The organism is Nonomuraea sp. NPDC049504 (assembly GCF_040676845.1).
In the GTDB taxonomy this organism is placed as follows: Bacteria; Actinomycetota; Actinomycetes; order Streptosporangiales; family Streptosporangiaceae; genus Nonomuraea; species Nonomuraea salmonea.
The window spans coordinates 110,872-164,460 of sequence record NZ_JBFAPT010000025.1; the positions used below are offsets into that span (position 1 = coordinate 110,872).

At 73.0% G+C, this 53,589-nt stretch carries 55 protein-coding genes (2 of these 55 cut by a window edge); 28 read left to right on the plus strand and 27 right to left on the minus strand.

Annotated features, from left to right (window positions below; all coding sequences use genetic code 11):
• A protein-coding gene (locus tag AB0K28_RS38260; protein WP_364379795.1) for an MFS transporter crosses the window boundary here: on the minus strand, window positions 1-49 show its beginning. The gene continues 1,277 nt to the left of window position 1, outside the view; only the first 49 of its 1,326 coding nucleotides appear in the window; the start codon lies at window positions 47-49; its stop codon lies beyond the left edge, outside the window.
• 69 nt (window positions 50-118) lie between these two features.
• On the opposite strand from AB0K28_RS38260, the gene AB0K28_RS38265 reads away from it, so the two are divergent.
• The 4 genes from AB0K28_RS38265 to AB0K28_RS38280 all read left to right on the plus strand — a co-directional run bounded on the left by AB0K28_RS38265 (window position 119) and on the right by AB0K28_RS38280 (window position 5,133).
• On the plus strand, window positions 119-838 hold the full coding sequence (locus AB0K28_RS38265) for a GntR family transcriptional regulator (RefSeq protein ID WP_364379798.1): 720 nt from the start codon (window positions 119-121) through the stop codon (window positions 836-838).
• Window positions 835-2,010 (plus strand): tartrate dehydrogenase, encoded by a 1,176-nt coding sequence (locus AB0K28_RS38270; RefSeq protein WP_364379801.1) that lies wholly within the window; start codon window positions 835-837, stop codon window positions 2,008-2,010. The genes AB0K28_RS38265 and AB0K28_RS38270 overlap by 4 nt, the downstream gene beginning before the upstream one ends.
• Window positions 2,011-2,181: 171 nt before the next feature.
• Entirely contained in the window at window positions 2,182-3,366 is a 1,185-nt protein-coding gene (locus AB0K28_RS38275; protein ID WP_364379804.1) for a transposase, read from the plus strand.
• A gap of 93 nt (window positions 3,367-3,459) precedes the next feature.
• The gene (locus tag AB0K28_RS38280; RefSeq protein WP_364379807.1) at window positions 3,460-5,133 is read left to right on the plus strand and encodes an FAD-binding dehydrogenase; all 1,674 of its coding nucleotides are present in this window, start codon (window positions 3,460-3,462) and stop codon (window positions 5,131-5,133) included.
• Between the two features lie 40 nt (window positions 5,134-5,173).
• On the opposite strand, the gene AB0K28_RS38285 is transcribed toward AB0K28_RS38280, so the two are convergent.
• Together AB0K28_RS38285 and AB0K28_RS38290 are read right to left on the minus strand one after the other, a co-directional pair.
• Entirely contained in the window at window positions 5,174-6,826 is a 1,653-nt protein-coding gene (locus tag AB0K28_RS38285; RefSeq protein ID WP_364379953.1) for a SulP family inorganic anion transporter, read from the minus strand.
• Window positions 6,827-6,894: 68 nt separating this feature from the next.
• Window positions 6,895-7,236, minus strand: coding sequence for a metalloregulator ArsR/SmtB family transcription factor (locus AB0K28_RS38290; protein ID WP_345385380.1), 342 nt, complete (start codon window positions 7,234-7,236; stop codon window positions 6,895-6,897).
• Window positions 7,237-7,482: 246 nt separating this feature from the next.
• On the opposite strand from AB0K28_RS38290, the gene AB0K28_RS38295 reads away from it, so the two are divergent.
• From AB0K28_RS38295 to AB0K28_RS38310, 4 genes are read left to right on the plus strand one after another with little or no spacing between them, the layout of a single operon-like run.
• The gene (locus AB0K28_RS38295) at window positions 7,483-8,853 is read left to right on the plus strand and encodes a polyprenyl synthetase family protein (RefSeq protein WP_364379810.1); all 1,371 of its coding nucleotides are present in this window, start codon (window positions 7,483-7,485) and stop codon (window positions 8,851-8,853) included.
• Entirely contained in the window at window positions 8,850-10,304 is a 1,455-nt protein-coding gene (gene crtI / locus AB0K28_RS38300) for a phytoene desaturase family protein (protein ID WP_364379813.1), read from the plus strand. Before AB0K28_RS38295 ends, crtI (AB0K28_RS38300) begins: the two co-directional genes overlap by 4 nt.
• Complete coding sequence (locus tag AB0K28_RS38305) at window positions 10,301-11,203, plus strand: phytoene/squalene synthase family protein (RefSeq protein ID WP_345385378.1); 903 nt, start codon at window positions 10,301-10,303, stop codon at window positions 11,201-11,203. The genes crtI (AB0K28_RS38300) and AB0K28_RS38305 overlap by 4 nt, the downstream gene beginning before the upstream one ends.
• Complete coding sequence (locus AB0K28_RS38310) at window positions 11,200-12,150, plus strand: phosphate acyltransferase PlsX (protein ID WP_364379817.1); 951 nt, start codon at window positions 11,200-11,202, stop codon at window positions 12,148-12,150. The genes AB0K28_RS38305 and AB0K28_RS38310 overlap by 4 nt, the downstream gene beginning before the upstream one ends.
• A gap of 5 nt (window positions 12,151-12,155) precedes the next feature.
• Here the strand turns inward: AB0K28_RS38310 and AB0K28_RS38315 are convergent, their stop codons facing one another.
• Window positions 12,156-12,863 carry a spheroidene monooxygenase gene (locus AB0K28_RS38315; RefSeq protein ID WP_345385376.1) on the minus strand — a complete coding sequence of 236 codons (708 nt, stop codon included), beginning with the start codon at window positions 12,861-12,863 and terminating at the stop codon, window positions 12,156-12,158.
• On the opposite strand from AB0K28_RS38315, the gene AB0K28_RS38320 reads away from it, so the two are divergent.
• Entirely contained in the window at window positions 12,838-13,434 is a 597-nt protein-coding gene (locus tag AB0K28_RS38320) for a glycerol-3-phosphate acyltransferase (protein ID WP_364379820.1), read from the plus strand. The two genes, AB0K28_RS38315 and AB0K28_RS38320, sit on opposite strands and share 26 nt — an antisense overlap.
• On the opposite strand, the gene AB0K28_RS38325 is transcribed toward AB0K28_RS38320, so the two are convergent.
• Genes AB0K28_RS38325 through AB0K28_RS38335 form a run of 3 tightly spaced genes read right to left on the minus strand, consistent with a single transcriptional unit; the run spans window position 13,385 to window position 16,724 of the window.
• Window positions 13,385-14,539 carry a glycosyltransferase family 2 protein gene (locus AB0K28_RS38325; RefSeq protein ID WP_364379823.1) on the minus strand — a complete coding sequence of 385 codons (1,155 nt, stop codon included), beginning with the start codon at window positions 14,537-14,539 and terminating at the stop codon, window positions 13,385-13,387. The two genes, AB0K28_RS38320 and AB0K28_RS38325, sit on opposite strands and share 50 nt — an antisense overlap.
• Entirely contained in the window at window positions 14,536-16,026 is a 1,491-nt protein-coding gene (gene crtI, locus AB0K28_RS38330; RefSeq protein WP_364379826.1) for a phytoene desaturase family protein, read from the minus strand. The genes AB0K28_RS38325 and crtI (AB0K28_RS38330) overlap by 4 nt, the downstream gene beginning before the upstream one ends.
• A complete protein-coding gene (locus AB0K28_RS38335; protein WP_364379829.1) occupies window positions 16,014-16,724 on the minus strand; it encodes a carotenoid biosynthesis protein in 711 nt (236 codons plus the stop codon). The genes crtI (AB0K28_RS38330) and AB0K28_RS38335 overlap by 13 nt, the downstream gene beginning before the upstream one ends.
• A gap of 277 nt (window positions 16,725-17,001) precedes the next feature.
• On the opposite strand from AB0K28_RS38335, the gene AB0K28_RS38340 reads away from it, so the two are divergent.
• Window positions 17,002-18,204: a hypothetical protein gene (locus AB0K28_RS38340; protein WP_364379832.1), complete on the plus strand. Its 1,203-nt coding sequence runs from the start codon at window positions 17,002-17,004 to the stop codon at window positions 18,202-18,204.
• Window positions 18,205-18,314: 110 nt separating this feature from the next.
• Window positions 18,315-19,736, plus strand: a complete 1,422-nt coding sequence (locus AB0K28_RS38345) for a serine/threonine-protein kinase (protein ID WP_364379835.1) — start codon at window positions 18,315-18,317, stop codon at window positions 19,734-19,736.
• A 125-nt stretch (window positions 19,737-19,861) separates the two neighbouring features.
• Here AB0K28_RS38345 and AB0K28_RS38350 read toward each other — a convergent pair whose 3' ends face one another.
• On the minus strand, window positions 19,862-20,626 hold the full coding sequence (locus AB0K28_RS38350; RefSeq protein WP_364379838.1) for an SDR family NAD(P)-dependent oxidoreductase: 765 nt from the start codon (window positions 20,624-20,626) through the stop codon (window positions 19,862-19,864).
• A 100-nt stretch (window positions 20,627-20,726) separates the two neighbouring features.
• On the opposite strand from AB0K28_RS38350, the gene AB0K28_RS38355 reads away from it, so the two are divergent.
• A complete protein-coding gene (locus AB0K28_RS38355; RefSeq protein ID WP_345385367.1) occupies window positions 20,727-21,572 on the plus strand; it encodes a helix-turn-helix transcriptional regulator in 846 nt (281 codons plus the stop codon).
• Window positions 21,573-21,577: 5 nt separating this feature from the next.
• Here the strand turns inward: AB0K28_RS38355 and AB0K28_RS38360 are convergent, their stop codons facing one another.
• Complete coding sequence (locus AB0K28_RS38360; protein ID WP_345385366.1) at window positions 21,578-22,015, minus strand: ester cyclase; 438 nt, start codon at window positions 22,013-22,015, stop codon at window positions 21,578-21,580.
• 232 nt (window positions 22,016-22,247) lie between these two features.
• On the opposite strand from AB0K28_RS38360, the gene AB0K28_RS38365 reads away from it, so the two are divergent.
• Window positions 22,248-22,616 carry a hypothetical protein gene (locus AB0K28_RS38365; protein ID WP_364379841.1) on the plus strand — a complete coding sequence of 123 codons (369 nt, stop codon included), beginning with the start codon at window positions 22,248-22,250 and terminating at the stop codon, window positions 22,614-22,616.
• A gap of 79 nt (window positions 22,617-22,695) precedes the next feature.
• Window positions 22,696-23,187 (plus strand): DUF6789 family protein, encoded by a 492-nt coding sequence (locus tag AB0K28_RS38370; protein WP_364379844.1) that lies wholly within the window; start codon window positions 22,696-22,698, stop codon window positions 23,185-23,187.
• A 220-nt stretch (window positions 23,188-23,407) separates the two neighbouring features.
• Here AB0K28_RS38370 and AB0K28_RS38375 read toward each other — a convergent pair whose 3' ends face one another.
• The 3 genes from AB0K28_RS38375 to AB0K28_RS38385 form a co-directional block, all read right to left on the minus strand.
• Window positions 23,408-25,027 carry a RecQ family ATP-dependent DNA helicase gene (locus AB0K28_RS38375; protein WP_364379846.1) on the minus strand — a complete coding sequence of 540 codons (1,620 nt, stop codon included), beginning with the start codon at window positions 25,025-25,027 and terminating at the stop codon, window positions 23,408-23,410.
• An 82-nt stretch (window positions 25,028-25,109) separates the two neighbouring features.
• The gene (locus tag AB0K28_RS38380; RefSeq protein WP_345409214.1) at window positions 25,110-25,553 is read right to left on the minus strand and encodes a DUF4383 domain-containing protein; all 444 of its coding nucleotides are present in this window, start codon (window positions 25,551-25,553) and stop codon (window positions 25,110-25,112) included.
• A 72-nt stretch (window positions 25,554-25,625) separates the two neighbouring features.
• Window positions 25,626-26,972 carry a potassium transporter TrkG gene (locus AB0K28_RS38385; protein WP_364379849.1) on the minus strand — a complete coding sequence of 449 codons (1,347 nt, stop codon included), beginning with the start codon at window positions 26,970-26,972 and terminating at the stop codon, window positions 25,626-25,628.
• Window positions 26,973-27,156: 184 nt separating this feature from the next.
• Between AB0K28_RS38385 and AB0K28_RS38390 the strand changes: the two genes are divergently transcribed.
• Window positions 27,157-27,678, plus strand: a complete 522-nt coding sequence (locus AB0K28_RS38390; protein WP_364379852.1) for a hypothetical protein — start codon at window positions 27,157-27,159, stop codon at window positions 27,676-27,678.
• Between the two features lie 4 nt (window positions 27,679-27,682).
• On the opposite strand, the gene AB0K28_RS38395 is transcribed toward AB0K28_RS38390, so the two are convergent.
• Window positions 27,683-28,138 (minus strand): Lrp/AsnC family transcriptional regulator, encoded by a 456-nt coding sequence (locus AB0K28_RS38395; RefSeq protein WP_345385363.1) that lies wholly within the window; start codon window positions 28,136-28,138, stop codon window positions 27,683-27,685.
• A gap of 111 nt (window positions 28,139-28,249) precedes the next feature.
• Between AB0K28_RS38395 and AB0K28_RS38400 the strand changes: the two genes are divergently transcribed.
• Window positions 28,250-28,723 (plus strand): DUF2000 domain-containing protein, encoded by a 474-nt coding sequence (locus AB0K28_RS38400; RefSeq protein ID WP_345385362.1) that lies wholly within the window; start codon window positions 28,250-28,252, stop codon window positions 28,721-28,723.
• A 4-nt stretch (window positions 28,724-28,727) separates the two neighbouring features.
• Here AB0K28_RS38400 and AB0K28_RS38405 read toward each other — a convergent pair whose 3' ends face one another.
• Window positions 28,728-29,192: a MarR family transcriptional regulator gene (locus AB0K28_RS38405; protein WP_364379856.1), complete on the minus strand. Its 465-nt coding sequence runs from the start codon at window positions 29,190-29,192 to the stop codon at window positions 28,728-28,730.
• Between the two features lie 84 nt (window positions 29,193-29,276).
• Here AB0K28_RS38405 and AB0K28_RS38410 point away from each other — a divergent pair, with 84 nt between their 5' ends.
• Window positions 29,277-30,752: an amidohydrolase family protein gene (locus tag AB0K28_RS38410; RefSeq protein ID WP_364379859.1), complete on the plus strand. Its 1,476-nt coding sequence runs from the start codon at window positions 29,277-29,279 to the stop codon at window positions 30,750-30,752.
• 3 nt (window positions 30,753-30,755) lie between these two features.
• On the opposite strand, the gene AB0K28_RS38415 is transcribed toward AB0K28_RS38410, so the two are convergent.
• Window positions 30,756-31,610 (minus strand): helix-turn-helix transcriptional regulator, encoded by an 855-nt coding sequence (locus AB0K28_RS38415; RefSeq protein ID WP_345385359.1) that lies wholly within the window; start codon window positions 31,608-31,610, stop codon window positions 30,756-30,758.
• Between the two features lie 187 nt (window positions 31,611-31,797).
• Here AB0K28_RS38415 and AB0K28_RS38420 point away from each other — a divergent pair, with 187 nt between their 5' ends.
• Complete coding sequence (locus AB0K28_RS38420; RefSeq protein WP_345385357.1) at window positions 31,798-32,826, plus strand: alcohol dehydrogenase; 1,029 nt, start codon at window positions 31,798-31,800, stop codon at window positions 32,824-32,826.
• 82 nt (window positions 32,827-32,908) lie between these two features.
• Window positions 32,909-34,468, plus strand: a complete 1,560-nt coding sequence (locus tag AB0K28_RS38425; RefSeq protein ID WP_364379864.1) for a serine/threonine-protein kinase — start codon at window positions 32,909-32,911, stop codon at window positions 34,466-34,468.
• Here the strand turns inward: AB0K28_RS38425 and AB0K28_RS38430 are convergent.
• From AB0K28_RS38430 to AB0K28_RS38455, 6 genes are read right to left on the minus strand one after another with little or no spacing between them, the layout of a single operon-like run.
• Window positions 34,458-35,369, minus strand: a complete 912-nt coding sequence (locus AB0K28_RS38430; RefSeq protein WP_345385355.1) for a hypothetical protein — start codon at window positions 35,367-35,369, stop codon at window positions 34,458-34,460. The genes AB0K28_RS38425 and AB0K28_RS38430 overlap by 11 nt on opposite strands.
• On the minus strand, window positions 35,366-35,839 hold the full coding sequence (locus AB0K28_RS38435; protein ID WP_364379867.1) for a hypothetical protein: 474 nt from the start codon (window positions 35,837-35,839) through the stop codon (window positions 35,366-35,368). Before AB0K28_RS38435 ends, AB0K28_RS38430 begins: the two co-directional genes overlap by 4 nt.
• A 3-nt stretch (window positions 35,840-35,842) precedes the next feature.
• On the minus strand, window positions 35,843-37,054 hold the full coding sequence (locus AB0K28_RS38440; protein WP_364379870.1) for a macrolide family glycosyltransferase: 1,212 nt from the start codon (window positions 37,052-37,054) through the stop codon (window positions 35,843-35,845).
• Window positions 37,051-38,064 carry a patatin-like phospholipase family protein gene (locus tag AB0K28_RS38445; RefSeq protein WP_364379873.1) on the minus strand — a complete coding sequence of 338 codons (1,014 nt, stop codon included), beginning with the start codon at window positions 38,062-38,064 and terminating at the stop codon, window positions 37,051-37,053. Before AB0K28_RS38445 ends, AB0K28_RS38440 begins: the two co-directional genes overlap by 4 nt.
• A gap of 48 nt (window positions 38,065-38,112) precedes the next feature.
• Window positions 38,113-38,952: an aldo/keto reductase gene (locus AB0K28_RS38450; protein WP_364379876.1), complete on the minus strand. Its 840-nt coding sequence runs from the start codon at window positions 38,950-38,952 to the stop codon at window positions 38,113-38,115.
• Window positions 38,924-39,748 carry a nitroreductase gene (locus tag AB0K28_RS38455; protein WP_345385349.1) on the minus strand — a complete coding sequence of 275 codons (825 nt, stop codon included), beginning with the start codon at window positions 39,746-39,748 and terminating at the stop codon, window positions 38,924-38,926. Before AB0K28_RS38455 ends, AB0K28_RS38450 begins: the two co-directional genes overlap by 29 nt.
• Window positions 39,749-39,885: 137 nt before the next feature.
• Between AB0K28_RS38455 and AB0K28_RS38460 the strand changes: the two genes are divergently transcribed.
• Both AB0K28_RS38460 and AB0K28_RS38465 read left to right on the plus strand, forming a co-directional pair.
• Window positions 39,886-40,359 (plus strand): MarR family winged helix-turn-helix transcriptional regulator, encoded by a 474-nt coding sequence (locus tag AB0K28_RS38460; protein WP_345385348.1) that lies wholly within the window; start codon window positions 39,886-39,888, stop codon window positions 40,357-40,359.
• 76 nt (window positions 40,360-40,435) lie between these two features.
• Window positions 40,436-40,636, plus strand: a complete 201-nt coding sequence (locus AB0K28_RS38465; RefSeq protein WP_364379881.1) for a hypothetical protein — start codon at window positions 40,436-40,438, stop codon at window positions 40,634-40,636.
• Between the two features lie 152 nt (window positions 40,637-40,788).
• Here AB0K28_RS38465 and AB0K28_RS38470 read toward each other — a convergent pair whose 3' ends face one another.
• Window positions 40,789-40,935, minus strand: coding sequence for a hypothetical protein (locus AB0K28_RS38470; protein WP_364379884.1), 147 nt, complete (start codon window positions 40,933-40,935; stop codon window positions 40,789-40,791).
• 34 nt (window positions 40,936-40,969) lie between these two features.
• Here AB0K28_RS38470 and AB0K28_RS38475 point away from each other — a divergent pair, with 34 nt between their 5' ends.
• Window positions 40,970-41,527: a hypothetical protein gene (locus AB0K28_RS38475; protein ID WP_364379887.1), complete on the plus strand. Its 558-nt coding sequence runs from the start codon at window positions 40,970-40,972 to the stop codon at window positions 41,525-41,527.
• Between the two features lies 1 nt (window position 41,528).
• Here AB0K28_RS38475 and AB0K28_RS38480 read toward each other — a convergent pair whose 3' ends face one another.
• Entirely contained in the window at window positions 41,529-42,863 is a 1,335-nt protein-coding gene (locus AB0K28_RS38480; protein ID WP_345385345.1) for a cytochrome b N-terminal domain-containing protein, read from the minus strand.
• A gap of 205 nt (window positions 42,864-43,068) precedes the next feature.
• Here AB0K28_RS38480 and AB0K28_RS38485 point away from each other — a divergent pair, with 205 nt between their 5' ends.
• Window positions 43,069-44,949, plus strand: coding sequence for an ABC transporter ATP-binding protein (locus tag AB0K28_RS38485; protein ID WP_364379890.1), 1,881 nt, complete (start codon window positions 43,069-43,071; stop codon window positions 44,947-44,949).
• Here the strand turns inward: AB0K28_RS38485 and AB0K28_RS38490 are convergent.
• From AB0K28_RS38490 to AB0K28_RS38500, 3 genes are all read right to left on the minus strand, one after another.
• Window positions 44,895-46,088 (minus strand): ring-hydroxylating oxygenase subunit alpha, encoded by a 1,194-nt coding sequence (locus AB0K28_RS38490; protein WP_364379893.1) that lies wholly within the window; start codon window positions 46,086-46,088, stop codon window positions 44,895-44,897. The genes AB0K28_RS38485 and AB0K28_RS38490 overlap by 55 nt on opposite strands.
• A 139-nt stretch (window positions 46,089-46,227) precedes the next feature.
• Window positions 46,228-47,121, minus strand: coding sequence for an aldo/keto reductase (locus AB0K28_RS38495; RefSeq protein WP_364379896.1), 894 nt, complete (start codon window positions 47,119-47,121; stop codon window positions 46,228-46,230).
• On the minus strand, window positions 47,118-48,143 hold the full coding sequence (locus AB0K28_RS38500; protein ID WP_345385341.1) for a hypothetical protein: 1,026 nt from the start codon (window positions 48,141-48,143) through the stop codon (window positions 47,118-47,120). The genes AB0K28_RS38495 and AB0K28_RS38500 overlap by 4 nt, the downstream gene beginning before the upstream one ends.
• A 96-nt stretch (window positions 48,144-48,239) precedes the next feature.
• Between AB0K28_RS38500 and AB0K28_RS38505 the strand changes: the two genes are divergently transcribed.
• From AB0K28_RS38505 to AB0K28_RS38520, 4 genes are all read left to right on the plus strand, one after another.
• Window positions 48,240-48,854: a helix-turn-helix domain-containing protein gene (locus AB0K28_RS38505; RefSeq protein ID WP_364379899.1), complete on the plus strand. Its 615-nt coding sequence runs from the start codon at window positions 48,240-48,242 to the stop codon at window positions 48,852-48,854.
• A gap of 173 nt (window positions 48,855-49,027) precedes the next feature.
• Entirely contained in the window at window positions 49,028-49,939 is a 912-nt protein-coding gene (locus AB0K28_RS38510) for a sugar ABC transporter permease (RefSeq protein WP_364379902.1), read from the plus strand.
• A gap of 12 nt (window positions 49,940-49,951) precedes the next feature.
• Window positions 49,952-50,893 (plus strand): carbohydrate ABC transporter permease, encoded by a 942-nt coding sequence (locus AB0K28_RS38515; protein ID WP_364379905.1) that lies wholly within the window; start codon window positions 49,952-49,954, stop codon window positions 50,891-50,893.
• Window positions 50,893-52,257 (plus strand): sugar ABC transporter substrate-binding protein, encoded by a 1,365-nt coding sequence (locus AB0K28_RS38520; protein WP_364379908.1) that lies wholly within the window; start codon window positions 50,893-50,895, stop codon window positions 52,255-52,257. The genes AB0K28_RS38515 and AB0K28_RS38520 overlap by 1 nt, the downstream gene beginning before the upstream one ends.
• A 13-nt stretch (window positions 52,258-52,270) precedes the next feature.
• On the opposite strand, the gene AB0K28_RS38525 is transcribed toward AB0K28_RS38520, so the two are convergent.
• Window positions 52,271-52,597, minus strand: a complete 327-nt coding sequence (locus AB0K28_RS38525) for a sensory rhodopsin transducer (RefSeq protein WP_364379911.1) — start codon at window positions 52,595-52,597, stop codon at window positions 52,271-52,273.
• A 159-nt stretch (window positions 52,598-52,756) separates the two neighbouring features.
• Here AB0K28_RS38525 and AB0K28_RS38530 point away from each other — a divergent pair, with 159 nt between their 5' ends.
• A protein-coding gene (locus AB0K28_RS38530) for a zinc-binding dehydrogenase (protein WP_364379914.1) crosses the window boundary here: on the plus strand, window positions 52,757-53,589 show its 5' portion. It continues 103 nt past the right edge of the window; only the first 833 of its 936 coding nucleotides appear in the window; its start codon is at window positions 52,757-52,759; its stop codon lies beyond the right edge, outside the window.

The window sequence follows — 53,589 nt, forward strand, 5'->3', positions numbered from 1 at the left end:
GCGTGACGCCGGCCATGACGTCCTCCTCGGGGGTGGGGGCAGGAGTCACGATGACTTGCTATAGCAAAAATGTCAACGATGGCATTTGGTTTTGCCATAGCGATGTTAGGGTGATCGCATGAAGGTCAACGCGACCACCGGTGCCGAGACGCGGGCCGACCACGCCTACCAGGCCCTGCGCGAGGCGATCGGCAGCGGCGCGCTGCGCCCCGGCCAGAAGGTGACCGAGCGCGGCCTGGCCGAGCGGCTCGCGGTCAGCCCCACCCCCGTGCGCGAGGCGCTGCGCCGCCTGGAGCAGGACGGCCTCATCGAGCGCACCGGCCCCCGCACGGTCGTCGTCGCCGAGATCGCCGAGCGCGCCATCGACGACCTCGCCGAGGTCGAGATCGGCCTGCGCGGCCTGGTGGCCAGATTCGCCGCGAGGAACGCCACTCCCGAGCAGCTCGACGCCCTCGACGCGATCCTCGACGCCGCCGACGACCTGCTCATCGTCATCGTCACCCGGCACGGCAAGGGCGAGGACGTCGAGCGCCACCTGACCGCGCTGCTCGACCGCATGCAGGAGTTCAACGACACGGTCAACGCCTGCGCCCACAACCCGGTGCTGATCAGGCTGCTGGAGCAGACCCAGGTCTTCTCCCGCTCCGAGCGCCGCGCCCTGCGCCTGGAGCGCATCGCCGAGGACCACCGCTTCGGCCTCGACCGCTACGCCACCCACCGCGCGCTCGTCCGCGCCCTGCGCGAGCGCGACTCCGCGACCGCCGAGCGCCTGGTCATCGAGGACGCCCAGGGCGGGCTCGCGGCGCTGCGCACCCGGCCACGAAAGGAGCAGGCATGACCCACCGCATCGCGGTGATCCCCGGCGACGGCATCGGCACGGAGGTCGTCCCAGAAGGGCTGCGCGCGCTGGAGGCCACCGCCGCCGTCTTCGGGCTCGACCTGCGCTTCGACCACTTCGACTTCGCCAGCGCCGCCTACTGGCAGCGCCACGGCACGATGCTGCCCGACGACTGGCAGGACGTCCTCGGCTCCTACGACGCCCTCTTCTTCGGCGCCGTCGGCTGGCCCGACGTCGTGCCGGACCACGTGTCGCTCTGGGGCAGCCTGCTGCAGTTCAGGCGCACGTTCGACCAGTACGTCAACCTGCGCCCCTGCCGGCTCATGCCCGGCGTGCGCAGCCCCCTGGCCGGCCGCGAGCCGGGCGACGTCGACTTCCTCGTCGTCAGGGAGAACACCGAGGGCGAATACTCCTCGATCGGCGGCCGCATCTTCGAGGGCACCGAGCGCGAGACCGTGCTGCAGGAGACCGTGATGACCCGCGTCGGCGTCGACCGCGTCCTGCGCTACGCCTTCAGGCTCGCCGAGCGGCGGCCCGCCCGCCACCTCACCTCGGCCACCAAGAGCAACGGCATCTCGATCTCCATGCCCTACTGGGACGAGCGCGTCGAGGCGATGGCCGCCGAGTTCCCCGAGGTGAGGCACGACAAGTGCCACATCGACGCGCTGGCCGCGAACTTCGTGCTGCACCCCGACCGCTACGACGTCGTCGTGGCCAGCAACCTGTTCGGCGACATCCTGTCCGACCTCGGCCCGGCCTGCACCGGCACCATCGGCATCGCCCCGAGCGCCAACATCAACCCCGACGGCGCCCACCCGAGCCTGTTCGAGCCCGTCCACGGCTCCGCCCCCGACATCGCGGGCCGCGGCATCGCCGACCCCGTCGGGCAGATCTGGTCCGCCTCGATGATGCTCGACCATCTCGGCCACCCAGACGCCGGCGCCCACCTGCTGCGCGCCATCGAGGACGTCCTCGCCGCCGGTCCCGCCGACGCGCCGCTCACCCCCGACCTCGGCGGCCACGGCACCACCGTCGACCTCGGCCAGGCCGTCGCCGCCCGCGTCAGGGAACGCCGCCCCGATACGCCATCAGACTCTCCCGAGGGGACCGTCGCCTTCAGCGGACGGGGGAATCGGGAGCGGGAGCGCCGTCAAGGCCCGAGCGTGCAATGACGCGTCAGGTCCCTGCATCAGAGATCTCCGTTCGTCGCGCGTGGGATGGATGACACGGTGATAATGATCGTGTGGCTCGTCAGGTGCGCACTTCCCCGGGCGCGGTGTCGGCCGAGACGGTGCAGCGCTGCATCGAGACGTGGTACGAGCGGCCGTCCAAGGGTGGTGGCCGTGCGTAGGTCGTACAGGTTCCTGCTGCGCCCCACCAGCAAGCAGGCCGCCGCGCTGGTGGCGTGTCCGGAGGATCACCGCGCGCTGTACAACGCCGCGCTGGAGCACCGGCGTACGGCCTATGCCAAGGCCGGGGTGAGGGTCCGGTACGGTGACCAGTCGGCCGAGTTGAAGCACATCCGTGCCGACGATCCCGGTGGGCAGGGCCGGTGGTCGTTCTCCTCTCAGCAGGCCACGCTGCGGCGGCTGGACAGGGCGTTCCGCGCGTTCTTCGACCGCGTCAAGGCCGGGCGTACACCGGGCTTCCCCCGGTTCAAGGGCCCGGGCCGGTTCGACAGCGTGGAATGGCCGAAAGACGGTGACGGCTGCCGGTGGGACTCCCAGCCCGAGCACCCCACCGCGACCTACGTCCGGCTCCAGGGCGTCGGGCACGTCCGCGTCCACCAGCACCGCCCGATCCGGGGCCGGGTCAAGACGATCAGCGCCAAGCGGGAAGGCTCCTGCTGGTATGTGGTCCTGTCGTGCGACGACGTGCCCGCCGAGCCGCTGCCCGCCACAGGCGCGACGGCCGGCATCGACATGGGTGTCGCCTCGCTGGTCACCACCAGCGACGGCGCGCATCTGGCCAACCCGCGCCATCTCGCCACGACCTCCGGTCGCCTCGCGGAAGCGCAGCGCGTCCTGGACCGCAAGAAACGCGGCTCCAAGCGCCGCCGCAAGGCCGTCGCACGGGTGGCCGCCCTGCACGGCAAGGTCCGCCGCCAGCGGCTGGACCACGCGCACAAGGCCGCGCTCGTGCTGGTCCGCGGGTACGACGTGATCGTGCACGAGGACCTGCGTATCAGGAACATGACCCGCAGTGCGTCCGGCACGATCGACCAGCCCGGCCGGAACGTGGCCGCCAAGTCCGGCCTGAACCGGTCCATTCTCGACGCGGGTTGGGGGGTGTTCCTGACGGTCCTCGCGTACAAGGCTGAAAGCGCCGGTCGAGAGCTGATCGCGGTGAACCCCGCCGGCACCTCCCGCACGTGCTCGCGCTGCGGGCATGGTGCGAAGGAGAACCGCGTCAGCCAGGCCGTGTTCCGATGTCAGGGGTGCGGGCATGCCGCGCACGCCGACGTGAACGCGGCCACCAACGTCCTCAGGGCAGGGCTTGCCCTTCGCCAGGCTGCGGAAGCGGCTTAGCGAGAAGCCGCTCCCTTCAGGGAGCGGAGGAGTCACGATTTCCTCGCCACAGCAGCAGCACGCCGCCTGGGTGCTGGAGAAAGGAGTTCCGCCATGGACGCGGACGTCATCGTCGTGGGCGCGGGCCTGTCCGGACTGGTCGCGGCCCACGAGCTGACCAGCAGGGGACGCAAGGTGGCGCTGGTCGACCAGGAGAGCGCGGCCAACCTGGGCGGGCAGGCGTACTGGTCGTTCGGCGGGCTGTTCCTCGTCGACTCGCCCGAGCAGCGCCGGCTGCGCGTGAAGGACTCCTTCGAGCTGGCCTGGAACGACTGGCAGGGCAGCGCCCGCTTCGACCGCCTCGACGACGAGGACCTGTGGGCGGCGCGGTGGGCACGCGCTTACGTGGAGTGGGCCGCGGGGGAGAAGCGCTCCTGGATCGACGGCCACGGCATCAAGCTGACGCCCATGGTCGGCTGGGCCGAGCGCGGCGGCCTGCGCGCCGACGGCCACGGCAACTCCGTGCCCCGCTTCCACGTGGCCTGGGGCACCGGCACCGGGGTGGTGGCGCCGTTCGTGCGCGCCGCGCAGCGGGCCGCCGACGCCGGGCTGCTCCGCTTTCACCACCGCCACCGGGTGGACGAGCTGATCGTGCAGGACGGCGTCGTCACCGGGGTGCGCGGCAGCGTCCTGGCCGACGACTCCTCGCCGCGCGGGGTCGCCTCCAACCGCGACGTCACCGGCGCCTTCGAGCTGACCGCGCAGGCCGTCATCGTCGCCAGTGGCGGCATCGGGGCCGACCTCGACCTCGTCCGCCAGTCGTGGCCGCAGCGGCTCGGCGCGCCGCCGCAGAGCATGATCACGGGCGTTCCGGCGTACGTGGACGGGCGCATGCTCGCCATCACCGCCGACGCCGGCGCGCGCATGGTCAACCGCGACCGCATGTGGCACTACACCGAAGGCGTCCAGAACTGGGACCCCATCTGGCCCGGCCACGGCATCCGCATCCTGCCGGGGCCGTCGTCGCTGTGGTTCGACGCGCTCGGCCGCCGCCTTCCCGATCCCTGCCTGCCCGGCTACGACACGCTCGCGACTCTTCGCCACCTGCGCACCACGCCTGACATCGCCGCGTACGACCACTCGTGGTTCATCCTCACCCAGCGGATGATCGAGAAGGAGTTCGCGCTGTCCGGCTCCGAGCAGAACCCCGACATCACCAACGGCGACCGCAAGGCGGTGCTGCGCAGCCGGGTGTTCGGCAAGGGCGCGCCCGCGCCGGTCGAGGCGTTCAAGCGGCACGGCGCCGACTTCGTGGTGGCGGCCACCCTCGAAGAGCTCGTCGCCAAGATGAACGACCTGACCGACAAGCCGCTGCTCGACGCCGCCGAGCTGCGCCGCCAGATCGAGGCCCGCGACCTGCAGATCGCCAACCCCTACAGCAAGGACGTGCAGGTGCAGGGCATCCACAACTCGCGGCGCTTCCTCGGCGATCGGCTCACCCGCACCGCCGTGCCGCATCGCGTGCTCGACCCGGCGGCCGGGCCGCTCATCGGCGTCAAGCTGCACATCCTGACTCGCAAGACGCTCGGCGGCATCCAGACCGACCTCGACTCCCGCGCGCTCGCGGCCGGCGGCTCACCCGTCCCCGGCCTGTACGCGGTGGGCGAGGCGGCCGGGTTCGGCGGGGGCGGCGTCCACGGCTACAGCGCCCTGGAGGGCACCTTCCTCGGCGGCTGTCTCTTCTCCGGCCGCCAGGCCGGCCGCGCCGCCGCCGCCGCGATCGCCTGACCCCTGACGTTCTGTTCGGCCGGCCGCCTGGGCCGCTGCCCTAGCCGGCGGGCTCGGGCTGTGACGACGTCGGGCCGGGCGCCGGGGGGAGGATGCCGGTCTCGCGGAGGTGGTGGCGGGCCGCGGCGATGGCTTCGGGGGTGGAGGCGAAGACCTGGCCGGCCTCGTCCAGGCGGGCGATGACGCCATGCGCGTGCAGCGGCCGGTGGTGGTCGTCGCGGATGCCGGAGACCAGCACCGTGACGCCGCGCCGTTCGAGGCGGGTGATCGCGTCGCCGAGCACCAGCGCGCCGCTGGCGTCGATCGTGGTCACCCGCGACATGCGCAGGATCACCACCGAGACGTCGGCCACCTCCGACAGCTCCAGCAGGAAGCGGTGCGCGGCGGCGAAGAACAGCGGCCCGTCGAGCCGGTAGGCCACGATGTGCTCGGCGAGCAGCGCGTGCTCCTCCGCGTCGTGATCGCCGGGCAGGTCGGGGTGGAGCGGCACGGGGTCGAGCCGCACGTTGCCCGCGATGGCGCGCAGCGCGAGCGCCCCCGCCACGATCAGGCCGAGGATGACCGCCGCGACCAGGTCGAGGGCGAGCGTGGCGACCGCCGTCAGCGCCAGCACGACGCCGTCGGAGCGGGTGGAGCGCAGCATCGCGCGTACGGAGCCGACCTCGACCATCCGCACCGCCGTGGCCAGCAGCACGCCCGCCAGCGCCGCCAGCGGGATCCGCGCCACGAGCCCCGCGGCGGTGAACACGATCACGCCCAGGATCACCGCGTGCGCGATCGCGGCCAGCCGGGACGCGGCCCCCGCCCGCACGTTGACCGCCGTACGCGCGATCGCCCCCGTGGCGGGCACCCCGCCGAACAGCGGCGCCACCAGGTTGGCCAGCCCCTGCCCGAACAGCTCCCGATCGGGGTCGTGCTTGTGGTTGACGGTCATGCCGTCCGCGACGGCGGCCGACAGCAGCGACTCCAGCGCGGCCAGCGCGGCGACCGCGATCGCGGGCGCGATGAGCGAGGGCAGCGCCGAGACGTCGAGGAAGCCGAGCGAAGGGGCGGGCAGCCCGGCGGGCAGGGCGCCGATGCGGGCCACCGGCAGGCTCGCCAGCTCGGCGACGATCGTCGCGGCGGCCACCGCCAGCAGCGAGAACGGCACCGAGGGCCGCCACCGCCCGCCGGCCAGCATCACCGCCGCGACCGTGCAGGACACGGCGAGAGCGGTCCAGTGCGGGCGGGCGGCGAAGGCGAGCACCGCCTCCCAGGCCACAACGAGCACCTTGTCACCCTCGGGCGTCGGCACGCCGAGCGCGGCGGGCACCTGCTGCAGCCCGATCACGCAGGCGATGCCCAGCGTGAAGCCCTCCACCACGGGGGCGGGCACCAGCGTCATGAACCGCCCGGCCCGCGCCAGCGCCAGGCCGAGCAGCAGCAGGCCGGCCAGCACGCCGACTGTCAGCACCCCCGAGGCGCCGTGCGCGTGCATGATCGGCACCAGCACGACCGTCATCGCCCCTGTGGGGCCCGACACCTGCAGCGCGGAGCCGCCGAACGCGGCGGCCAGGACGCCGGCCACCACGGCGGTGGCCAGGCCGGCCGCCGCGCCGAGCCCGCTGGAGATGCCGAAGCCCAGCGCGAGCGGCAGCGCCACGATCGCCACCGTCAGCCCGGCCAGCAGGTCGCGGCGCGGGTGGCGGCCCATGGCGGCCAGGTCGGAGCGGGCGGGCAGGATCGAGCGCAGGCGGGCCCAGCCCGACGAAAGCACGGTGCTCACTTCTCCTCGGCCTCCGCCTCGAGCAGCTCGTTCAGCAGCTCGTGCCGGCCCGACAGCTTGGCCTGGAGCAGGTGGCGGGCCGCGCGCAGCAGCTCGGCCACGTCGCCGCCGGACATCGCGTAGACCACGGTGGAGCCGTCGCGGCGGGCGGTGACCAGCTCGGAGCGGCGCAGCACGGCCAGGTGCTGCGAGAGCCCGGTGGGCTCGACCTCGATCTCGGCCAGCAGGTCGCGCACCGGTTTGGGGCCGTCCTGCAGCAGCTCCAGGACGCGGATGCGTACGGGGTGCCCGAGCAGCCGGAAGAGCTCCGCTTTGGCCTCGTACAGGGGCACCGACATGGGCACGCGCGTCCTTTCGCCGGGGAGCCATCGGGGGGGACGGGGATAAGTTTCCTATGAATTGCGATATTTCGCAATTTCGCGGGTTCTGGTCGGCTGGCGATAAGGGATGCTTGGCCGCCTTTCCTGGCGTGTCCCGGTTGGGAACCGGCGTCCGATGGTTACCGTGTTGCTTCGGGTCATAACTCTGCGTGATGGGGTCAGCTCCTCCTGAAGACATTCGAACGGCGACAAGGAGCTGTGTGCATGGACACGGTGACGGCGCGGACCGGCCACGTGAAGGAGCTGGTCGACCGGCACTTGGAGCGCCTGCTCGAACGGCAGCTCGGCCGGCTCGCCTTCCTGGGCGAGGAGGAGGCCGGCCTGATACGCGAGCACCTCGTCGCCTTCGTGCTCGGGGGCGGCAAGCGGCTGCGTCCCGAGTTCGTCTACTGGGGCTACCTGGCCGGGGGCGGGGAGCGTCCCGAGGACGTGCTGCCCGCGGCGTGCGCCGTGGAGCTCGTGCACGCGGCGGCGCTGCTGCTCGACGACATGATGGACGAGGCAGGCACCCGGCGTGGCCGCCCGGCGGCCCACGTCGCCCTGGCCGGCCTGCACCGGGCGAGGGGGCGCCGGGGCGACCCTGACCGGTTCGGCGAGTCGGCGGCGACGCTGCTCGCCCTGCTCGCGCTGACCTGGGCCGACGCGGCGCTCCTGGAGTCGGGCCCGCACCTGCCCGCCGCCCTCGACCACCTCACCAGGCTCCGCGTGGAAGCGATCGGCGGCCAGTACCTCGACCTGACCCGCACCTGGGGCGCCCGTCTCGCGGGCACCCCCGCCTCCGGGCCCCGCGCCGACCGCGAGGCGCGCGGGGCGGACACCTCCGCTTCCGGTCCCCGCACCGACTGGGAGGAACGCGGCGCGGACACCCCTGCCTTCGGGACCCGCGCCGGTCGTGAGGCGTGCGGGGAGGGCTCGTCCGAAGGCGGCGAGGAGGAGCAGGCGCGGCTCATCTCGCTCTACAAGTCGGGCAAGTACACCGTCGAGCGGCCGCTGCTGCTCGGGCATGCGGTCGCGGGCGGGTGCGCGCCGACGCGCCGGCTGCTCAGCGCGTACGCGCTGCCGCTGGGGGAGGCGTTCCAGCTCAGGGACGACGTCAACGGCGTGTTCGGCGACCCGGCCGAGACCGGCAAGCCCGCCGGGGCCGACCTGCTCCAGGGCAAGGCGACGTACCTGCTGGCCGAGGCGCGCAGGCGCACCGGCGGCGCGGACGCGCTCGACGACATCAAGGACGCAGATGGGGTGGCGGCGGCCCGCCGGCTGATCGTCGAGTGCGGCGCCCTGGACGCGGCGGAGCGGCGCATCACCGGCCTCGCCGCCGAGGCGGTCGCGGCCCTCGCCCACCCGCCCGGCCTCCCACCGCAGGCCAGGAAGGCCCTGACCGACCTGGCGGCCACTGCGACGGCCACTGCGACGGCCACTGCGACGGCCACTGCGACGGCCACTGCGACGGCCACTGCGACGGCCACTGCGACGGCCACCCCGGCCGCGACCGAGCCGGCTACGGCGCCCGCGACCGAGCCGGCGGTGAGCGAGCCTGCGGTCACCGCGACGCGGCAGGAAGGGCAGGGGCGATGAGCGGGGTCGTGGTCATCGGGGGCGGGCTCGGCGGGCTGGCGGCGGCGGTGCGGCTGGCGGCGGCGGGGCGGGAGGTCACCCTGGTCGAGGCCACCGCCGAGCCCGGCGGATGCTGCGGCGTCGCCAGGGTGGGGCCGTACCGGTTCGACGCGGGGCCGTCCGTGCTGACCATGCCGGACGTGCTCGCCGACGTCTTCGGCGCGGCCGGCGAGGAGCTGCGCGACTGGGTGCCGCTGCGCCGCCTCGACCCGGCGTACCGGATGGTGTTCGAGGACGGGTCGCGGCTGGACGTGCGGGCGGCGCCGGAGGCGATGACCGAGCAGGTCCGTACGCTGTGCGGCCCCGCCGAGGCGGCCCGCTACGCCCGCTACCGCCGGCTGCTCGGCGAGTTGTTCAGGGTGGAGTGGCCGGCGTTCATCGACGCCGACATGACCAGGCTGCGCGCCCTCGCCAGGCCGGCCGCGCTGCTGCGGCTGGCCGCGCTGGGCGGGTTCCGGCGGCTGGACCGCCTGGCGGCCCGCCACCTCACCGACCCGCGGCTGATCATGGCCCACACCTTCCAGTCCCTGTACGTCGGCCTGTCACCCCAGCGCGCCCTCGGCATCTACGCGGTCATCGCCCACATGGACACGATCGGCGGCGTCTACTTCCCCGAGCGCGGCGGCATGCACGCCATCCCGCTCGCCCTGGCGTCCCTGCTGGAGAAGCTGGGCGCGACCACCCGGTACGGCGTCCGCGCCCAGGAGGTGCTGACCGACGGCGACGGCGTCACCGGCGTGCTGCTGGAGGACGGCGAGCGGCTGCCCGCCCGCCACGTGGTGGTGGCCTGCGACCGGCTGGCGGCCCGCCGGATGCTGCCCGCCCTGGCGGCTGACTGGCGGCTGCGCCGGCCCCGTCACTCGCCGAGCTGCCTGGTGCTGCACGCCGGCCTCGCCCGCGTCCTGCCCGACCAGGCGCACCACACGCTGCACTTCGGGCGGGCCTGGCGGCAGACGTTCACGGCGCTGGAGGAGGGCCGGCCGCAGCCGGACCCGAGTCTGCTGGTCACCTGCCCGCGCCCCGACGGCGAGGCGGCGCCGCCCGGCCACGCCACGCTCAGCGTCCTCGAACCCGCGCCCAACCTGCGCCGCACCGACTGGCGGAGGCTGCGCCCCCGGCTGGAGGGGCGGCTGCTCGAGCGCCTGGCCCAGCTCGGCTACGGCGACCTCGCGGACGCGCCCAGGCTGGTGCTCGACCCGCCCGCCTGGGCCGCCAGGGGGCACAGCGCCGGGACCCCGTTCGCGCTGGACCATCGCATCACCCAGACCGCCTGGCTGCGCCCGCCGGCCGTGGCCCGCCGGGTGCCCGGGTTGCACTTCGCCGGCATGTACACCGCGCCGGGGGTCGGCGTGCCGCCGGTGCTGATCTCGGGGCGGCTCGCCGCCGCGCGCATCCTGGAGGAGCACCGGTGACGCTCACCGCCGGCTACGAGCGCTGCCGCCGGCTGCACGCCCGCTACGGCCGCTCCTACTACCTGGCCACCCGGTTGCTGCCGCAGTGGAAGCGGCGGCACGTGCACGCCCTGTACGGCTTCGCCCGGTACGCCGACGAGATCGTGGACTCGTTCACGATGACCGACGACCGCGCCCGCGCGCTCGACCGGCTGACCGCCCGGGTCGAGGCGGGACTGGCCGGCGACGGGCCCGCCGACGACCCGGTGCTGCCGGCGTTCCTGCACACCGTGCGCTCGTTCGGCATCGGCCACGACGACGTCGCCGTCTTCCTCGCCTCCATGCGCGCCGACCTGTCCGTCACCCGCTACGCCACCTACGACGACCTGCTCGGCTACATGGCGGGCTCGGCCGCCGCGATCGGCACGATGATGCTGCCCGTGCTGGAGCCGGAGCCGGGCCGCGCCGAGGCGGCCCGCGAGCCCGCCCGCCAGCTCGGCCTGGCCTTCCAGCTCACGAACTTCCTGCGCGACGTCCGCGAGGACCACGCCCGTGGCCGCGTCTACCTGCCGATGGCCGACCTGGACAAGTTCGGCGTCCGCCCGGACGCGCTGGGCGCCCGCCGCGCCGGGCCCGCCGTCCGCGAGCTGCTCGCCTACGAGGCGGAGCGCGCCCGCGACCACTACCGCGCCGCCGCCCAGGGGATCGGCCTGCTCACCGCGTCGTCACGACCGTGCGTGCGCGCCGCCTTCGAGCTTTACGGCGGCATCCTGGACGAGATCGAGCGGCGATCGTACGAGGTGCTGGCGGCCCGCGTCCGTGTCCCCGGCCACCGCAAGGGCGCGATCTTCGCCCGCCACCTCCTGGCCTCCGCCGGGGCCGCCCGCGCCGAGCGCCGCGTCCAGGTGACGCTCCCATGAACCCGCCGGTGGTGCTCGACGCGATGGGCGGCGATCACGGGCCCGTCGCGACCGTCGCGGGGGCTCTGCTGGCGTGGCGCGAGCACGGGGTGCCGGTCATGCTGGCCGGGGCGAGCGACGTCATCGACGCGGAGCTGCGCAAACACGAGGCGCTCGGTGAGCTGCCGGTCGCGCACGCCGACGAGGTCGTGCCGATGGCCGGGAGCGGGGCGGGGGCCGCCGCGCTGACCCGGTCGAGCCTCGCCGTGGGATGCGCCCTGGTCGGGCGGGGCGAGGGCGGCGCGTTCGTGACGGCGGGGTCCACCGGGGCGGCCGTCTCCTGCGCGGTACGCGGGATCGGCCGCGCCCCCGGCGTGCTGCGGCCGGCGCTCGCCGTGGTGCTGCCCGCGCTGCGCGGCGGCGGGAGCGTGCTGGTGGACGCGGGCGCGACCGCCGACCCGAGCCCGGCGATGGTGGCCCAGTTCGCCCTGCTGGGCGCGGGATACGCGCGGGCGGTGCTCGGACGGCCGGACCCGCTGGTGGGGCTGCTGTCGATCGGCGCCGAGCCGGGCAAGGGCAACCGGCTGACCCGCCGCGCCGAGGAGCTGCTGGCTGGCCTTCCGGTGCGCTTCCACGGCAACATCGAGGGCCACGACGTGCTGGCGGGCGTCGTGGACGTGATCGTCACCGACGGCTTCACCGGCAACGTGCTGCTGAAGAACGTCGAAGGCTGCGTACGCACGACGCTGGCCATGGTCGCCGAGGCCGGCATCGCGTCCCCCGGGCGGCTGGCCGAGGTGGCCCGCCGCTACGACCCCGAGACGCACGGCGGCGCGGCCCTGCTGGGGCTGCGCGGCACGGTCGTCGTCGCCCACGGCTCCTCACCCCCTGCCACCATCGCCCGCGCCTGCGTCGTCGCCCGCGACCTGGCCCGGCACGACAGCACAGCCCGTGAGCCGGTCCCATGACCGCCTCAGGGAAGGCGCAGGGGGTCGGCGCCGTCCCAGGCGCCTTCGCTGGCGTAGGGGGTGAAGCGGGCGAACAGCTCTTCCGCGTACCAGTCGTGGGCGCGTACCTGGTCGATGACCTGGCGGTGGGCGGCGCCCCGGTAGGCGAAGGCGCGCATGGCGTCCGCGTCCCGCCACAGCGAGAACGTCGCCTGCCTGGCCACCGGCCACTCGCCCATGCCGATCGAGGCCAGGCAGCCGTCCTGCCGCCGCAGCAGCTCCTCCACCGGCGGCACCGACCGGTAGAACGCGACCAGCCGCCGGGGCCTGATCGACGCCCGGGTGAGCACCGCCACCGCGCCGCCGCTCCGAGCGGCCTGCCCGGTGGCGGGGAACGGGTCGTGGCCGGACCAGGTGCCCCGGGAGGACAGCGGCGCCAGCCGAACCTGCCAGCGTTCGCGCGCCTCCTTCCGCCAGCGGGCGGCGATCGAGGACGTCCGCAGGAACGCCTCCAGATCCGCCTCCCCGCGCCAGACCGCGAACAGCGCCCACCGCCGCAGATCGGCGCCGAGCGACATGGCCCGCCCGCGTCCCGTCCCGAGGAGCCGCCAGAACCGCAGCCCAGGGGTGGCGCGCAGCAGCGGCCGGTCGAAGGCCATGTGGCTCATCGCGCCCGCGTCGGCGTACCGGACGAGATGGAACGACGCGATGGGTGAGGCGCTGGTGGCGGTCATCGCCGGTTACCTGCTCGGCTCTGTGCCGGTCGCGGTGCTGGTGGCGCGCGGGCACGGCGTCGATCCGCGCCGCTCGGGCGACCGCAACCCCGGGTACTGGAACGTCAAGGAGCAGCTCGGGCGACGGGCGGCGGTGCCGGTGCTCGCCGGGGACACCTTGAAGGGGACGCTGGCCGCGCTGGTCGCGCTCCTGGTCAGCGGGGCCCACGTCACCGGGGTCGGCACGGTCACGGGGGACAGCGTGGCGCCGGTGTACCTCGCCACGGCGGCGGCGATGGCAGGGCACGCGTGGCCGGTGTTCGCCGGGTTCCGTGGCGGACGGTCGATCTTGACGTTCGCGGGTGGGGTGGCGGTCATCTGTCCTGCGGCGTTCCTGCTGGGGCTCGTGGCGCTGCTGGTGGTGGGGTGGGCGGCGCGGTCGTTCGCGGTGGGGGCGCGGGTGGCGGTGTTCGGGGTGCCGGTGCTGCAGTTGCTGTTCGCGCCCGTCGAGATGGTGGCGGCGACCGGTGGGCTGATGTGCCTCATCGGGCTGCGCTTCGCTCAGGCCGCACTCGCCGGGCGCCGCCGGTGAGCTTCGGGTACGTGCGGCCGCGCCATGTACGGACCGGGCTGAGCGTCGCCTGGGTCAGCCGGGCCGCGGCTGCCGGGTCGAGCAGCGGCGACAGCAGCAGGCCCGCGCCCGGGTCGCGGTAGCTGCCGCGCAGCGCGTACGCCAGCAGCAGCCGCATCGCCAGCAGCCCGGCGTCCAGGCCGGTCGGGCGGCCCGCGATCACCCGCAGCGCCGGCAGCGCGCAGGTCAGCCAGAGGACGGCCAGGTCGGCCGCCTGCCATCCCGGCCCGGTCACGTCGCGCAGCGGCAGCGAGCGTCCCCACTCCCGCCACAGCTCGCCGACCGAGTCGTGCATGTCCACCTCCAGCAGCGCGCCCGCGTCCAGGAACCCCACCGACCAGCCGCGGCGGGCCAGGCAGCGGGCCAGGGCCACGTCGTCGGTCATGCGGTCGCGTACGAGGGCGAAGGCGTCCACGGCGGCCAGCTGCCCGCGACGGAACGCCAGGCACTGGCCGTTCGCGACGGCGCGGTGCGGCGGTGGCGGGGTCGCCGGCCCGACGGGGCCGAACCGGTAGACCAGCGTCGCCAGCATCGACGCGTGCAGCGCCTGCTCCAGCACGCCGGAGCAGACGAACCGGGGGCCTGCGCTCACCAGGTCGTACCGTTCGAGCGCGGCCGCCATCGCCCCGAACAGCCCAGGCGCCGGCCGCGCGTCAGCGTCCAGCGTGACCACGACCTCACCGGTGGCGGCGGACACACCCTGGCGCAGCGCCCACTGTTTGCCCACCCACCCGTCCGGCAGCGGCGCCCCGGTGATCACCTTGGCGCCCAGCTCGGCGGCCACCCTGGCGGTGCCGTCCCGTGAGCCGTCGTCCACCACGATCGCCTCGGACACGGCCGGGTCGGCGAGCGCGGCCCGCAGACACGGCCCGATGCGCCCTTCCTCGTCGCGCGCCGGCACCACCACGGAGATCGTCCCAGCGACCTTGGTGACCGGGGAGAGCGCCGCCACCCGCCGCCGCCCCCTCGCGAGCCGCACCGCGACGACAGCCCCCGCGACCGCCTGCGCGACGCCGAGCGCCCTGCTCATCCGCCGCCGAGGCGGCTCGGCGGTGAGCGCCCTCATCGCCCGCCGCCAGCGGCCGGGCCGGCGATGGCTCGCGTGCTTCCGGGGAAGTCGTGTGCGACCAGGCCGGCGACGATCCTCGCGCCCATCGTCACCATCGGCAGGCCGCCGCCCGGGTGGGTGGATCCGCCGACCAGATACAGGCCGCGCCGGGGGCCGCGGTTGGCGGGGCGGCGGAAAGGGGCGAGGCGGCCGTGGTGGGCGGCGCCGTAGATGGCGCCGCCCCAAGCGCCGTAGCGGTCGCGCAGGTCGGCCGGGGTGAACACGTCGGCGAACCGCAGCCGGCCGGACAGGTCGTGGCCGCGCTCGGCCAGCCGTTCGAAGACCAGGTCCCGGTACGCGTCCACCCGCATCGGCCAGCGCGCCGGGTTGCGGGCGGGGACGTTGACGAGCAACGTCCAGTTCTCGCAGCCCGATGGCGCCTGGGAGGCGTCGTCCACCGCCGAGCAGCCGACGTAGACGGTCGGATCCTGGGGCGGCACCCGGCGGTCGAAGATGTCGGCGAACTCCCGCTCGTAGTCGCCCGAGAACAGCACCGAGTGGTGGGGCAGCCCCGGCGTGCGGCCCTCCACCCCGGCCAGCACCAGCAGCGCCGACGACGACAGGCCGAGCCGGGCGATGCCGCGCAGCCGGCGGCGGTCCGGCAGCAGGTTCCCGTACAGGGCGGCGGCGTCGGTGTTGGCCACCACGACGTCTGCCCGCACCCGCCGCCCGCTCGCCAGCCGCACCCCCGTGACGCGGGAGCACGACGTCTCGACGGCGGCGACCGGCTCCGACAGGAACACCCGCACCCCCGCGGCCTTGAGCAGCAGGACCAGGTCGTCGGCCAGCCGGGCGAGGCCGCCAGGCGCGTACCAGACGCCCTGCCCGTGCTCCAGCGCCGGCACGCAGCCCAGCGCCGCGGGCGCGCGGTACGGGCTCGACCCGGCGTAGGTGGCGTAGCGGCCGACGTACTGGCGCAGGCGGGGATCGCGGAAGAAGCGGCGGGCCAGCCCGTCCAGCGTCCGCCCCGGCGCCACCGCCATCAGGTCGGACAGCCGCGCCTCCCCGGCCGGCCGCCCGCTGCCGCGCAACTGGATCAGCGGTCCGGCGAAGACCGTGCGGCCGGCCGCTCGCAGGCAGCCCTGGGCCCAGTCGTGGAAGGCGTGCCACGCCCGCCCCTCGCCCGGCGCCAGGCGGTCCACGGCCGCGGCCATCAGCGCGGGGTCCCGGCGCGCGTCCAGCACGCTCCCGTCGGCGAACCGGTAGCGGCACAGCGGCTCCGGCTCCACCAGCTCGCGCCGCAGCCCCAGCTCGCGGAAGAGGCCGGGCATGGTGAGCAGCGAAGGGCCGAGCGAGAAGGTGAAACCGTCCCTGTGATGCTCGGCCAGCTTGCCTCCGAGCCGCGGCGACTGCTCGTACAGGCGGACCTCGTGGCCCTGCCTGGCGAGCAGCAGCGCGCACACCATGCCGCCCACGCCGCCGCCGATCACCGTCACCTCTGCCATGACCGCCTCCAGGCGGGCGCGGCGAACGCGCCCATCGCGATCCCGCCGGCCGCCGCCACCAGCGGGTCGGCGGGGACGAACACCGCCGCGAACGCGACCGTCTCCATCACCGCCATGACCGTGTAGAGCACGAGCAGCCCGCCGACCGGCGGCGGGTCGCCGGCCACGCGCCCGATGGCGAGCATGACCAGCGCCGACACCAGCAGCCAGCCGGCGAAGTTGGTGAGCGGGATGCCGCGGTAGAAGCCGTCCTCGGCCCACGTCCACAGCCCGAGCCTGACCATCTGCGGGTCGAGGAACAGGTCCCACGCCGTCAGCGCGCCCGCCCCCGCGCACACGCGGCCCCAGCCGGTGGCGAGTGCCGCGCCCACCGCGTACGCCGCCAGCCCCATGCCGCCCCAGGCCAGCGTCACCACCAGGGGTACGCCGCCGATCTGCGGCCACAGCACGTCCGTGTAGCGGTAGGAGCCGAACGGGAACCCGGTCAGCACGCCGATCAGCTCGGCCGCGTACCCGGTCAGCACCGCCGCCCCGAAGGCGCGCACCGCCCTGCGCGCCCCCCAGCTCTCCGCCGCGAAGGCGACCGCGGACGCCGCGAGCAGCGCCACGATGACCGTGACGTACCGGTCAGGCCGCGCGTCCAGCCCTGACACCACCTGCACGGCCGTCATGGCGAGCAGCGACAGCGCGCCGAGCACGCGGGCCGGCCTGACTGCCCTACCTGTCGTCCCTTCCACGCCCTGTCTTCCCGTAGCGGTCTTCCCGTAGCGGTGAGTCCGGGGGTGGACCTGCCCCGCCGCCCGTCAAGGGAGCATCCGGCGCGGGCCAAGGATCGTCCGTACCGGCCGTATCCGGGCATCATTACCGAACGCGGAGGTCCAGCGGGGCGCGCGCAGAGATTGCGCCGGGAAGCCCTCGGGTAGCCGGGCAAGCCACGTTTGCTCACTCGAACCCAGCGCGAAGGAGCGCACGCACATGACCTTCAACCCACTGCAGGAGCGGGGCATCCCGCTGGACAAGCAGCTGCGCAACTGGCGGGAGCTGAACGTCACGCCGACCGATCCCGATCACGCCGACCCGTACACGCGGTGCCGCATCATCACGATGAACGGCATCGAGGTCGAGGCGATCATGTTCAGCCACCACCTGGCCCGGCACTGTCCGGACGTGGAGATCAAGCAGCAGCTGGCCCGGGTGCGCTACATCGAGGCGCAGCAGCAGAAGGTGGTCAACTGGCTGCTGCCCGGTCTCGCCTCGGTGCTGGAGACGACGATCGCGTACGAGCAGGTCGCGGTGGACCTCACCGCCTGGGTCGCCCGCATGGAGCCCGACCCGTACCTGCAGCAGGCGTACCAGTTCGGCGTCCTGGAGGACTTCGACCACCTCTACCGCTACGCCAACCTGTACGAGATGATCGAGCACCGCAAGGCCGAGAAGATCGTCGACCAGCTCACCGAGGTCATGCCGGGCCGGCCGACGTTCATGCACCACCGCAACCCGATCGACAACGTGCGCGAGCCCTATGACCGCTCCACCGCCGCGCCGATCTCCAAGCTGCACGCCCTGACGATCATGGCGGCCGAGCAGCAGACGATGAACTTCTACATGAACGTCGGCCCCACCTACATGGAGCCGATCGCCCGCCAGCTCTACCAGGAGATCGGCCTCATCGAGGAGGAGCACGTCACCCACTACGAGTCCCTCGTGGACCCGGGCGAGAGCTGGTGGGAGATGCTCATGAACCACGAGTACAACGAGTGCTACCTGTACCACTCGTTCATGGAGACCGAGTCCGACCCCAAGGTGAAGAACATCTGGGAGCTCCACCTCAACATGGAGCTGGAGCACCTGCGGCTGGCCGTGGAGATGTTCAAGCGGTTCGACGGCCGCGACCCGGAGGAGGTGCTGGCGCCCGAGCTGCCGGCGCCGGTGACGTTCGAGCCGAACAAGGCGTACCTGCGCGAGCTGATCGCGACCCAGATCGACTACACCACCCTGGGCACCGGCTACGTCCAGGAGGCCCACGAGCGCTTCGAGAAGATGCAGGAAGCGATCATGGGCGGCGAGAAGGCCCCCTCGGAGCGGGTCATCGACGACAACCGCGCCAAGAACGGCCGCGAGTACCGGCTGCAGACCGAGGGCGAGCACCCGGTCCACAGCCTCGCCGCCAACCGCTGACCCAGCGGCCCCGGGCTCCGCACCACGGTGGGCCCGGGCCCGTGCGCGTGACCCGCTCGCTCTGAGATGATCTCTGTCCGTCACAGGACACGACATGAGGGGTGCCGGCGGTGGACGGTGTACGGCAGGAGGACACGCAAAGGGAGGCGGACGGGCGCCTGCTCGCCGGCCGCTACCGGCTGACCGGCCTGCTGGGCCGCGGCGGGATGGGAGCCGTCTGGGCCGCCCGCGACGAGCAGCTCGGCCGCGAGGTGGCGGCCAAGGAGCTGTTCCTGCCCGAGCAGCTCGACGACGCCGAGCGGGCGCACTGGATCGCCAGGCTCGACCGCGAGGCGCGCGCCGCCGCGCGGCTCAAGCATCCCGGCATCGTCACCGTGCACGATCACGTCACGGGCGCCGACGGCCGGCCGTGGATCATCATGGAGCTGGTGCGCGGGCGCTCCTTACAGGACCTGCTGGCGGAGCGGGGGCCGCTGCCGCCCGCGCGGGCCGCGCGGATCGGGCTCCAGGTGCTGGACGCCCTGTGCGCGGCCCACCAGGCCGGCATCACGCACCGCGACATCAAGCCGGCCAACGTCCTGCTGGAGGGCGAGCGGGTCGTCCTGACCGACTTCGGCATCGCGGCCGTCGAGGGTGACGTCACGCTGACCGGCACGGGCGCGATCCTCGGCACGCCCGCGTACATGGCGCCCGAGCAGGCGCTGGGCCGGCCGGCCACGCCTGTGTCCGACCTGTGGTCGCTCGGCGCGACGCTCTACACCGCCGTGGAGGGGCGTCCCCCGTACGACGGCGCGAGCGCCGGGGCGATCTTCGTCGCCGTCGCCACCCGCGACCCCGCACCGCCCGCGAAGGCCGGTCCCCTGGAGCCGGTGCTGATGGCGCTGCTGCGCCGCGACCCCGCGCACCGGCCGGCCGCCCACGACGTCCGCGCGCACCTCGCCGCCGTCGCCGAGGACCGCACGCCACCAGGCCCCGCCACCCTCCGCCTGCCCGCCGACCCGCCGCCTTCCGACAAACCTGGACGTCCGCCCAGGTCAGGCCGGCTCCGGCTGCTCCTCCGCCTGCTCGTGGGCGCAGGAGCCGCCGTGGCGCTCGTCGTCGCGGTGGCCGCGGCGATCCAGATCCGCGAAGCCCTGCAAGAGAGCCAGGAACGTGAGCGCTACGCCGCCAACATGGACCTGCTGGCGGGCCTCGGCACGATCCCGGGCAAGTCGGTCCACTTCCAGGAGGGGGAGGAGAGCACCGTCGAGGTGTCGGCCACCCTGTGCGAGAAGGAGTACGCCACCGAGCAGGACAGGTGCGACGTGGGCGTCCTGGTCGACACCGTCGTCGAATGGCTGCGAACCCGCCCCGCCGTCCGCTCCGTGAACTTCACCCGGCCCAAGGAGGACTGCGGCGACGACTACGAGGACGGCGGCTGCCGACTCACCGTCCTCACCCAGAGCCCCCTGAAGCTGAGCGAGGTCGAGATCGCCAACTTCTCCGAGGACGGCGACAAGGACCTGATCAAGCTCAGATTCATCGTCGGATGACTCGTCCTCACGACCATAACTGCACTCGATGTCCGCGTAGAAATGCTCCACCTCGATACCGTCGGAGCGTTCAGCGATGATCGTCGACATGGCGGCATTCTGCACTGCTTCGACGGGGGAGAACGTCAGTCGCCGTGCGGGTCGGTGGCGTTCAGGATGGACACCACCTCGTCGTAGTCGCCGCGGACCTCGCTGTAGCGGAGGAACTTGACCCGCTCGACCTGGATCTCCTTCGCGTCCGGCCGGCTCTCCAGCAGCGCCATGGTCTCGGCCACGTACTCGTCCAGGGGCATGGCGTGCTCGTTCTCCTCGTGCCCGGGCAGCAGCGCGGTGCGCACGGCGGGCGGGACGAGCTCCACCACCCGCACGCTCGTGCCCTCCAGCTGCAGCCGGATCGACTCGCTCAGCATGTGGATCGCCGCCTTGGAGGCGTTGTAGCTGGGGGTGACGGTGAGCGGGGTGAACGCCAGCCCCGAGGACACGGTGACGATGGCCGCGTCGGGCCGCGTCTGCAGGTGCTCGATGAACGCGGCGATGAGCCGGATCGGCCCGAGCACGTTCGTCGTCACGACGGACTCGGCGGAGGCGAGGAACGACTCGGGCTTGCGCCAGTCCTCGACCCGCATGATGCCGGCCATCGCGATCAGCACGTTCAGGCCGGGGTGCCGGGCGAGCACCTGCTCCGCGGCGGCCTGGATGCTGGCGGGGTCGGCGGTGTCGACGGTGACGGTGTCCACGCCGGGGTGCTCGGCGGCGATCCGCTCCAGCAGTTCGGTACGCCGCCCGCCCACGATCACGGTGTTGCCCTTGTCGCGCAGGGCGAGGGCGAGCGCGAGCCCGATGCCGCTCGTCGCACCGGGGATGAAGATGGTGTTCCCTGAGATCTGCATGCTTCGAGCGTGGCCCGGCGGGCGGCGCGGGTGCAGAGACCGGTCATCGGGGGATCGGCGATCCCTGGTTAGCGCGCCGGCCGTGCACATAATGGGATATATGGATCGTGCAGCCCTGGCGGACTTCCTGCGCCGCCGCCGCGAAGCCCTCCGTCCCGAGGACGTCGGGCTCCCGCCCGGAGCCCGCCGCCGGGCGCCCGGGCTGCGGCGCGAGGAGGTGGCGGCGCTCGCGGTGATGTCCACCGACTACTACACCCGGCTGGAGCAGCAGCGCGGCCCGCAGCCGAGCGTGCAGATGCTCGCCTCGCTGGCGCGGGCGCTGCGGCTGACCGACGACGAGCGCGGCTACCTGTTCCAGATCTGCGGCCACAACGCCCCCTCGTCCCTGTCGGCCGTGACGCACGTCGCGCCGCCGCTGCTGCGGGTGCTGGACCGCCTGTCCGACACACCGGCGCTCATCGTGTCCGACCTGGGGGAGACGCTGGTGCAGAACCGGATGGCCGAGGCGTTGTTCGGCGACAAGTCGCACTACGCGGGCCTGGCGCGCTACGACATCTACCGCTGGTTCACCGACCCGGCCGCGCGGCGCTGCTACCCGGAGAGCGACCACGGCCGGCAGAGCCGTTCCCTGGTCGCGAACCTGCGCGCCGCCTACGGCGTACGCGGGCCGCGCTCCCAGGCGGGCGAGCTGGTACGGGCGCTGAGCAGGGAGAGCGCCGAGTTCGCCGAACTGTGGGAGCGGCACGAGGTGGCCAAGCGGTTCGAGGACCACAAAGTGCTCGTCCATCCGGAGCTGGGCGAGATCGAGGTGGACTGCCAGGTGCTGTTCACCGAGGACCAGGCGCAGGCGCTGCTGGTGCTCACCGCGTCGCCGCGTACCGAGGGGCACGAGAAGCTGCGGCTGCTCGGCGTCGTGGGGCGGCAGCAGTTCGCCGAACGGGCCTGAACGCGTCACGCGGGCATCCGCTCCAGCTCCAGCAGGCCGAAGCCGAGCTGGCTGTAGAGCTCCAGCTGGTCGTAGTACTCCCGGTGTGTACAGATCTTCCCGTCCTTGACGAAGCTTGTGCAGGTCGCCCTTACCGAGATGGAACGGCCCGTCGGCTCGATCTCCCGGCCGCCGGGCATCAGCAGGGTGCCGTTGTGGGTGCCGGTGTACGTCCACTCGGTGACCGCCGGGTTCTCGCAGTCGCCCAGCTCGAACCAGGCCGCCGCGTGCCAGTCGGGAAAGCCCTGGAACGTCTGCTGGTACATCCACTCGATCTGGTCGTGTCCCTCGGCGAGGCCGCCAGGCGTGACGTAGACGGCGTCCTCGCTGTAGCAGGTGAGGATGCGCGGTATGTCGTGGGCGTTGACCGCCGCGTTCAGCCGGTGCTTGAGATCCCAGAACATCGACACGGTTACCCCCAAGCCTGGTCGCCACGGCCGCCACCGGCCCGGTGCACCTCCTCCAGTGTCGGCGGGACCCGCGGCACGGCGCTGCCAAGCACCCGCCAAAATCGCCATCCGCGCCGGGCTGCGACTCCAGCGGCCGGTAAACGCCAGGTTCGCGGGTGCCGGGCCGCTGTCCGGGCTCTTTCTGGGTAGGCGTACCGCCTCTGACCTACAGGAGAGGAGCGGTGCCGTGCACGCCTTTCAGGAGCCGGTGATCGATCAGGTGCAGTCCGGGATGAAGGTCGTCGACAGCGACGGCCAGGAACTGGGGACGGTGGAGTTCGTGAAGCTGGGCGACCCGGGGGCCGCGACCACCGAGGGCCAGGAGTCCGACCCGCGGCCCGGTGTCGTGCCGATCCTGGCCGACGTCTTCACCGACCCCGAGCCTGACCTGCCGCCCGCGCTCGCGGCCCGGCTCGTGCGTACGGGTTTCCTCAAGGTGGACGCCAAGGGGCTGTTCTCCCGCGACCTTTACGTCACCCCCGACCAGGTGGCCAGGATCGACGGGAACGTCGTGCACCTCAGCGCGGGTCGCGGCGCGCTGGCCAAGGAGAGCTGACCCCGGGGGCGCGCCCGCCTCCCGGCGGGTGTTTCCTCTGCCTTCTGTCGGGCAACCGGCTTGCATGATGCGAGCTCTCATGAAGGGCGCCGTGAGCGGCGTCCTCGCCACCGCCGCGATGAGCGGGGTCATGCTGGCCGGCAGCCGGATGGGCCTCATGCCCGACCAGCCGCCCAAGCGGATCGCCCGCGCGATGCTCCCGGGCCACAAGCACCGGCCGAAGTCCGGCGAGGGCGCCGCGGGCGCGCTCGCCCACTTCGGCTTCGGCGCCGCCGCCGGCTCCCTGTACGGCCTGCTCGTCCGCGGCCAGGCCCCGTCGATCGCCGGCATCGGCTACGGCCTGGCCATCTGGGCCGCCAGCTACCAGGGTTGGGTGCCCGGCATGAACATCCTCCCCGCCGCCACGGAGGACCGCCCCGGCCGCCCGGCCGTCATGATCGCCGGCCACGTGGTGTACGGCATGATGCTCACCAAACTGATGAACCGCCTCAACGCCCGCAAGGCGGGTGAAAAGCCCCACGAGCCGACCTACATCCACGACACCGGCCACCTCGAACCCGCCCTCACCTAACAGCCGCCCACCAGCCCCGCCGCCCACCAGCCCCGCCGCCGGCCTGCCCGGCCGGCAGCGGCGGCGGTCAGGGCCAGGGGCCGGGCCGGGCTGGGCGGACACCGCTGACGCGCCTCCGCCCAGCAGGCGACGGGCAGGTCCGCCCGCCGCCCCCCTGAGCATCGGGACCGCCGCCCAGAGTCGGCCCGGCCGGCAGCGGGCCGTCGAGGTCGGGCGAGGGTCAGGAGGTCGGGGGTTCGGTGAGGAGGTCTTGGTCGAGGACCGTGTCGAGTTGCAGTTCTCGGTAGCCGGCCGTGTCGAACAGGACCGTCAGGCGGTCCTCGCCGCGCTGGATGACCTCGCCGGGCCCCCACGTACGGTGCTCGACCCTGGCGTGGGCGGCGAACGGCCCGCTCTCCTCCTCCACCTGCCGGTCGGCGGTGCCGGCCAGGCAGGTGTCGCAGTTGCCGCACGCGTCGGCGACCTGCTCGCCGAAGTAGCCGAGCAGGAACCGCCGCCGGCAGTCATCGGTCTCGGCGTAGCGGCGCATCATCTCCAGCCGGGTACGCTCCACGTCCCGCCGCCGCTCGGCCAGCTCCACGGCCAGCTCGGCGGCCTCCTCAGGTGCGGGCGCGCCGGGCGCGGGCTCGACGCGGCGGGTGCCGACGCGTACGGCGCCGGCCCGTTCCAGCAGGTCGAGCAGCGTCGTCAGGCGGCGCGCCGACACGTCGGCCCGCTCGCGCAGTGCACGCCGGTCGCCTCCGCCCTCCGCCACGGCCCGCGCCACCCGGGCCAGAACCTCGGCGTCCGGTACGGACCCGGTGAAGTAACGCTGCAAGCCCAGGTTCTCGGGACGGTAGAACAGCGTCGCCGAGGCGCGTTCGCCGTCCCGCCCTGCCCTGCCGATCTCCTGGTAGTAGGCGTCAGGCGACCCTGGCACCTCGGCATGGACGACGAACCGCACGTCCGGCTTGTCGATGCCCATGCCGAACGCGCTGGTCGCCACCACCACGTCCACGTCCCCGGACATGAACCTGCCGTGCACCTCGTCGCGCTCGGAGCGCCGCAGCCCGGCGTGGTAGGCCGCCGCCCGCACCCCGGCCTCGCCGAGCAGCTCGCTCAGGCGGGTGGTCTGCTTGCGTACGGCCGTGTAGACGATGCCGGGCCCGGTCTCGGCCGCGACGGCGGAGACGATGTCGGCGGCGGGGTCGTCCATCATCCTGCGGACGGTGAGCGAGATGTTCGGCCGGTCGAACCCCTGCACGATCTCCACCGGATCCCGCAGCCCCAGCCGTTCGGCGATCTCCACCCGCACGGGCGGCGCGGCGGTGGCGGTCAGCGCGGCGATCGCCGGCCGGCCGAGAGCCTCGGCGACCTGCCCCAGCCGCAGGTAGTCGGGCCGGAAGTCGTGACCCCAGGAGGAGATCAGGTGCGCCTCGTCCACGACCAGCAGCGACGGCTTCGCGGCGGCCAGGTCGCGGACGACGTCGGGCTTGGCGAGCTGCTCCGGAGCACAGAACAGGAACTCCGTCTCCCCGGCGCGCAGCGACTCGAACGCGGTGCGCCGCCGCCCCGCCGAGGTGCCGGCGTCGAGGCTCACCGCCTCCTCATCACGCTCGCGCAGCGCCTCGACCTGGTCGCGCTGGAGGGCGATGAGCGGGGAGACCACGACGGTGGGGCCGGGCAGCAGCAGCGCGGGCACCTGGTAGATCGCGGACTTGCCGGCCCCGGTCGGCATCACGACCAGCACGTCCGTGCCGCGCGCCAGCGCGCTCATCGCGCCGAGCTGGCCGGGCCGCAGGTCGGTCAGGCCGAGCGCCTGCCGCGCCACCCGCTCGCACGCCGCGCCCACGTCCTCCATCGGGGCCTCCCGTCTCGTTCTGCCCGGTGTCCTTCAGCGGGGACGGGTCGGCTGCCCGGCGCGTGGCCGGGCAAACGACAGGTCAGCGGATGACGGCCGTCCGGCGGCTGAGCAGCACGCCCAGGCCGGTCATGCCGAGGCCGAGGATGAGGTGCAGCCAGTTGTCGGCGGTGTTCAGCGGCACGAAGTTGGCCGGGCTGTCGTGCGTGATGAGCAGGCCGTACAGCCAGAGCACGAGGTAGATGACGCCGCCGCCGATGAGGAAGGCGCGGGCGCCGCTCCACGTCCTGGCCATCAGCACGCCCGCGATGCCGAACAGCAGGTGGACGATGTTGTGCAGGATCGAGACCTGGAAGACGCCGAGCAGCATCGCGTCCGAGTGGTGACCGGCGAACTGCAGGTCGTCGTAGTTGGTGGTCACGCCCGGGACGAACCCGAGCACGCCGACCAGCAGGAACACCACGCCGGTGACCAGCGCGGCGAGCTGCAGCGGAGTGCGGTTTGCTGTGGTGCGCGAAGTGCTCATCTTGGGGGGCCTTCCTGGGTAGTCGGAGCGCCCCTCTACCCACGGAGACGAACGCATTCGTCCCGGCGCGGCTCAGCCGATGATGACGCGCTCCTCCGGCAGCTCGTACCGGCGCGTACGCTGCTTCAACGCGAGCGCCGAGCCCAGGGTGAGCGGACCGATGCGGCCCACGAACATCAGCAGGCTCAGCAGCACGTGACCGGCCACGGAGATGTCGGTGGTGATGCCGGTCGACAGGCCGTTGGTGGCGAAGGCCGAGATCACCTCGAACAGCACCCGGTCGAGGTCGTGCCCGCTGATGATGAGCAGCAGCCAGGTGGACAGTGCCACGAGGATGACGCCGAGCAGCGTGATGGACAGCGCCTGCCGCTGGGTGGACGCGGGCAGCCGCCGGTGCCCGATGTTGACGTGGGTCTCGCCGCGCAGCTCCGACCAGATCATGAACACCAGGAAGCCGAACGTGGTGACCTTGATGCCGCCCGCCGTGCCCGCGCTGCCGCCGCCGATGAACATCAGGATGTCGGTGACGAGCCAGGAGGACGGGTACATCTGGCTGACGTCGAGCGTGTTGAAGCCGCCCGAGCGCGGCATGACGGCGGCGAAGAACGCGGCGAGCAGCTTGCCCGAGTCGTCGAGCGGGCCCATCGTGGCCGGGTTGCGCCACTCGGTCATCAGGAACGCGAGCGTGCCCCCGCCGATGAGCAGCACGCTCAGGCCGACCGTGACGCGGGTGAGCACGGACCAGCGGCGCGGCTGCCGCCACGTGCGCAGCAGCTCGAAGACGACCGGGTAGCCGAGGCCGCCGATGATGACCGCGGCGGCGATGGTCAGGCAGATCCACGGATCGGTGACGAACCGCATCAGGTTGTCCGGCCACAGGGCGAAGCCGGCGTTGTTGAACGCCGACACGCCGTGGAAGACGCCGAGCCACAGCGCCCTGCCGAGCGGCTCGCCGTAGCCGGTGACGAACCGTACGGTGAGGACCGCGGCGACCGCCGCCTCGCACACCAGCGTGAACATCACCACCTTGGCCAGCACCTGACGCAGGTCGGCGGCCACCACCGACTTGGTCTCCAGCTGCGCCGACAGCCGCGCCCGCAGCCCGATGCGGCCGGAGAGGATCACCATGACGAGCGTGGCGAGCGTCATGATGCCGAGCCCGCCCACCTGGAAGAGCACGGTGATCACCACTTCGCCGAACACCGACCAGTGCGAGGCGGTGTCGACCACCACCAGCCCGGTCAGGCAGACGGCCGAGGTGGCGGTGAAGAACGCGGTGATCCAGTCGCCCTCGCCCGAGGTCGTCGCCATCGGCGTGGCGAGCAGCGCGGTGCCGATCAGCACCGCCGAGCCGAACCCGGCCGCGATCACCACCGCGGGATGCCGGCCACGGCCCGCCACCGCAGGCCGGCGCGTCATGGGGCGACCCTGCCTTCGAGGCCGCCGTAGTCGTCGTGCATGGGGGTGCCTCCGTCGGGCTCACGCGGCCGGAGACCTCGCGGACCAGGCGTTCCGGCACTTCGAGGCCCTACGCTAGCGCAGCGGGGCCGCGCTGCCCGCCCTCCTCGATCATTTGTCACAGCCGCCGCGTACCGTGCTCACCATGACGAACGTGCACACACCACTCGACGGCGAGCGCTGGCAGCCCGGCGACCTCGTGGTCGACGCCGATGGCCGCCTGTTCAGCCGGGCGGGTGCGGACGACCAGGCCAGGGGGTTGCCCTGGGCGCGTCCGCGTGACGTGGCGCGCCGCGACGACGGCGGCGTGCTGGTGCCGGACGGCGAGGTCGGGGAGCAGGCGCCGGCCAGGCCGCTGACGTTGTTGCTGCGCGACGGCCGGCCGGTGCTGCCCGCCGTGCCCGCCGACCCCGCCGCCGTGCTCGGCACGCAGGCTCGCCAGACCGCCTCCGCGGCGGGCGTGGGCGGCCTCTATCTCGCGGCCACCGCCTTCGACCCCGACGGCGCGGGCGACACCAGGGCCGCCAAGCTCCGTGCCGACCTGCTCGATCACGTGGTGGTGGCGGTCAGCCCCGAGGAGTTGAGCGCGATGTTCGGCGGCGCCGCCGACGGGTTGCTGGTCGCGCTGGCGGAGTGGCACGAGCGCAGCGTGGGGGAGAGCGCCTGACCGGTCAAACAGCCGGGGCGATCCGGTTGTTGCGGATGTGCTCGTAGACGATCGAGGTGCGCACGTCGGCCACCTCGGGCCGCTCGGTGAGCTTGTCGATGACGAACGCGTAGAGGCTGTTGTTGTCGGGCACCGCCACGTGCAGGATGAAGTCCTCCGTCCCGGCCGTCACATAGACGCCGAGCGTGTCGGGCAGGCGGCTGACCCAGTTGCGGAAGCCCTCGATGTTGCGCCGGGACGGCGGGCGTACGCGGATGGCGATGAGGGCCTGCACCGGGCGGCCGATCGCGGCGAGGTCGACGTCGAGGAGCGCGCCGCGGATGACCTGCCGCTGGCGCAGCGCCCGCGTGCGGTCGAGCGCCGTGGTCGGTGAGACGCCCACGGCCGCCGCGAGGTCGCGGTTGGTCATCCGTGCATCTGACTGCAGTTCGCGGACAATCGCCTTATCAAGTTCGTCCATGACCGCCCAAAACCCGCCTTCTCCGATACTTGTACGGATTGCTTGCTGCTCTAACGCATGGATGAATACCGTAACCCATCGGTTCCGTACGAACGAATAAGGGATTTCGCCATGTCAGACGGCAGCACCGTCGGCTTCGCGCCGGACGAGATCGACCCCACCGCCCCGACGAGGGCGGCCCGCCTGAAGTGGGTGATCGTCGTCAACGACGCCCTGCCCGCCGGCCGGGCCGTCAACGCGGCCGTGTGCGTCGCGGCGGCCACCTCGTCGGCGGTCACCGGCCTGCTGGGCGACGACGCGATCGACGCGAGCGGCGCCGACCACCCCGGCCTGCCCTGGGCGGGCTGCTCGGTGCTGGCCGCCGACGCGGCCACGCTGCGCACGATCAGGGCCAAGGCCGCCGCCGCCGACACCTGTCACGTGGCCGACATGCCGGCCGCGGCCCAGCACACCCGCGTCTACGCCGACTACCTCGCCACCGTGAAGGAGACCGCGCCCGAGGACATGGAGTATTACGCGGTCAGCGTCGTCGGCCCGCGCAACAAGGTCGACAAGATCGTCGGCCGCCTCCCGCTGCTCCCCTGAGCGGTCAGCCGGCGCCGGACCGGTCCGCCTCCAGGGCGGTGAGGAGCTTGGCGGAGATGGCGGCGAACGCGTCGAGCTCCTCCGGTGTCAGCCGCTCCACGAACAGGCGCCTGACCTCCTCCGCGTGCCCCGGCACCGCGGTGCGCAGCGCGGCGAACCCCTCGTCGGTGAGCACGGCGTCGATGCCGCGCGAGCCGCACCGTTCGCGGGTGATCAGGCCGCGGCGCTCCATGCGGGTGAGCTGGTGGTGCATGCGGCTCTTCTCCCACCCGGCGACCCGCCCCAGCTCGTACGCGCGCAGCCGCCTCCCGGGCGCCTCCGACAGCAGGGCGAGCACGGTGTAGTCGGCGTTGGACAGGCCGCTGCTCGCCTGGAGCTGCTGCTCGATGCGGGTGCGCAGCAGCTCGACCATCCGGAAGGACGTCCGCCATGCGCGGAGTTCGCGTTCGGTCAATCCCGGCTGGGCCATGCGGACACCTTACCAGTGAGTTGACACATCAACCGAATCGGTTAGCCTTCGAGTTGACGCATCAACTCATGAAGGAGAGCCGGCATGCCCGGACAGCAGCACGCCACCCCCAGCGCAGGCCCCGCCCACCAGGATCCGCCGCCCGACACCGGCGCCCCCGGACGGCGCTACGTCATCCGCGGCGGCGCGGTGATGTCGATGGACCCAGGAGTGGGCGACTTCGAGAGCGCCGACGTCCTGGTGGAGGGCGGCACGATCACCGCGATCGGCCCCGGGCTCGACGCCGCGGGCGCCGCCGTCATCGACGCGCGCGGGCGCATCGTCATGCCGGGCTTCGTGGACACCCACCATCACCTGTTCGAGACCGCCGAGCGGGCGTTCCTGGCCAACGGCCTGCTCCTCGACGACGGCTCAGGCTCGCCGAGCGCGTACCCCACGTACGTCGAGCACATCCTGAACGGCTTCGCCCGCGCCTACCGGCCGCAGGACGTGTACGTCAACGTGCTGTTCGCCGGCCTGTCGCAGCTCGACGCCGGCGTCACCACGGTGCTCGACGTCTCGCAGATCCACCACTCGCCCGAGCACACCGACGCGGCCGTCCAGGCCCTGATCGACACCGGGCGGCGGGCCGCGTTCGGCTACTTCGAGGGCGACGGGCGCCCGGAGGCCCGCTACCCCGAGGACGCCCGCCGCGTCAGGGAGCAGTGGTTCCCCTCCGACGAGCAGCTCGTGACCATGGTGATGGGCGGCGAGGTGCACCTCGGCAGGGACGTCTACACCCGCTCATGGACGCTCGCCCGCGAGCTGGGCCTGCGCATCGCCGCCCACGCGGTCGGCGCGTTCGGGATGCGGCCGGCCTTCGACGACCTCGCCCGGGGCGCGGGCGGCGTCGAGGTCGGCCCCGACAACCTCTTCATCCACATGACCGGCATGTCCGACCAGGCATGGACGATGCTGCGGGACGCGGGCGCGCAGGTCTCCATCGCCTTCCCCATCGAGATGGTCATGCGGCACGGCACCCCGCCCATCATCAAGATGCAGGAGCTCGGCATGGAGCCGTCACTGAGCTCGGACGTCGAGACCACGATGGCGGCCGACCCGTTCACACTGATGCGCACCGCGATGGCCATGCAGCGCATGGTCGTCAACGAGCGGGTGCTCGCCGGAGCCGGGGACGGCGACCCCTACCCGGCCCCGTCCGGGGACACGCCGCCCCTGCTCACCGTCCGCGACGTGCTCCGCTACGCCACCGTCAACGGCGCCGGGCACCTCGGGCTGGCGGACAGGACCGGCACGCTCACGCCCGGCAAGCAGGCCGACATCGTGCTGCTCGACGCCACCGCGCTCAACGTCGCCCCGCTCAACAGCGTGCCAGGCGCCGTCGTGACGCTCATGGACCGCGGCAACGTGGAGACGGTGATCGTCGGCGGGCGGATCCGCAAGTGGCGTGGCCGCCTGCTCGGCGCCGACCTGCCCCGCCTGCGCGCCGAGCTGGAGGCCTCTCGCGACCACCTGTTCAAGGAGACCGGCCTGCGGCAGGACCTGTTCGCCTACAGCTAGGTCTCAGGCGCGGGCCGTGCGGCCAGGCGCGGCCCAGCTGCTCAGCAGGCGCAGCGCGTCGGCGGTGGGGGAGCCGGGCTCGACGTTGTAGACGCACAACATCTGGTCGGCGTCGCCCGGCGGCATGAAGCTCTCGTACGAGAAGTGCAGCTCGCCCACCTCCGGGTGGTGGTAGACCTTGCCGCCGTGGGTGCGGCGCAGCACCCGGTGGTCGTTCCACCAGGTCGTGAACTCGGGCGAGCGCAACGTCAGCTCACCCACCAGGTCGGCCAGCCGCCGGTCGTTGGGGTAGCGGCCGGCCTCGAGCCGGAGCATCGCCACCGTCTCCGACGCGATCCGCTCCCAGTCGCCCACCCGCTCGCGGGCGGCGGGGTCGAGCAGGTAGTAGCGGGCGAGGTTGCGCTGCGGCGCGGGCAGCGCTTCGAAGTCGGTCAGCACCTGCCGGGCCAGGAAGTTGGCGGCCAGCACGTCGGTGCGCCGCCCGATGACGAACGCCGGCACGTGCTCCAGCGTCTGCAGCGTGAGGTGCAGGCCCGGCCTGACCCGCTGCGGCGCCACCGGGGCGTGCCGCGCCGGGGTGGGCCTGGCCAGCAGGTCGAGCAGGTGCTCGCGCTCGGCGGGATCGAGCTGCAGGGCACGGGCGAGCGACTCGACCACCTCAGGGGACGGCGTGCCGACCCGGCCCTGCTCGAGCCGGGTGTAGTACTCGGTGCTCATGCCGGCCAGCCGGGCCACCTCGTCGCGGCGCAACCCCGGCACCCTGCGGGCCCGGCCGTCCGCCGGCAGCCCCGCCTCGTCAGGGCCGAGGCGGGCGCGCCGGGAACGGAGAAAGCCGGCGAGTTCGCTCCTGCGATCCATGAATCCAGTGTGATCCGCGCGCGGGCGGCGCGGCCACCCCAAGGTGGCCCTGTCAGTACCTGCCCTGCCGTTACCTGCCCGCGAAGGGCCTGCTCAGGCCCCCTATGGCCGGTCCCGGACTGGTGTGCTTGACGTGGGCCGGCGAGCCGGTCCCCATCACGTTCGTTCTCCGCTCAAGGGGTACCTGATGTCCATGACCACTCTCTACCGCGCCGCCCAGGTCAACGAGGCCGGCGGACCGTTCAACCTGGTCGAGCGCGAGCTGACCGAGCCGGGCCCCGGCCAGGTCCGCGTCGCCGTCGAGGCGTGCGGCGTGTGCCGCTCCGACGCCGGGTTCGTCAACGCGGGCTTCCCGAACGTGTCGTTCCCGCTCGTCACCGGCCATGAGATCGCCGGCCGCGTGGACGCGGTCGGCGACGGCGTCGAGGACTGGAACGTCGGCGACCGCGTGGCCGTCGGCTGGTTCGGCGGCAACTGCGGCACCTGCCGGTCCTGCCGTGAGGGCGACTTCATCCACTGCGCCCGCATGCAGGTGCCCGGCTGGGCCTACCCCGGCGGGTACGCCGAGTACACCACCGTGCCCGCCTCCGCGCTCGCCCGCGTCCCCGACGAGATCAGCGCCGTCGAGGCCGCGCCCATGGGCTGCGCGGGCGTCACCACGTTCAACGCGCTGCGGCGCAGCGCCGCACGGCCCGGCGACCTCGTCGCGATCCTCGGCCTCGGCGGGCTCGGCCACCTCGGCGTGCAGTTCGCCAACAAGCTGGGCTTCGAGACCGTCGCCGTCGCGCGCGGCGCCGACAAGGCCGACACCGCCAAGCACCTCGGCGCCCACCACTACGTCGACTCCACCGCGGGCGACGTGGCCGGGCAGCTCCAGGCGCTCGGCGGCGCGAGGGTCGTGCTGGCCACCGCCGCGAGCTCCGAGGCGATGAGCGCCGCCATCGACGGCCTCGGCGACAACGGCGAGCTGGTCGTGCTCGGCGCCACGCCCGAGCCCATCCAGGTCAGCCCGTTCCAGCTCATCACCAACAGCAGGACCGTGCACGGCCACCCGTCGGGCACCGCCCGCGAGGTCGAGGAGACGCTGCGCTTCGCCGCGCTGACCGGCGTGCGGGCGCTCACCGAGACCCGCCCGCTGGAGGAGGTCGCGGCCGCCTACGACCGGATGATGTCCGGCGAGGCCCGCTACCGCATGGTCCTCACCACCGGCCACTGACGGCGGGGCGAGAGCGGCACGCGGGCGCGGACGGCACTAATCTGATCACCCGTACGATCGTCCGACCTGACGGGGGACCGCCGTGACCGTCCATCGAGCGCCCGATCACCTGTGGGTCGGGGACCACAGGGTCCTCGACCGGCTGGGCGAGGGCGGCCAGGGCACGGTCTACCTGGCGGAGTCGCCGGCCGGCGCCCAGGTGGCGATCAAGGTGCTGCACGCCTCGCTCGCCGCCGACCCGCAGACGCGGCGCAGGTTCCTGCGCGAGGCCGAGGTCGCCGGGCGGGTCGCCGCGTTCTGCACGGCCAAGGTCCTCGGCACCGGGCTGGTGGACGAGCGGCCCTACATCGTCAGCGAGTACGTCCCAGGCCCGTCGCTCGACGAGCTGGTCAAGCGCGACGGCCCGCGCACCGGCAGCGGTCTCGAACGGCTGGCGGTCGCCACGCTCACCGCGCTGGCCTCGATCCACGCGGCCGGCATCGTGCACCGCGACGTCAAGCCGGGCAACGTGATCCTCGGCCCGGAGGGGCCCGTCCTCATCGACTTCGGCATCGCCCGCGCGCTCGACCACCGCACGGGCGGCGGGGTGACGTCGGGGACGCCGTCGTACATGTCGCCCGAGCAGTTCACCGAGCAGCCGCTCACGCCGGCCTCCGACATGTTCTCCTGGGCCGGCACGATGGTCTACGCCGCGACCGGCCATCCGGCGTTCCCCGCCTCGTCGGTGCCAGGGGTGCTGCACGCGGTCCTGCACGGCGAGCCCGACCTGTCGGGGGTGCCGGAGCCGCTGCGGTCGCTGGTGGCGGCCTGCCTGGCGAAGGATCCCGCCGCGCGCCCGTCCGCCCAGCTGGCGCTGCGCCGCCTCACCGGCGGCGAGCAGGGCCCCGAGGCGACGCTGATCGAGCCCGTGCGACGGCTGTCGGGCCGGTGGGCGGCGGGAGTGGCCGTGGCCGTGGCGCTGCTGGTGACGGCGGGCGTGCTGGCAGGGCCGTCGTTATGGGGGAGGAAGACCGTGCGGCCGGGGCCGAGTCTCGACCTGGCGGCGTACGAGCGGGTCGCCGTCGCCGACGCGTTCACCGGCGACACCTCCCGCCGCTACGCCGCCTACCGGCCCTTCCCCGACGACGAGGAGCTGCCGCGCACCACGGCGGGCGGCGGCAGGTTCGCCGGCACCGGCTCGGCGCCGTACTTCGGCCTGCTGGCCGGGCCGGCCGCGCTCGCCTCCGACCAGGCGGTGGTGGCGGTGACGTTCGGCGCGTTCGCCGCCACCGGGCGGCCCGAGGACAGCGTCTTCACCGGCTGGATCAAGGACGCCGACGACTACGTCACCGCCTGGTACAACAACACCCGCGGCACCACCGGCTTCGACGTGCGGGTCGGCGGCGAGTTCCGCACCGACGTGCCCGTCCAGATCCCGCACCGCTTCAGCCCGGGCGACCGGCTGGCCCTGGTGCTGTCGGGCGCCACCATCACCTCCTACGCCGAGCACCAGGGCACGTGGCAGCGCCTGCACACCGCACCCATCGCGGGCCTGCTCACCACCGACCAGGACAGGCGCGCCTACCGCTACGGCTTCGGCCTGCGCGGCACCACCGGCACGATCGCGATCACCCGCCTGGAGGGCAGGAGCGTCACGGGCTGAGCGGCTCGCGGATGAGGCGGACGACGGTGTCGGCGGTGTGGTCGAGGTAGGTGCGGCCGTCGGGCAGCCGCGCGTCCGGGCTGATGTAGCTGCGCCGCCCCATGTGGGTGGCCGGGTCGAGGCGGTGCGTGGTGATCTTGCCCGCGCGGACGGCCCGGTTCCAGCCGCTGCCCCTGGCCGCCGGCCAGCGCTGCGGGAACAGGATCAGGCACAGGCGCTCGATCCAGTCGGCGTCGCTGGTGAGGCGGTGCAGCCGGCGGGCGTGGGTGAGGTCGTTGGCGCCGTTGTGGAACCCGCCGAGCGTGATCAGCAGGAGCGGGGCGGCCAGCCTGGCGTGCAGCTCCTTGACCGCGCCGGTGGCGACCTGCGCGCCGCCGCTGTAGCTGAGCAGCACCACGGGGATGCCGCTGCCGGGCCGGTAGCCGGCCAGCCGCAGCTGCCGGGCGATCTGGGTGCCGACCGCCCGGTTGTAGAGCGGGCGGTAGCGGCGGTCGGCGGCGACGAAGATCTGCATGACGTTGTGCAGGAAGAGCAGGATCTGCGCGCGGCGCCGCAGCCACGCCCACACGGGCCGGTCGGCGAGCGGGTCGGCCAGCGGCGAGTACGGCTGCACCTGCCCCAGCACCCGCACCTCAGGCGCCTTGTCGAGCAGCGCCTTGACCAGCCGGCCGCCGTCGCGGGTGTCGGTGAAGCGGCGCTTGCCGATGCCGTCCAGATAGACCAGGTACGCCGCGGGAGGACGGTTCGGATCGGCGCCCCTGGCGTAGGGGAGGCCGTGGGGCAGCTCGCCGGTGGCGGTCCGCCAGCCGGCGGTGTAGACGAGCACCTCGTAGCGGGCCAGTAGCGCCTCGGCGAGCAGGACCATGCCGAGGGCCAGGAAGAGCAGCGGGAACTCGGTCATGCCGGCACCGCCTGGAGCGCGCTGATCCGCACGACCAGCCACCTGACGCCGCCCACGGCCGCGCCCAGCCCCAGCCCGGCGACCGCGACGCAGCCGGCGGCGCTCCACCAGCCCAGCCCGGTCGCCGTGGCGAGCGAGCCCGTGAGGTTCGCGCCGACCGCGACGATGAGCAGCGTGTGCAGCAGCGGCCCGAGCAGGGGGAACGCCACGATGGCGGTGAGCAGCAGCGGCGCCGCGAGAGCGGGCGTCCACCCGGGAGCGGCCCCCGTGCGCGGGCTCTGCAGCTCGGCCAGCACGCCCGCCGCCCACGGCCACAACGCGAACACCACGAACTCCACCACCGCCCCGGTCAGCAGCAGCCGCACCGCATGCGCCCGCGACACGCCGGGCCGGCGCGCGATCAGCGGCAGGATCCGGCCCGCCGACTCCGACAGCCCGGCCAGCAGCAGGACGACCACGACGGCGGACATCGCTCACCGCCCTCGCGCGTTCGCGGGCACCGGCCTGCTGCCCTGGCCGAGGTGGCGTTCCAGCTCGTCGGCCGCGCGCCGGTAGCCGCCCGCCGCGCGCTGGGCGTCGCGCAGGTCGTACGCCGCGACGCGGAAGCGCGGCTCGCCGAGCAGCAGCCCGGCCCTCACCTGCACGGCCTCCGTGTCCGCCTCGTGCGGAGCCAGCGCGAGACCCGCGCCCAGCTCCGCCACCCGGCGCGCCACCAGCGGCTGGTCCGCGCCCTGCGGGAGCACCAGCATGGGGACGCCCGCGTGCAGGGCCTCGTTCACGCTGTTCATGCCGCCGTGGGTGACGAACAGCGCGGCGCGATCCAGCACCTCCAGTTGCGGGACGAAGCGGCGGGCCAGCACGTTCGGGGGCAGCGGGCCCAGCGCAGCCGGGTCGGTGCGGCCGGTCGAGATGACCACGGTGCCGCCCAGCGGGGCCAGCGCGGCGGCGAACGTCCGCAGCAGCGCCGGGCCCGCGTCGAGCACCGTGCCGGGGGAGGCGTACAACACGGGGTCCCGCAGCGCGTCCATGGGGAACGACGGGTCCCGCGGGCGCTCGCCCAGGCTCGGGCCGACGAACCGGTACGAGTCGTCGAAGCTCTCCGCGTCCGGCTGGAACGCGCGGGCGGTGAAGACCAGGTTGAGCGGCTGCCGGACGTTCGCGAGGTCGAGCAGCGGCAGCCGGCCCGTGGCATAGGCCCGGTGCAGCTCCCACCGCGACCGCAGGTAGCCGGTCGCGACGCCGGGCCTGGCCGCCGCCGAGGCGATCATCGGCCACGAGGCGCGGGTGGGGCTCGCGACGCGGCGGCCGAACGCGAACGTGGTGAACGCCGACACCGCCGGCACCCCCAGCTCCCCGGCCGCGACCGCGCCCCACGGACAGGCCGAGCCGTGCACGACCAGGTCCGGGCCGATGCGGCGCAGGTCGTCCAGCAGTGCGGGCAGCAGCGCGACGGTCGTGCGCGCGAGCCCGTCCAGCATCGTCAGAGGCGTCGGCCGCTCGGGCAGCGTCAGGTCGCCCCCGGGATACGTGCGCACGGTCGCGCCGGTGGCGGCGACCACGTCGGCGAACGCGGGCGCGACGTGGTAGGTGACCGTGTGCCCCCTGCGGACCAGCTCGGCCACGACCGGCAGCGTCGGGTTGACGTGCCCCTGCAGGGCGATGTTCACGAACGCGAAGGTGCTCACAGCCGGACCCCCGCTCCCTCATGGCCGGCCGCTGGGCCGGCGACCGCTCTTCGCAGGCCCGTCGTGTCCAGCCCGTGCGATGGAGACCGCGTTCCCGCGTCCGCCTGGTAGAGGCCGGGGCCTTCTATGTGCAGCGTGTCGAGGAAGTGGCCGGCCGCGGAGGCGGCGGTGTGGATCAGGCGGCGGGACTGGCGGAAGTCCCAAGGGGCCGGCCAGCTCTCGACGCCGGTCGGCAGCACGACGGTCGGGACGCGCTCGGACACCTCCCGCAGGTCGCGGGCGATCTGGTGCTGCAACAGCAGCAGCCCCGCCCTGGCCGCCACCGCGCCCGCCCACCGGGGCGGCGCCGACGGGCGCGGCGGCATGCTCGTCTGTCCTGTCGCCAGCACGACCACGCTGGCCGCACCCGCCTCCAGAGCCGCCCGTACGGGGACGAACGCGATCACGCCGCCGTCCACGAGCGTCCTTCCGCCGCGCACGACCGGCGGCAGGATCCCCGGGATGGCGGCACTGGCCAGCAGCGCCGACTCCAGGTCACCGTGGTCGAGCAGCGCGGGCGCGCCTGTGGCGAGATCCATGGCCACGGCGGCGAACGGCACGTCGAGCTGCTCGATCCGCGACGGCAGCCCCGCCTGCGCGATCAGCCGGCGCAGGCCGCGGTCGGCGAAGACCCCGGCCCGCGAGGGCAGGCGGCACAGCGGGAACACCTCGCGCCTGCGCACCCGCGTCCACACCCGGTCCAGCCACGGCGCCGCCGTACCCGGGTGGGCGGCCGCGATGGCGCCGTTGAGCGCGCCCACCGAGGTGCCGACGATCAGGTCGGGGACGAAGCCGCGCTGCTCAAGCGCGTACCCGATGCCGACCTGCGCGGCCCCCAGCACCCCGCCGCCGCCGACCGCGACGGCCACCGGCCGGGGCAGCGCCGCCAGCCCCGCCGCCAGCCCCGCCGGGCGCCCGTCCGGCAGGCGGCCGGTCTCCTCGGAGGCCAGGAAACGGTGATGGGTCGTCATGGTCATGGCCGTCCTTTCTGCAGGTACGCCCGGGACCGGCCGCGGGCGTCAGGCGAGATCGGCGAGGTCGTCGCCGGTGAGCGTGATCGAGCTGGCGGCCACGTTCTCCTCGAGATGGGCCACGGAACCGGTGCCGGGGATGACCACGGTCACCGGCGAGACGGCCAGCAGCCAGGCCAGCGCCACCTGGCGCGGGGTGGCGGCGTGCCGATCCGCGACCTTGAGCAGGCCGGGGTCGTCGAGCCCGCCGCCGGCGGGGAAGAAGGGCACGAAGGCGATGCCGGCCCGCGTGCAGACGTCGAGCACGGCGGTGTCGGCGCGGAGGCCGCGGTGGAAGGCGTTCTGGACGGCCGCGACCGGCGCGATGCCGAGGGCCTCGGCGAGCTGAGCGGCGTCGACGTTGCTGACGCCCAGGTGGCGGATCAGGCCCTCGTCGCGCATCCGGGCGAGCACCTCGAAGCGCTCGGCCAGCGACTCGCCCGGCGCGGGTCCCGTGCCGCCGACACGCAGATAGACCAAATCGAGCCGGTCGAGGCCGAGGCTCTCCAGGTCGGACTCGACCTGAGCCCGCACCTCGGCGGGGGTGCCGGGCCGCGGACCTCCTGGCCCGAAGACCGGGCCCGCCTTGGTGGCGATGACCAGGCCGTCGGGATAGGGCGACAGGGCCTCGCGGATCAGTGTGTTGGCGCTGACCGTGCCGTCCTGGCTGCGGTAGAAGCCGGCCGTGTCGATGTGGTCGACGCCCAGCTCGACGGCCCTGCGCAGGACGGCGCGGCCCTGCTCGGCGTCGCGGGCGGGCCCGCCCGGGACGGCCTGGGACAGGCGCATGGCGCCGAACCCGAGCCGGTTGATCGTCAGGTCACCGCCGAGGCGGAACTGGCTGGTCATGTCTCTCCTGATGGGTGGGGGCGCCGGACCCGGTGGGCCGGTCGTCGTCCGGTGTCGGCCGCGGCAGGCGGGCGCGGACCGTGTGACCCCTGCGGCGGGCCGGGCGGCGCCGGCTCCGGCAGGCGGGGGAGGGGCCGCCGACGAAGGTGACGGTCTCCTCCAGGGGCGCCCGGCCCGTACGCGGCCGGCTGACCGAGACGTCCTCGAACCCGATCGACATGCCGCAGAACAGCACGAGCCCTTCGGCGGGCCGCACGATCTCGGCGACCGTCCTGCGGTAGACGGACCATGCCATCTGCGGGCAGCTGTGCAGACCTTCCGCGCGCAGCAGGAGCATGACCGTCTGCAGGTAGATGCCGAGGTCCGCCCACTGCGCCGGGCCCATGTCGCGGTCGATGTAGACGAACAGCGCGGCCGGCGCGCCGAAGCACTGCCAGTTCTCCGCCGCGGCCCGCTGGCGGGCCTCCCAGTCCTCTCGTTCGATGCCGAGCGCGCCGTAACGCTCCCGGCCGAACGCGGAGCGCCGCTCGCGGTACGGGGACTTCAGCTCGGCCGGGTACATCTCGTACTCGCGCTCGTCCCACGCGTCGCCGGTGGCCACGCGCTCTCCTGCGCGCCTCTTGAGCTCGGCGAGTCGCTCGCCGGTCACCACGTAGACGTGCCAGGGCTGGAGGTTAGAGCCGGACGGCGCCCACGCGGCGGCGGCCAGCACCCGCTCCAGCACCTCCTTCGGGACCGGGCGGCCGGTGAAGGCACGCACTGACCTGCGGCTGGTGACGGCTTCGTAGACCTCCATGATTCCTCCCCCGATGGTCGTTACACCTACTACGGTATCACTCGAAATAGTATCAATCAATACGATTTCGGACGTGACGGTGTGAGCTGTTTCACCTGAAACCGTCGCGAATGAGAGCATTCGAGTACTATGTCGGTATGACCGCACCTGAGCCCGCCACGCCCCGCGCGACCGACCGCCCCGGCGACCCCTCGCCCTTCGCCCTGGGCCTGCTCCTGCGCAAGGCCCACTGGCGGGCGGCGAACGTGCTGACCGAGGCGCTGCGGCCGCTCGGCATCGAGCTGCGCCACTTCGCCGTGCTCATCGTGCTGGTCAACCGCGGGCCCACCGTGCAGCGCGACCTGGCGGCGGCCACCGGCACCGACAAGGCGGGCGTCATGCGGGTCGTGGACGACCTGGAGCGGCGCGGACTTGCCGTCCGCAGGACCGTTCCAGGGGACCGGCGCGTACGCGTCGTGGAGATCACGCCCCAGGGCCTGGAGCTGTTCGACGCCGCCCACGTGAGCGCGGGGCCCCTGGCCGAGCGGCTCATCTCCGGCCTGGAGCCCGGCGAGGCCGAGCAGCTTAAGACCCTGCTGACCCGCTTGGCCTACCAGGACGACGCCTCCTGAGAAGGCGCGTTACAGCGGCCCGCGTACGGGCAGCCAACCGGCACGTATCCGCACACGTTCGTGTCACGGGGGACCCATGAACGACGAGAAGGACCAGCCGATCGAGCGCGGGGGCAGCGAGGAGGCCGCCGGTGCGCCGCTGACCCCCACCGAGGAGGAGACGCTCAGGCGCCCCGCGGGCGTCACGCCCGGGGTCACCCCCGGCACCGAGGACGCCGACGAGGAGGACGAGGAGGGCGACCGCCGCAGGCGCCTCGGCCCCCACGAGCTCGGCTGAACCAGCGTGCTCCCCGGCGAGCACCGCGACGAGCCCGGACGGCTGTGATCTCACCGTGGTCAGGGTGCGCTTGCCGCTGATGCGGAAGATGACCAGCAGCGCCACGTGGATCGCCGCCGCGCGCAGGACCGCGTCCTTGCCGGGACCGCCTCCTAGGGATGGATGAACTGCCAGAAGCGGGCCGCGGGACGCCCGGGGACGCCGATCGCGCCCCGCAGCGTGCCGCCGCCCCCCTCCCGCTCACATTGGCTGATGGCCGGAGTGGTGGTGACATTGGGATAGGTTGTGCGATGGATCATGATCGATCTGCGTCGCCGAATGAGGAAGATGAGAGTGACCAATCGTCTGGCGCGTGTCATGGCCGGGTTCCTGATGTCGCCGGTCCTCGTCTCCTGCTCAGCCCCCGTCACCGACCCGCTGCTGAGGGACCCGGCCCAGTGGCCGCTGACCACGTTGCGCGGCCTGGTCGACCACGGCGAGCTGCCCGAGGAGGCCGAACGTCCGCTCGCGCAGATCAAGGTCGGCACCTACGACATGATCGCCTGGGTCAACTCCGAGGGCCACTGCGGGCTGTCCGGCGCCGACTGGACCCTCGACCTCGACCTCACCGGCAGCCAGGGCCACCCGGCCAGGCAGCAGGGCTTCTCCGGGCCCATGGAGGTGGCGGTGAGCGGTTCGCGGGAGAGCGAGGCCAGCCTGTTCTGCACCCCGACCCGCATGCTGATCAGGGTCGAGGGACAGACCAGCGAGCCCTTCGTCTCCGGCGACGCGGTCGCGCAGATCGTGGACGGCGGCCTCAACGCCGTCGTGGGCCCGCAGGAGGCGCAGCGCGAGTCGCTGCCACGCGCCGCGATCACCGTCGCGGGCCCAGGAATCGGCTCGGACCTCTAGCTCAGACCTTCAGCTCGGGCCGCCGCTCGCGGCGGTCGGGCTCCAGGCGCTCGTGGAAGCCGCCGTCGGGAGTCCGCACGATGACGCCGCTCTCCACGCCGTGCTCGGCGGCCTCCCGCTCGGCCTGCCGCAGCGCCAGGCAGATCCACCGGGTGACGACGAAGGCGACGACGGGGCCGATGAACACGGCGTACCTGAAGAAGATCGTCACCGACTCGACGGTCAGGTGGAAGCTGTGGGCGAGCTGGTCGTTGGCCGCCGCCGTCCACAGCAGGCCGTAGAACGTGATGCCGGCGACCGCGAGCGCCGTCTTCACCGGCTTCTCGCGCGGCCGGTCGAGCAGGCCCGACGCGGGCACGGGCCGGCCCCGCCGCCTGGCGACGATGCGCTCGGCCACCGGGTACGCGGCCAGCGCGGTGAAGAACACCCCGGGCACCACCACGGCCGGCACCAGGACCGCCAGGCTCAGCGTGTAACCGCCGAGCGTCAGCTCCCAGCCCGGCATGATCCGCAGGGCGCCGTCGAGGAAGCCCATGTACCAGTCGGGCACCGAACCGGCGGAGACCTGCGTCGGCCGGGCGGGGCCGTACAGCCAGATGGGCGCGATCTGGAAGCCGAACCCGAGGATGATCAGCATGCCGGCGGTGGCGCCCGCCATGAGCGGGCGCGCGCCGCGCCGCACCGGCAGCGAGGCGACGAAGCGGGAGTGGCCGTTCCGCCGCACCAGCAGCTCGCGGGCGAGCAGCAGCGCGGCGACGACGAGCGAGAGCAGCAGGTGCCCGCCGTACAGCACCGGGATGACCTGCTCGCCGGGGAAGGCGGAGCCGAACAGCAGGGACGCCGCCCACGTGCCCACCACCGGCACGGACTGCACGACCGAGACCATCAGCCACAGACTGCCGCCCGACAGCAGGTCGTCGGGCAGGGCGTTGCCGGTCTCGCCGGCCAGCATGCCGAGCCCCAGCAGGGCCACCCAGATCAGCCACTGCCCGGTGCGCGGCCTGCGGAAGGCGCCGGTGAGGAACATGCGCAGCAACTGGAGCACGACCGCCGCCACGAACACCAGTGCCGACCAGTGGTGGATCTGCCGGATGAGCAGGCCGCCGCGCACCTCCAGGCTGAGCTGCATGGTCGAGTCGAACGCCTGGCTGACCAGCGCCCCGCGCAGCGGCGCGTACGGGCCGTCGTAGGTCACCTGGGCCATGCCGGGGTCGTAGAACACCATGAGCACGGCTCCGGTCACCGCCAGCACGACGAACGACCAGAGGGCGATCTCGGCGAACATGAACGACCAGTGAGAGAGCTGGAATGAGCGCCTGGCCTGTGCCGTACGCATGTGGGCCTCCCCCTGAAGGTGGTTTCACCCTGGAGACGGAATCGGGCCGGGATATGTGACGGAAAGCGAGGCTTTGGTAGCGGTGATGCGCATCACTTACGCGCCTAGCTGGGAGAACGTCCGATAGGCCGGGAAAAAATCATTCGCTTGTCCGGGTCGCGGACGGCACCATGTCGTGGGCTGCGTCGGCGATCGGGGAGGGCGGATGAGCGTGCCGGAAGTCGCTTCGGACCAAGACAAGGAGACCGGGCAGAGCTCCGCACCGCGAGCCCAGGAGGCGGCCGACGCGGGCGAGCCGTCCGTACGCAGGTCCGCGGTCGGGCTGGCGCTGCGCCACTACCTCGGCGAGCTGCGCAGGCTGTGGCCGGTCGCGGCGCCCGCGCTGCTGATGCCCGCGCTGGGCAACATCTGCCTGTTCTACATCGCGCCGCTCGGCGTGGCCGGGCTCGTCGGCCACCTGGCGGGCGGCGGCGACGGAACGCTGCCCGCGCTGCTGCCCTACGTGCTGGGCTTCGGCGCCGTGCTGCTGGCCGGCGAGACGCTGTGGCGGATCGGCCTGCACTTCATCAACCGCACCGACGCGCGCGGCGTCGAACGCCTCGCCATCATCGGCATGGACGAGCTGCTGGCCAAGGACGCCGCGTTCTACCACGACAACTTCGCCGGCGCGCTGACCAAACGGGTGCTCGGCTTCGCCGCCAGGTTCGAGGAGTTCGTCGACACGCTGACGTTCTCCGTCATGGCCAAGGTCGTGCCGCTGGTCTTCGCCTGCGTGGTCCTGTGGCAATATCACCCGCTGCTGGTGGTCGTGCTCGTCGGGCTGCTGGCCGTCACCGGTTTCCTCGTCGCGCCGCTGATCCGCCGCCGCCAGAAGCTGGTGGACGCGCGCGAGGCCGCCCGGGTGCACGTCTCGGGCCACGTCGCCGACGTGCTGTCCAACATGGACACCGTACGCGCCTTCGCCGCCGAGCGCCGCGAGGCCGCCGAGCACCGGGTCAAGCTGGCCGAGCAGCAGCGGCTCGCGCTGCGCTCATGGGACTACGGCAACCTGCGGGTCGACACCGTCGTCGCCCCGCTGTCGGTGCTCGGCAGCTCGCTCGGCCTGCTGCTGGCCGTCGCGCTGCGGGGCGGGCTCGGCGTCGAGGCGATCGTGGTGACGTTCACCTACTACACCAACGCCATCGGCATCATGTTCGAGTTCAACCAGATCTACCGGCGCATCGAGAGCGTGATCACCGAGGCCGCGCAGTTCACCGAGCTGCTGCTGACGCCGCCGAAGGTGGTCGACCCGCCCGACCCGCTGCCGCTGCGGCCCGCCGACGCGTCGGTGCGCTTCGACCGGGTGACGTTCTCGTACAAGAGCGGGCTGCCATTGTTCCGGGACCTCGACCTCGAGATCCCGGCGGGCGCGAAGATCGGGCTGGTCGGCCAGTCGGGCGGCGGCAAGACCACGCTGACCCGGCTGCTGCTGCGGCTCATGGACATCGACGCGGGCCGCATCCTCATCGGCGGCCAGGACATCTCCCGGCTGCGACAGGCCGACCTGCGCGGCCTCATCGCGTACGTGCCGCAGGAGCCCGCCATGTTCCACCGCAGCGTGCGCGACAACATCGCCTTCGCCCGGCCCGGCGCCACCGAGGCCGAGATCCTCGCCGCGGCCGAGGCGGCGCACGTCATGGAGTTCGCCGACGCGCTGCCCGACGGCCTCGGCACGCTGGTCGGCGAGCGCGGCGTCAAGCTCTCCGGAGGCCAGCGGCAGCGCATCGCGCTGGCCCGCGCGATCCTGCGCGACGCGCCGCTCCTGCTGCTCGACGAGGCCACCAGCGCGCTCGACTCCGAGAGCGAGCTCCTCGTGCAGGAGGCGCTGTGGCGGCTCATGCAGGACCGCACCGCGGTCGTGGTCGCCCACCGGCTCAGCACGGTCGTCCGCATGGACCGCCTGGTCGTGCTCAACAAGGGCGTCATCGTCGAGCAGGGCACCCACGGCGAGCTGATCGAGGCCGACGGCGCCTACGCCCGCCTCTGGCGCCATCAGTCAGGCGGCTTCCTGGTGGACGACGACGAGGCCGGCATGGTGCCGCGCTGATCGCCGGCCAGCTCGCGCCGGTAGGCGTCGAGGACGAGACCGTGGAAGTGGTGCACCGCGTGCTCCGACAGCCCCCGGCCGCCCGGGTCGTACACGATCTTGCCCTGGGTGAAGGCCGGGGTGCGCATGCCCCGCTGCACGCTCTCCACCAGCGCGATGTCCTCGCGCTGGAGCACCTCGTCGATGTAGCGCACGCTGTCCAGCTCGGCCTCCGTCGGCTCCGCGGTCTCCAGGTAGAAGTCCCACGTCTCGCGGGTCCGCCCGGGGCCGTCGGGGACGATCTGCAGCACCATGAAGTTGCCCCGCCCCGGATAGCGCAGCAGGCAGGTGTTGGGCCAGAGCCACCACACCGCGTGCTCGGTGACGGTGGCGCCGGACACGTCGTACGCCGAGTTGCCCGCCTGGCCGGCCCGCGCCATGTGGCTGGAGTAGATGCCGTACGTGGTGACCTCGTAGGTGCTCATGTCCACCAGCGACACGAAGTCCTTGTGCGCCACGTGGCAGTGGTAGCACTCCAGGAAGTTGTCCACCACGGTCTTCCAGTCGGCGGCGATGTCGTAGGTGAGCCTGCGGGCCAGGGTCAGCTCCGCCACGTCCGGCGCCCGCTCGATGATCTCCGCCTCCAGGCCGCCCGCCTGCTCCCGCAGCGGGGCCGCCGCGGGGTCGAGGTTGACGTACGCCATGCCGCCGAACTCCGTGACCCGCACCTGGTCGAGGCAGACCTTCGAGGGGTCGAAGCCGGGCATGGCGGCGGTGTGGCGGGCCCGCCGCAGCCGTCCCGTCAGGTCGAACGTCCACGCGTGGTACGGGCACACGATGCTGCGCCGCACCCCCTCGCCCGCCAGCAGCTCGTGGGCCCGGTGCTTGCACACGTTGTAGAAGGCGCGCAGGGTGCCCGCCTCGTCCCTGACGGCGACGATCGGCAGGCCCGCCACCGTGCCCGTCACGTACGCGCCGGGCTCGCGCAGCCGCTCCACGTGGCACAGCCACTGCCACGACCGGGCGAAGATCGCCCGCTGGTCGATCTCGTGCCAGCGCGGATCGGTGTACGCGTCGGCGTGCAGCGACATCGACAGCGCGGGATCGGGGTCGTAACCGGCGGAGATGTGGTCGAAGTCGGCTCTCGGGTCCGGCGTCACCGTGCCTCCTCGCGGGGGAGCGCGATCACCCGCGACCCTAATCACCCCCGCGGCTTGCGACAAGCCCCCGCGATCACCGCGCGGTCGCGGCCGGCCCCGGCCTCGCCCACCGTCTCGCCCTCGAACGTGCCGCGCCATCTCACTGGTGGGAACCCTCCCGCCGGACCTCCGGCGCGAGGGCGGCGAGGGCGGCGAGGTCGGTGGGGGTGAGGCGGAGGCCGGCGGCGGCCATGTTCTCGGCGAGATGGGCGAGCGAGCCCGTGCCGGGGATGGGGAGCGTCACCGGCGAGACGGCGAGCAGCCAGGCCAGCGCGACCTGCGCGGGAGTGGCTCCGTGCCGCGCGGCGACCTCGGCCGGGCGGGACAGGTCGATCGACGGGTGCCCGCCGCCCAGCGGGAAGTACGGCACGTACGCGATGCCCGCCTCCTCACATGCCGCCAGGACGGCCCGGTCGCCCTGGTCGTGCACGTGGAACGCGTTCTGCACGGCCGCCACGGGCGCGATCGACCGAGCCTCGGTGAGCTGGGCCGCGCTGACGTGGCTCACCCCGAGATGCCGGATCAGCCCTTCTTCGCGCAGCTCCGCCAGGGCCGCGAACCGGTCGCCGACCGGCTCGTCACCCGGCGGCCCCAGCCCGCCGACCCGCAGGTGGACCAGGTCGAGCCGGTCCACGCCGAGCCGGCGCAGATCGTCCTCGACCAGGCCGCGCAACTGCCCGGCACGCGCCTCCCCGGCCGGTGCGAGCCCCGCGCCGAACAGCGGGCCGACCTTGGTGGCGATCACCAGCTCCTCGGGGTACGGCGCCAGTGCCCGCCTGATCAGCTCGTGCGCGCCCGCATCGCCGGCGCCGTAGAAGCCGGCCGTGTCGATGTGGTTCACACCCAGCTCCACGGCGCGCCGCAGCACCGCGACGCCCGCCTCGGGACCGCGCGCCGACCGTCCGAGCGCGAGCCGCATCGCCCCGAACCCGATCCGCCGCACCGGCGCCTCGCCGCCGAGCGGGAAGGAGGGGACCGGCAGGTCGCCCCTCACTTGGCCGGGGCCTTCTCGTAGCAGGCCGCCACCGTGGCGAACGCGGCCTTGGGGTCCCAGGGCAGGCCGGGGTACGTGTCGCCGTCTCGGTCCGCGTACACCTTGACCACGCCGAGGCTGGCCAGGTCGAGGTCGTCGCGGGGGTCGCCGCCGGGGCGGTGCGGCAGGTCGGGGAGGGCGAAGGTGTGGACGAAGGCGGCGTCCACGCCCTCGGCCTCGAAGATCTCCAGCAGTTCCCGCAGGTACGCGGCCTGCCCGGCCTCGTCGCGCGCGTACGGACCGTCGAGGCGCACGGGGGAGCCGGTGGCCTGGTCGTACTCGATGATCTCCATGCTGCGGGGCGCCACGTCGGGGGCGCCGCGCCAGGTCGCCGTGCCGAACCCGGTGATCGCCACCGGCCTGCCCTGGGCGACGAGGGAGCGCACGCCGTCCTGGAACCGGTCGGCGACCTCAGCCGAGCGGATCAGCTCGATCGTCATGACGTCGAAGAGCGACCAGTCCACGGGCTCGAACGGGATCGCCGCGTACGTGACCTTGCCGCCGAACCGCGCGCGCACCACGCCAGCGGCCTCGGCCAGGAACGCGGCCACCCGCTGCCCTGCCTCCGCGACCAGTTCGCGCCGGTTCATCAGCGCGCCGACCCGCTCCTGGAGCGTGTCGCCGGGCAGGAAGCCGCGGTCCATCAGGGTCAGCTCGCACCCCGCCACGAACACGACCTCCGCGCCACCCCGCCTGATCCGCTCCGCCCGCTCGGCGCAGTCGGCGAACAGCGCCAGCATCTCCTCGGGGGCCAGCTCCAGCGGGTACGGCGTGAACCACACTTCAAGCCCCAGCCCGGCGGCCAGGCCGGCGGCGAGCTCCAGCCGCTCGGGGTCGCCCCCGACGAGCTGGACGGCGGTGCAGTGCAGGTCGTCGCGGATGATCGTCAGCTCGCGCCGGACCACGGCGGGGTCGAAGGGGCCTGACGCGCGGGTCCCGCCGGTGACGAAGCCGGTGTCGTAACTGATGCCCTTGGCTCGCATGGGCTCGTCCTTTCGCTTGGGTGGCCTCAGCGTAAGGACAAAAGTTGCGTTCACGCAAGTTTGCGCGTGCGCAACTTCTCTGCCACAGTGAAGGGCATGGCGGGGTTGCGTGAGCAGAAGAAGCAGGCCACCCGGCAGGCGCTGCGCGAGGCGGCGCTGCGCCTGGCGCTCGAACGCGGGCCCGACGACGTCCGCGTGGACGACATCGCCGAGGCCGCCGGTGTCTCGCCGAGGACGTACAACAACTACTTCGCCAGCCGCGAGCAGGCGATCGTCGCCGCCGTCACCGCCGAACGGGAGATCCGCGTGGCGCAGGCGGTCGCGGCCAGGCCGCCGTCCGCCCGTTTGGCCGAGGCCGTCATCGACGCGGTCGTGGAGCAGTACGCCGACCCGGGCGAGCAGCACGCCGCCGCGCTGCTGATGATCACCACCCGGCCCGCACTCAGGGAGGCGTTCGTGGCGGCTCCTGCCTCGATGGAGCTCCCCCTGGCCGAGGCGATCGCCCCCCGTGTGGTCGGCGAGGACACCGCCAGGGTCCTGGCGGCCGCCGTGGCCGCCGCCGTCCGGGTCGCTCTCGACCGCTGGGTGGGCGTCACGTCGGAGGGCGGTCTCGTCGTGCCGTCCGGCTCGCTCCCCGATCGGCTCCGCGCCGCCCTCGAACCCCTCGTCCCGGCCCTGGACGAGGCCGAACGCCGGGGGCGCGATAGGTGATCTCGGTCGCCGCGAGCCGCTCACCGTGTCCTATAAGACGTAGTTAGGACCTCTTGACACGGGGTGTCATGGGGAAAGAGACTCTCCGCTAACCGTTTGGCACGTCGGGTTGACGTGCAGAGAGGGTAGACGCGGCCCAGGGCCGATCAGCCGGTGACGGCGTAGGAGAGACCATGGCCACCCCCACCAGGCCGGCGACGACCGGCACCGCCAAGCGACCTCGCGACGACACGCGACTGGCGCTCCTGTTCATCCTCCCCGCGCTCATCGGCTTCCTGGTCTTCCTGCTCTGGCCCACGCTGCGCGGCATCTACCTGAGCTTCACCAAGTTCAACCTGCTCACGCCCTCCCGGTGGACCGGGCTGGACAACTACGTGCGCATGGTCGAGGACCCGGTGTTCTGGAACGCGCTGGGCGTGACCGTCTACTACGTGGTCGTCAACATCGGCATCCAGACGGTGCTCGCGCTGATCATCGCGGTGCTGATGCAGCGGCTGACCCGCAAGACGTGGCTGCGCGGGCTGGTGCTGACGCCCTACCTCGTCTCGAACGTGGTCGCGGCGCTGGTCTTCCTGTGGATCCTCGACTACCAGCTCGGCATCGGCAACAAGGTGCTGGAGCTGCTCGGGCTCGACAGGGTCGCGTTCCTCGCCGACTCCGCCTGGGTGATCCCAACCGTCGCGCTCATCAACGTCTGGCGGCACGTCGGCTACACCGCCCTGCTGATCTTCGCCGGCCTGCAGACCATCCCCCCGACCCTGTACGAGGCCGGCCGCATGGACGGCGCCTCCGAGCTGCGCATGTTCAGGAGCATCACGCTGCCGCTGCTGCGGCCCGTCACCGCCGTCGTGCTGATCATCAGCGTGGTCGGCTCGTTCCAGGTGTTCGACACCATCGCGATCGCGACCAGGGGCGGCCCGGTCAACTCCTCGAACGTGCTGCAGTACTACATCTACGAGGCCGCGTTCAGCCGCTTCCAGTTCGGCTACGCCTCGGCCATGTCCGTCGCGCTGCTGATCGTCCTGATGATCATCACGTTCCTGCAATACCGGCTCACCCGGGCCGGCAGCTCCGACCTGGCCTAGGGAGAGTGTGACATGGCGACCGTCATGGCCCCCGCCCCGAGCGACGCCCCCGCCGCCGGCCAGGAGCCGCCGCGCAGACCCCGGCCGGGCATCGGCCGGATCATCGCCTGGACGTTCATGGTCCTGGTGATCATCGGCAGCCTGTTCCCGTTCTACTGGGTGCTGCGCACCGCGCTGTCCGACAACAACGCGCTCTACGCGGGCGGCGACAGCCTGCTGCCGGTGCGGTTCTCGTGGGGCGGCTTCGAGCGCGTCTTCGGCCTGCAGACCGGGCAGGAGGCCATCGACGCGGGCGGATCAGGACAGCCCATCGCGTTCTGGCGCTACCTGCTCAACTCGGTGCTGGTCGCGACCATGGTCACGGCCGGGCAGGTGTTCTTCTCCTCGATGGCCGCCTACGCCTTCGCCCGGCTGCGCTGGCGCTACCGCGAGCAGGTGTTCGCGGTCTTCCTGGCCGGCCTGATGGTCCCGGCGATCTTCACGCTGCTGCCGAACTTCGTGCTCATCAAGGAGCTCGGCCTCGTCGACACCGTGCTCGGCATCGCGCTGCCGACGATGCTGATGACCCCGTTCGCGGTGTTCTTCCTGCGGCAGTTCTTCCTCGGCATCTCCCGTGAGGTGGAGGAGGCCGCGCTGGTGGAGGGCGCGTCGAAGACGCGCATCTTCTTCCGGCTCATCCTGCCGATCTCGGCCGCGCCCATCTCGACGCTGTCGATCCTCACCTACATCACCTCCTGGAACGAGTACTTCTGGCCGCTCATGGTCAGCTACACCGACAAGTCGCGCGTGCTCACCGTGGCGCTCGGCGTGTTCAAGTCGCAGAAGCCACAGGCCGGCCCCGACTGGGCGGGACTGATGGCGGCCACGCTGGTGGCGGCGCTGCCGATGTTGCTGCTCTTCTTCGTCTTCGCCCGCCGCATCGTCAACTCCATCGGCTTCAGCGGGATCAAGTGATGCTCAGAAGAATCCTCCTGTCCGCGCTTCTGCTGACCACCACCGCCGCCTGCGGCGCGGGCGGCACCGGCGGCGCCGGCGGCGCCATCGAGTACTGGCTGTGGGACTCCGCGCAGCAGCCCGGCTACCAGAAGTGCGCCGACGCCTTCGAGAAGCAGAACCCCGGCCTGCGCATCAACATCTCCCAGTACGGCTGGGAAGACTACTGGTCGAAGCTGACCGCCAGCTTCATCGCCGACACCGCCCCCGACGTCTTCACCGACCACCTGACCAAGTTCCCCCAGTTCGTGGACCTGCAGGTGCTGCGCCCGCTGGACGACCTCGGCCCGACCAGCGACATCAAGGACTCCGACTACCAGGCCGGCCTGGCCGAGCTGTGGAAGGGCAAGGACGGCAAGCGGTACGGCGCCCCGAAGGACTGGGACACCATCGCGATGTTCTACAACGCCACCGCGCTCAAGGAGGCCGGCATCTCCCCGGAGACGCTCGGCGAGCTGACCTGGAACCCGCGCGACGGCGGCACGTTCGAGAAGACGATCGCGCACCTGACCATCGACCGGAACGGCGTGCGCGGCGACGAGCCAGGCTTCGACAAGACCAAGGTCAAGACGTACGGGCTCGCGGCCAACGGCGCCGGCGGCGACAACTGGGGCCAGACGCAGTGGTCGGCCTTCACCGGCAGCGCCGGCTGGCAGCCCACCGACAGGAACCCCTGGGGCACCCGCTTCAACCTCGACGACCCGGTGCTGCAGGAGACCCTCGACTGGTACTTCGGGCTGGTGAAGAAGGGGTACATGGCGAGCTACGCGGCGATCGGCGGCAGCAACGCGATCACCGCCGACAAGCAGATCCAGTCGGGCATCGCCGCGATGGGCTTCGACGGCTCGTGGACGATCTCGTCGTTCACCAAGCTCACCGACGCCGACGGCAAGAAGCTGGACATCGGCGTCGCGCCCAACCCGATCGGGCCGTCGGGGAAGCGGGCCTCGATGTTCAACGGGCTCGCCGACTCCGTCACCACGTTCTCCAAGCAGCCGGAGAACGCCGCCAAGTGGGTCAAGTACCTGTCCGGCGAGGAGTGCCAGAACCTCATCGGCCGCTCCGGCGTGGTCTTCCCCGCCCGGCCGTCCGGGACCGAGCTGGCCATCGCGTACAACAAGAAGGAACGCGGGCTCGACGTGTCGGCCTTCACCGACCACATCGAGAACCACACCACCTTCCCGCTGCCGGTGACCTCCAACGCCGCCGACATCGCGGCGCTCTCGCAACCCGCCTTCGACGCCGTCTACCTGGGTCAGGCCCCCGCCAGCTCGCTCACCCGCCTCAACGACCAGCTGAACGAGCTGTTCAAGGTGGCCGGCTGACCCGCGTGCGGCGCTAGGCCGCCGGGCGGGTCAGCTCGGGCGCCTGCCGGCCCGCCCGGTGCGGCTGCACGAGCACCGGCGCGTCCGACACCACCACGACGGTGTACGCCGGCCCTGGCGCCATGGTTCCCGCCTTGTCCATCAGGTCCTCCACCACGGACGACCGGGTGCGCCGGGGCGGGATGGTCAGCCGGATCGGGCCGCGCGGCCGGTCGCCCTGCGCGCACAGCGTCACCTCGACGTGGGCGGGGCCAGGGCTGAGGTTGAGCAGGCTCAACCGGTCTCCCGGCCGGCATCCGTCGGCGATCGTCATCTTCCAGCTTCCCGCCATGGTGCTCATGCGTGCTCCCGTCCTCCTGCTGCGGCAGGAGAGCCGCTACCCAGGCGCGGCCCGAACTATCACCCCCGTCGCATGACCTGGGCGGCACGCGGGCACAGGACCTCATACGACCCGCCTGACCAGGGCATACGTCTTCTGACCGGAAGGACGACACGCCGCATGAGAGCCGCCGTACTGCACGAGCACAGCGCGCCGCCGCGTTACGGCGAGTTCGGCGACCCGCGCCCGTCGGGTGACGCCGTCGTCGTCGACGTCGAGGCGGCCGGCCTCAACCACCTCGACCTGGCCAAGGCGTCGGGCACCTTCTACACCGGGCCGCCGCCCCTGCCGTCGGTCGTCGGGAGCGACGGGGTCGGCCGCCTGCCGGACGGGCGCCGGGTGTTCTTCGACACGGTCGTCCCGCCGTACGGGGCGCTGGCCGAACGCGTCCTGGTGCCGTCCGGCGCGCTGTTCGACGTCGCCGACGGCGTCGACGGCACGCTCGCCGCGGCGCTCGGCAACAGCGGCCTGGCCGCGTGGCTGGCCCTGGAGTGGCGCGCCGGCCTGCGGCCGGGGGAGTCCGTCCTCGTGCTGGGCGCGACCGGCACGGTGGGCACCGCCGCGGTCCAGATCGCCCGCGCCCTCGGCGCCGGCCGCGTGATCGCCGCCGCCCGCTCCAGCCCCCGCCTCCACCACCTGAACGCGGACGCCCACGTCGAACTCACCGGCGACACGGACGACGTGGCCGCCGCCATGCGTGCGGCCGCGGGCGGCGGGGTGGACGTCATCATCGACCCGCTGTGGGGGCCGCCCGCGCTGGCGGCGATGGGCGCGGCCCGGCACGGCGCCCGGTTGGTCCAGCTCGGACAGCAGGCCGCCACCGCGATCGAGCTGCCCGCCCCGCTCGTCCGCTCGGCCGCGCTCGACATCCGGGGCTTCGCGGTCTTCCACGCGCCCGCCGACGTCCGGCGCGACGCCTACCTGCGGATGACCGAGCTGGCCGCGTCCGGCGG

Excerpts from the sequence above, each read along its gene's own strand:
- AB0K28_RS38265 (WP_364379798.1), top strand. The coding sequence starts at position 119 with ATGAAGGTCAACGCGACCACCGGTGCCGAGACGCGGGCCGACCACGCC.
- AB0K28_RS38270 (WP_364379801.1), top strand. The coding sequence starts at position 835 with ATGACCCACCGCATCGCGGTGATCCCCGGCGACGGCATCGGCACGGAG.
- AB0K28_RS38280 (WP_364379807.1), top strand. The coding sequence starts at position 3,460 with ATGGACGCGGACGTCATCGTCGTGGGCGCGGGCCTGTCCGGACTGGTC.
- AB0K28_RS38285 (WP_364379953.1), bottom strand. The coding sequence starts at position 6,826 with ATGGGCCGCCACCCGCGCCGCGACCTGCTGGCCGGGCTGACGGTGGCG.
- AB0K28_RS38290 (WP_345385380.1), bottom strand. The coding sequence starts at position 7,236 with ATGTCGGTGCCCCTGTACGAGGCCAAAGCGGAGCTCTTCCGGCTGCTC.
- AB0K28_RS38295 (WP_364379810.1), top strand. The coding sequence starts at position 7,483 with ATGGACACGGTGACGGCGCGGACCGGCCACGTGAAGGAGCTGGTCGAC.
- crtI (WP_364379813.1), top strand. The coding sequence starts at position 8,850 with ATGAGCGGGGTCGTGGTCATCGGGGGCGGGCTCGGCGGGCTGGCGGCG.
- AB0K28_RS38310 (WP_364379817.1), top strand. The coding sequence starts at position 11,200 with ATGAACCCGCCGGTGGTGCTCGACGCGATGGGCGGCGATCACGGGCCC.
- AB0K28_RS38320 (WP_364379820.1), top strand. The coding sequence starts at position 12,838 with ATGGGTGAGGCGCTGGTGGCGGTCATCGCCGGTTACCTGCTCGGCTCT.
- AB0K28_RS38315 (WP_345385376.1), bottom strand. The coding sequence starts at position 12,863 with ATGACCGCCACCAGCGCCTCACCCATCGCGTCGTTCCATCTCGTCCGG.
- AB0K28_RS38325 (WP_364379823.1), bottom strand. The coding sequence starts at position 14,539 with ATGAGGGCGCTCACCGCCGAGCCGCCTCGGCGGCGGATGAGCAGGGCG.
- crtI (WP_364379826.1), bottom strand. The coding sequence starts at position 16,026 with ATGGCAGAGGTGACGGTGATCGGCGGCGGCGTGGGCGGCATGGTGTGC.
- AB0K28_RS38340 (WP_364379832.1), top strand. The coding sequence starts at position 17,002 with ATGACCTTCAACCCACTGCAGGAGCGGGGCATCCCGCTGGACAAGCAG.
- AB0K28_RS38350 (WP_364379838.1), bottom strand. The coding sequence starts at position 20,626 with ATGCAGATCTCAGGGAACACCATCTTCATCCCCGGTGCGACGAGCGGC.
- AB0K28_RS38355 (WP_345385367.1), top strand. The coding sequence starts at position 20,727 with ATGGATCGTGCAGCCCTGGCGGACTTCCTGCGCCGCCGCCGCGAAGCC.
- AB0K28_RS38360 (WP_345385366.1), bottom strand. The coding sequence starts at position 22,015 with ATGTTCTGGGATCTCAAGCACCGGCTGAACGCGGCGGTCAACGCCCAC.
- AB0K28_RS38370 (WP_364379844.1), top strand. The coding sequence starts at position 22,696 with ATGAAGGGCGCCGTGAGCGGCGTCCTCGCCACCGCCGCGATGAGCGGG.
- AB0K28_RS38375 (WP_364379846.1), bottom strand. The coding sequence starts at position 25,027 with ATGGAGGACGTGGGCGCGGCGTGCGAGCGGGTGGCGCGGCAGGCGCTC.
- AB0K28_RS38380 (WP_345409214.1), bottom strand. The coding sequence starts at position 25,553 with ATGAGCACTTCGCGCACCACAGCAAACCGCACTCCGCTGCAGCTCGCC.
- AB0K28_RS38385 (WP_364379849.1), bottom strand. The coding sequence starts at position 26,972 with ATGACGCGCCGGCCTGCGGTGGCGGGCCGTGGCCGGCATCCCGCGGTG.
- AB0K28_RS38390 (WP_364379852.1), top strand. The coding sequence starts at position 27,157 with ATGACGAACGTGCACACACCACTCGACGGCGAGCGCTGGCAGCCCGGC.
- AB0K28_RS38395 (WP_345385363.1), bottom strand. The coding sequence starts at position 28,138 with ATGGACGAACTTGATAAGGCGATTGTCCGCGAACTGCAGTCAGATGCA.
- AB0K28_RS38400 (WP_345385362.1), top strand. The coding sequence starts at position 28,250 with ATGTCAGACGGCAGCACCGTCGGCTTCGCGCCGGACGAGATCGACCCC.
- AB0K28_RS38405 (WP_364379856.1), bottom strand. The coding sequence starts at position 29,192 with ATGGCCCAGCCGGGATTGACCGAACGCGAACTCCGCGCATGGCGGACG.
- AB0K28_RS38410 (WP_364379859.1), top strand. The coding sequence starts at position 29,277 with ATGCCCGGACAGCAGCACGCCACCCCCAGCGCAGGCCCCGCCCACCAG.
- AB0K28_RS38415 (WP_345385359.1), bottom strand. The coding sequence starts at position 31,610 with ATGGATCGCAGGAGCGAACTCGCCGGCTTTCTCCGTTCCCGGCGCGCC.
- AB0K28_RS38420 (WP_345385357.1), top strand. The coding sequence starts at position 31,798 with ATGTCCATGACCACTCTCTACCGCGCCGCCCAGGTCAACGAGGCCGGC.
- AB0K28_RS38430 (WP_345385355.1), bottom strand. The coding sequence starts at position 35,369 with ATGACCGAGTTCCCGCTGCTCTTCCTGGCCCTCGGCATGGTCCTGCTC.
- AB0K28_RS38435 (WP_364379867.1), bottom strand. The coding sequence starts at position 35,839 with ATGTCCGCCGTCGTGGTCGTCCTGCTGCTGGCCGGGCTGTCGGAGTCG.
- AB0K28_RS38445 (WP_364379873.1), bottom strand. The coding sequence starts at position 38,064 with ATGACGACCCATCACCGTTTCCTGGCCTCCGAGGAGACCGGCCGCCTG.
- AB0K28_RS38450 (WP_364379876.1), bottom strand. The coding sequence starts at position 38,952 with ATGACCAGCCAGTTCCGCCTCGGCGGTGACCTGACGATCAACCGGCTC.
- AB0K28_RS38455 (WP_345385349.1), bottom strand. The coding sequence starts at position 39,748 with ATGGAGGTCTACGAAGCCGTCACCAGCCGCAGGTCAGTGCGTGCCTTC.
- AB0K28_RS38460 (WP_345385348.1), top strand. The coding sequence starts at position 39,886 with ATGACCGCACCTGAGCCCGCCACGCCCCGCGCGACCGACCGCCCCGGC.
- AB0K28_RS38465 (WP_364379881.1), top strand. The coding sequence starts at position 40,436 with ATGAACGACGAGAAGGACCAGCCGATCGAGCGCGGGGGCAGCGAGGAG.
- AB0K28_RS38470 (WP_364379884.1), bottom strand. The coding sequence starts at position 40,935 with ATGATCCATCGCACAACCTATCCCAATGTCACCACCACTCCGGCCATC.
- AB0K28_RS38480 (WP_345385345.1), bottom strand. The coding sequence starts at position 42,863 with ATGCGTACGGCACAGGCCAGGCGCTCATTCCAGCTCTCTCACTGGTCG.
- AB0K28_RS38485 (WP_364379890.1), top strand. The coding sequence starts at position 43,069 with ATGAGCGTGCCGGAAGTCGCTTCGGACCAAGACAAGGAGACCGGGCAG.
- AB0K28_RS38500 (WP_345385341.1), bottom strand. The coding sequence starts at position 48,143 with ATGCGAGCCAAGGGCATCAGTTACGACACCGGCTTCGTCACCGGCGGG.
- AB0K28_RS38505 (WP_364379899.1), top strand. The coding sequence starts at position 48,240 with ATGGCGGGGTTGCGTGAGCAGAAGAAGCAGGCCACCCGGCAGGCGCTG.
- AB0K28_RS38510 (WP_364379902.1), top strand. The coding sequence starts at position 49,028 with ATGGCCACCCCCACCAGGCCGGCGACGACCGGCACCGCCAAGCGACCT.
- AB0K28_RS38515 (WP_364379905.1), top strand. The coding sequence starts at position 49,952 with ATGGCGACCGTCATGGCCCCCGCCCCGAGCGACGCCCCCGCCGCCGGC.
- AB0K28_RS38520 (WP_364379908.1), top strand. The coding sequence starts at position 50,893 with ATGCTCAGAAGAATCCTCCTGTCCGCGCTTCTGCTGACCACCACCGCC.
- AB0K28_RS38525 (WP_364379911.1), bottom strand. The coding sequence starts at position 52,597 with ATGAGCACCATGGCGGGAAGCTGGAAGATGACGATCGCCGACGGATGC.